General features: G+C 67.3%; 53 protein-coding genes and 1 pseudogene (1 of these 54 only partly in view). 32 read left to right on the forward strand and 22 right to left on the reverse strand.

The annotated features are described in order from the left end of the window. Positions 1-26: 26 nt before the first annotated feature. Positions 27-524 carry an SRPBCC family protein gene (locus AC1DDH_RS13880; protein WP_230009669.1) on the reverse strand — a complete coding sequence of 166 codons (498 nt, stop codon included), beginning with the start codon at positions 522-524 and terminating at the stop codon, positions 27-29. An 18-nt stretch (positions 525-542) separates the two neighbouring features. Then, positions 543-962 (reverse strand): ArsR/SmtB family transcription factor, encoded by a 420-nt coding sequence (locus AC1DDH_RS13885; protein ID WP_476931919.1) that lies wholly within the window; start codon positions 960-962, stop codon positions 543-545. Between the two features lie 123 nt (positions 963-1,085). Between AC1DDH_RS13885 and AC1DDH_RS13890 the strand changes: the two genes are divergently transcribed. The 6 genes from AC1DDH_RS13890 to AC1DDH_RS13915 all read left to right on the forward strand — a co-directional run bounded on the left by AC1DDH_RS13890 (position 1,086) and on the right by AC1DDH_RS13915 (position 7,905). Next, positions 1,086-2,099, forward strand: coding sequence for a medium chain dehydrogenase/reductase family protein (locus AC1DDH_RS13890; protein ID WP_476931920.1), 1,014 nt, complete (start codon positions 1,086-1,088; stop codon positions 2,097-2,099). 114 nt (positions 2,100-2,213) lie between these two features. Continuing rightward, the gene (locus AC1DDH_RS13895) at positions 2,214-2,786 is read left to right on the forward strand and encodes an MOSC domain-containing protein (protein WP_476873407.1); all 573 of its coding nucleotides are present in this window, start codon (positions 2,214-2,216) and stop codon (positions 2,784-2,786) included. A gap of 168 nt (positions 2,787-2,954) precedes the next feature. Beyond that, positions 2,955-3,887 carry a LysR family transcriptional regulator gene (locus AC1DDH_RS13900; RefSeq protein WP_476951762.1) on the forward strand — a complete coding sequence of 311 codons (933 nt, stop codon included), beginning with the start codon at positions 2,955-2,957 and terminating at the stop codon, positions 3,885-3,887. A 116-nt stretch (positions 3,888-4,003) separates the two neighbouring features. Next, the gene (locus AC1DDH_RS13905; RefSeq protein ID WP_476955642.1) at positions 4,004-5,101 is read left to right on the forward strand and encodes a tartrate dehydrogenase; all 1,098 of its coding nucleotides are present in this window, start codon (positions 4,004-4,006) and stop codon (positions 5,099-5,101) included. 166 nt (positions 5,102-5,267) lie between these two features. Beyond that, positions 5,268-6,743 (forward strand): C4-dicarboxylate transporter DctA, encoded by a 1,476-nt coding sequence (gene dctA, locus AC1DDH_RS13910; RefSeq protein WP_476955643.1) that lies wholly within the window; start codon positions 5,268-5,270, stop codon positions 6,741-6,743. Position 6,744: 1 nt separating this feature from the next. Beyond that, positions 6,745-7,905, forward strand: a complete 1,161-nt coding sequence (locus AC1DDH_RS13915) for a glycerate kinase (protein WP_476955644.1) — start codon at positions 6,745-6,747, stop codon at positions 7,903-7,905. Between the two features lie 34 nt (positions 7,906-7,939). Here the strand turns inward: AC1DDH_RS13915 and AC1DDH_RS13920 are convergent, their stop codons facing one another. The 5 genes from AC1DDH_RS13920 to AC1DDH_RS13940 form a co-directional block, all read right to left on the reverse strand. Further along, the gene (locus AC1DDH_RS13920) at positions 7,940-8,386 is read right to left on the reverse strand and encodes an SRPBCC domain-containing protein (RefSeq protein WP_476955645.1); all 447 of its coding nucleotides are present in this window, start codon (positions 8,384-8,386) and stop codon (positions 7,940-7,942) included. Positions 8,387-8,470: 84 nt separating this feature from the next. Then, the gene (locus tag AC1DDH_RS13925; protein WP_476955646.1) at positions 8,471-9,520 is read right to left on the reverse strand and encodes a sulfate/molybdate ABC transporter ATP-binding protein; all 1,050 of its coding nucleotides are present in this window, start codon (positions 9,518-9,520) and stop codon (positions 8,471-8,473) included. Beyond that, positions 9,517-10,338, reverse strand: a complete 822-nt coding sequence (locus AC1DDH_RS13930; RefSeq protein ID WP_476955647.1) for an ABC transporter permease — start codon at positions 10,336-10,338, stop codon at positions 9,517-9,519. The genes AC1DDH_RS13925 and AC1DDH_RS13930 overlap by 4 nt, the downstream gene beginning before the upstream one ends. Positions 10,339-10,343: 5 nt before the next feature. Continuing rightward, positions 10,344-11,162 carry a molybdate ABC transporter substrate-binding protein gene (gene modA, locus AC1DDH_RS13935; RefSeq protein WP_476955648.1) on the reverse strand — a complete coding sequence of 273 codons (819 nt, stop codon included), beginning with the start codon at positions 11,160-11,162 and terminating at the stop codon, positions 10,344-10,346. Next, complete coding sequence (locus AC1DDH_RS13940) at positions 11,159-11,569, reverse strand: TOBE domain-containing protein (protein ID WP_223913528.1); 411 nt, start codon at positions 11,567-11,569, stop codon at positions 11,159-11,161. The genes modA and AC1DDH_RS13940 overlap by 4 nt, the downstream gene beginning before the upstream one ends. 263 nt (positions 11,570-11,832) lie before the next feature. On the opposite strand from AC1DDH_RS13940, the gene AC1DDH_RS13945 reads away from it, so the two are divergent. Then, positions 11,833-12,417, forward strand: a complete 585-nt coding sequence (locus tag AC1DDH_RS13945) for a hypothetical protein (RefSeq protein ID WP_476955649.1) — start codon at positions 11,833-11,835, stop codon at positions 12,415-12,417. 138 nt (positions 12,418-12,555) lie between these two features. Here the strand turns inward: AC1DDH_RS13945 and AC1DDH_RS13950 are convergent, their stop codons facing one another. The 5 genes from AC1DDH_RS13950 to AC1DDH_RS13970 form a co-directional block, all read right to left on the reverse strand. Next, positions 12,556-13,677 (reverse strand): NAD(P)/FAD-dependent oxidoreductase, encoded by a 1,122-nt coding sequence (locus AC1DDH_RS13950; RefSeq protein ID WP_476873414.1) that lies wholly within the window; start codon positions 13,675-13,677, stop codon positions 12,556-12,558. Positions 13,678-13,745: 68 nt separating this feature from the next. Then, a complete protein-coding gene (locus AC1DDH_RS13955) occupies positions 13,746-14,801 on the reverse strand; it encodes a Gfo/Idh/MocA family protein (protein WP_476873415.1) in 1,056 nt (351 codons plus the stop codon). Further along, complete coding sequence (locus tag AC1DDH_RS13960) at positions 14,801-15,607, reverse strand: amino acid ABC transporter ATP-binding protein (protein ID WP_476955650.1); 807 nt, start codon at positions 15,605-15,607, stop codon at positions 14,801-14,803. The genes AC1DDH_RS13955 and AC1DDH_RS13960 overlap by 1 nt, the downstream gene beginning before the upstream one ends. Next, a complete protein-coding gene (locus AC1DDH_RS13965) occupies positions 15,604-16,392 on the reverse strand; it encodes an amino acid ABC transporter permease (RefSeq protein WP_018775513.1) in 789 nt (262 codons plus the stop codon). Before AC1DDH_RS13965 ends, AC1DDH_RS13960 begins: the two co-directional genes overlap by 4 nt. 142 nt (positions 16,393-16,534) lie before the next feature. After that, positions 16,535-17,380: an ABC transporter substrate-binding protein gene (locus tag AC1DDH_RS13970; protein ID WP_223913949.1), complete on the reverse strand. Its 846-nt coding sequence runs from the start codon at positions 17,378-17,380 to the stop codon at positions 16,535-16,537. A gap of 205 nt (positions 17,381-17,585) precedes the next feature. On the opposite strand from AC1DDH_RS13970, the gene AC1DDH_RS13975 reads away from it, so the two are divergent. The 3 genes from AC1DDH_RS13975 to AC1DDH_RS13985 all read left to right on the forward strand — a co-directional run bounded on the left by AC1DDH_RS13975 (position 17,586) and on the right by AC1DDH_RS13985 (position 20,716). Beyond that, on the forward strand, positions 17,586-18,668 hold the full coding sequence (locus AC1DDH_RS13975) for a LacI family DNA-binding transcriptional regulator (RefSeq protein WP_476859935.1): 1,083 nt from the start codon (positions 17,586-17,588) through the stop codon (positions 18,666-18,668). Between the two features lie 206 nt (positions 18,669-18,874). Then, on the forward strand, positions 18,875-20,170 hold the full coding sequence (locus AC1DDH_RS13980; protein WP_476955651.1) for a cation:proton antiporter: 1,296 nt from the start codon (positions 18,875-18,877) through the stop codon (positions 20,168-20,170). Between the two features lie 366 nt (positions 20,171-20,536). Continuing rightward, positions 20,537-20,716, forward strand: a complete 180-nt coding sequence (locus AC1DDH_RS13985; RefSeq protein WP_018775517.1) for a hypothetical protein — start codon at positions 20,537-20,539, stop codon at positions 20,714-20,716. Positions 20,717-20,799: 83 nt separating this feature from the next. Here AC1DDH_RS13985 and AC1DDH_RS13990 read toward each other — a convergent pair whose 3' ends face one another. Next, positions 20,800-21,771 (reverse strand): PAS domain-containing protein, encoded by a 972-nt coding sequence (locus AC1DDH_RS13990; RefSeq protein WP_476955652.1) that lies wholly within the window; start codon positions 21,769-21,771, stop codon positions 20,800-20,802. Further along, the gene (locus AC1DDH_RS13995; protein WP_476955653.1) at positions 21,768-22,583 is read right to left on the reverse strand and encodes an alpha/beta fold hydrolase; all 816 of its coding nucleotides are present in this window, start codon (positions 22,581-22,583) and stop codon (positions 21,768-21,770) included. The genes AC1DDH_RS13990 and AC1DDH_RS13995 overlap by 4 nt, the downstream gene beginning before the upstream one ends. 399 nt (positions 22,584-22,982) lie before the next feature. Here AC1DDH_RS13995 and AC1DDH_RS14000 point away from each other — a divergent pair, with 399 nt between their 5' ends. Together AC1DDH_RS14000 and AC1DDH_RS14005 are read left to right on the forward strand one after the other, a co-directional pair. Continuing rightward, entirely contained in the window at positions 22,983-24,242 is a 1,260-nt protein-coding gene (locus AC1DDH_RS14000) for an NYN domain-containing protein (protein WP_476955654.1), read from the forward strand. Positions 24,243-24,347: 105 nt separating this feature from the next. Next, positions 24,348-24,740 (forward strand): VOC family protein, encoded by a 393-nt coding sequence (locus AC1DDH_RS14005; RefSeq protein ID WP_476955655.1) that lies wholly within the window; start codon positions 24,348-24,350, stop codon positions 24,738-24,740. A gap of 181 nt (positions 24,741-24,921) precedes the next feature. On the opposite strand, the gene AC1DDH_RS14010 is transcribed toward AC1DDH_RS14005, so the two are convergent. Together AC1DDH_RS14010 and AC1DDH_RS14015 are read right to left on the reverse strand one after the other, a co-directional pair. Continuing rightward, on the reverse strand, positions 24,922-25,404 hold the full coding sequence (locus AC1DDH_RS14010) for a hypothetical protein (protein ID WP_476955656.1): 483 nt from the start codon (positions 25,402-25,404) through the stop codon (positions 24,922-24,924). Between the two features lie 177 nt (positions 25,405-25,581). Beyond that, positions 25,582-26,361 carry an SDR family NAD(P)-dependent oxidoreductase gene (locus AC1DDH_RS14015; RefSeq protein ID WP_476955657.1) on the reverse strand — a complete coding sequence of 260 codons (780 nt, stop codon included), beginning with the start codon at positions 26,359-26,361 and terminating at the stop codon, positions 25,582-25,584. A gap of 83 nt (positions 26,362-26,444) precedes the next feature. Here AC1DDH_RS14015 and AC1DDH_RS14020 point away from each other — a divergent pair, with 83 nt between their 5' ends. Continuing rightward, positions 26,445-27,062 carry a TetR family transcriptional regulator gene (locus AC1DDH_RS14020; RefSeq protein WP_476955658.1) on the forward strand — a complete coding sequence of 206 codons (618 nt, stop codon included), beginning with the start codon at positions 26,445-26,447 and terminating at the stop codon, positions 27,060-27,062. Positions 27,063-27,164: 102 nt separating this feature from the next. Further along, positions 27,165-27,833: an alpha/beta fold hydrolase gene (locus AC1DDH_RS14025; protein ID WP_476849681.1), complete on the forward strand. Its 669-nt coding sequence runs from the start codon at positions 27,165-27,167 to the stop codon at positions 27,831-27,833. Positions 27,834-27,849: 16 nt separating this feature from the next. On the opposite strand, the gene AC1DDH_RS14030 is transcribed toward AC1DDH_RS14025, so the two are convergent. Genes AC1DDH_RS14030 through AC1DDH_RS14040 form a run of 3 tightly spaced genes read right to left on the reverse strand, consistent with a single transcriptional unit; the run spans position 27,850 to position 31,450 of the window. Further along, positions 27,850-29,676: a cytochrome b/b6 domain-containing protein gene (locus AC1DDH_RS14030; protein ID WP_476955659.1), complete on the reverse strand. Its 1,827-nt coding sequence runs from the start codon at positions 29,674-29,676 to the stop codon at positions 27,850-27,852. Between the two features lie 2 nt (positions 29,677-29,678). After that, the gene (locus AC1DDH_RS14035) at positions 29,679-30,662 is read right to left on the reverse strand and encodes an electron transfer flavoprotein subunit alpha/FixB family protein (RefSeq protein ID WP_476955660.1); all 984 of its coding nucleotides are present in this window, start codon (positions 30,660-30,662) and stop codon (positions 29,679-29,681) included. A gap of 11 nt (positions 30,663-30,673) precedes the next feature. Further along, the gene (locus AC1DDH_RS14040) at positions 30,674-31,450 is read right to left on the reverse strand and encodes an electron transfer flavoprotein subunit beta/FixA family protein (RefSeq protein ID WP_476857587.1); all 777 of its coding nucleotides are present in this window, start codon (positions 31,448-31,450) and stop codon (positions 30,674-30,676) included. A gap of 226 nt (positions 31,451-31,676) precedes the next feature. Between AC1DDH_RS14040 and AC1DDH_RS14045 the strand changes: the two genes are divergently transcribed. The 10 genes from AC1DDH_RS14045 to AC1DDH_RS14090 all read left to right on the forward strand — a co-directional run bounded on the left by AC1DDH_RS14045 (position 31,677) and on the right by AC1DDH_RS14090 (position 42,257). Then, a complete protein-coding gene (locus tag AC1DDH_RS14045) occupies positions 31,677-32,699 on the forward strand; it encodes a LacI family DNA-binding transcriptional regulator (RefSeq protein ID WP_476955661.1) in 1,023 nt (340 codons plus the stop codon). A 154-nt stretch (positions 32,700-32,853) separates the two neighbouring features. Further along, positions 32,854-34,149 carry a sugar ABC transporter substrate-binding protein gene (locus tag AC1DDH_RS14050; protein WP_476871411.1) on the forward strand — a complete coding sequence of 432 codons (1,296 nt, stop codon included), beginning with the start codon at positions 32,854-32,856 and terminating at the stop codon, positions 34,147-34,149. A gap of 83 nt (positions 34,150-34,232) precedes the next feature. After that, on the forward strand, positions 34,233-35,192 hold the full coding sequence (locus AC1DDH_RS14055; RefSeq protein ID WP_476849686.1) for a carbohydrate ABC transporter permease: 960 nt from the start codon (positions 34,233-34,235) through the stop codon (positions 35,190-35,192). Position 35,193: 1 nt separating this feature from the next. Further along, positions 35,194-36,081, forward strand: a complete 888-nt coding sequence (locus AC1DDH_RS14060) for a carbohydrate ABC transporter permease (RefSeq protein WP_439954127.1) — start codon at positions 35,194-35,196, stop codon at positions 36,079-36,081. Between the two features lie 36 nt (positions 36,082-36,117). Then, a complete protein-coding gene (locus AC1DDH_RS14065) occupies positions 36,118-37,665 on the forward strand; it encodes a glycoside hydrolase family 32 protein (protein ID WP_476931934.1) in 1,548 nt (515 codons plus the stop codon). A 174-nt stretch (positions 37,666-37,839) separates the two neighbouring features. Further along, on the forward strand, positions 37,840-38,847 hold the full coding sequence (locus AC1DDH_RS14070; RefSeq protein ID WP_476859954.1) for a DUF6454 family protein: 1,008 nt from the start codon (positions 37,840-37,842) through the stop codon (positions 38,845-38,847). 81 nt (positions 38,848-38,928) lie between these two features. Beyond that, positions 38,929-40,638: a phospholipase C gene (locus tag AC1DDH_RS14075; protein WP_476931935.1), complete on the forward strand. Its 1,710-nt coding sequence runs from the start codon at positions 38,929-38,931 to the stop codon at positions 40,636-40,638. Positions 40,639-40,844: 206 nt separating this feature from the next. Next, a complete protein-coding gene (locus AC1DDH_RS14080) occupies positions 40,845-41,258 on the forward strand; it encodes a hypothetical protein (RefSeq protein ID WP_476931936.1) in 414 nt (137 codons plus the stop codon). A 1-nt stretch (position 41,259) separates the two neighbouring features. Further along, the gene (locus AC1DDH_RS14085) at positions 41,260-41,655 is read left to right on the forward strand and encodes a PEP-utilizing enzyme (protein ID WP_476849691.1); all 396 of its coding nucleotides are present in this window, start codon (positions 41,260-41,262) and stop codon (positions 41,653-41,655) included. Continuing rightward, positions 41,652-42,257, forward strand: coding sequence for a hypothetical protein (locus AC1DDH_RS14090; protein WP_476955662.1), 606 nt, complete (start codon positions 41,652-41,654; stop codon positions 42,255-42,257). Before AC1DDH_RS14085 ends, AC1DDH_RS14090 begins: the two co-directional genes overlap by 4 nt. A gap of 40 nt (positions 42,258-42,297) precedes the next feature. On the opposite strand, the gene AC1DDH_RS14095 is transcribed toward AC1DDH_RS14090, so the two are convergent. Then, complete coding sequence (locus tag AC1DDH_RS14095; protein ID WP_476849693.1) at positions 42,298-43,755, reverse strand: MFS transporter; 1,458 nt, start codon at positions 43,753-43,755, stop codon at positions 42,298-42,300. Positions 43,756-44,048: 293 nt separating this feature from the next. Between AC1DDH_RS14095 and AC1DDH_RS14100 the strand changes: the two genes are divergently transcribed. From AC1DDH_RS14100 to AC1DDH_RS14115, 4 genes and pseudogenes are all read left to right on the forward strand, one after another. Continuing rightward, a complete protein-coding gene (locus AC1DDH_RS14100; protein WP_476955663.1) occupies positions 44,049-45,809 on the forward strand; it encodes a zinc ribbon domain-containing protein in 1,761 nt (586 codons plus the stop codon). 3 nt (positions 45,810-45,812) lie between these two features. After that, positions 45,813-47,462 (forward strand): serine/threonine-protein kinase, encoded by a 1,650-nt coding sequence (locus AC1DDH_RS14105; RefSeq protein WP_476955664.1) that lies wholly within the window; start codon positions 45,813-45,815, stop codon positions 47,460-47,462. Between the two features lie 11 nt (positions 47,463-47,473). Then, positions 47,474-47,680, forward strand: a pseudogene (locus AC1DDH_RS14110) (FHA domain-containing protein); the annotation flags it as partial. A 147-nt stretch (positions 47,681-47,827) separates the two neighbouring features. Beyond that, complete coding sequence (locus tag AC1DDH_RS14115; protein ID WP_476955690.1) at positions 47,828-49,738, forward strand: ATP-binding cassette domain-containing protein; 1,911 nt, start codon at positions 47,828-47,830, stop codon at positions 49,736-49,738. 69 nt (positions 49,739-49,807) lie between these two features. Here the strand turns inward: AC1DDH_RS14115 and AC1DDH_RS14120 are convergent, their stop codons facing one another. After that, positions 49,808-51,811 carry a vWA domain-containing protein gene (locus AC1DDH_RS14120; RefSeq protein WP_476873437.1) on the reverse strand — a complete coding sequence of 668 codons (2,004 nt, stop codon included), beginning with the start codon at positions 51,809-51,811 and terminating at the stop codon, positions 49,808-49,810. Between the two features lie 25 nt (positions 51,812-51,836). Further along, the gene (locus tag AC1DDH_RS14125; protein ID WP_476857600.1) at positions 51,837-53,225 is read right to left on the reverse strand and encodes a sigma 54-interacting transcriptional regulator; all 1,389 of its coding nucleotides are present in this window, start codon (positions 53,223-53,225) and stop codon (positions 51,837-51,839) included. A 148-nt stretch (positions 53,226-53,373) separates the two neighbouring features. On the opposite strand from AC1DDH_RS14125, the gene AC1DDH_RS14130 reads away from it, so the two are divergent. The 4 genes from AC1DDH_RS14130 to AC1DDH_RS14145 all read left to right on the forward strand — a co-directional run. After that, positions 53,374-54,048: an MSMEG_4193 family putative phosphomutase gene (locus AC1DDH_RS14130; RefSeq protein WP_476849698.1), complete on the forward strand. Its 675-nt coding sequence runs from the start codon at positions 53,374-53,376 to the stop codon at positions 54,046-54,048. Positions 54,049-54,091: 43 nt separating this feature from the next. Continuing rightward, positions 54,092-54,793, forward strand: a complete 702-nt coding sequence (locus AC1DDH_RS14135; protein WP_476955665.1) for an SCO1664 family protein — start codon at positions 54,092-54,094, stop codon at positions 54,791-54,793. A 51-nt stretch (positions 54,794-54,844) separates the two neighbouring features. Continuing rightward, the gene (locus tag AC1DDH_RS14140; RefSeq protein WP_476955666.1) at positions 54,845-55,285 is read left to right on the forward strand and encodes a hypothetical protein; all 441 of its coding nucleotides are present in this window, start codon (positions 54,845-54,847) and stop codon (positions 55,283-55,285) included. A gap of 329 nt (positions 55,286-55,614) precedes the next feature. Next, on the forward strand, positions 55,615-56,028 hold the 5' portion of the coding sequence (locus AC1DDH_RS14145) for a hypothetical protein (RefSeq protein ID WP_476955667.1). It continues 423 nt past the right edge of the window; the window shows 414 of its 837 coding nt (coding positions 1-414); the start codon lies at positions 55,615-55,617; its stop codon lies off the right edge, out of view.

The following is a 56,028-nucleotide window of genomic DNA, read 5'->3' on the forward strand; positions in this document are numbered from 1 at the left end:
CCGCCGTCGTCGTGTTGCGTTGCAGGTCAGGCGTTGACGGACTCGGCGATGATCGCGTCGACCTGGCCCAGCGCCTCCCTCATGCCTTCTTCCATGCCCATGGCGACGATCTTCTCCATCTGCTCCTCCGCCTCGAAGGTGGACAGGATGGTCATTCGGGTGCGGTCGCCGATTGGCTCCAATGTCACAACTCCGTGGATCGTTCCCATATCGGCCACGGGGTCGCCGTTGTCGTCCGCGAAGCCATCATCGAACTCCAGCCGGTGCGGAGCGTTGATGGTCACGAACCGCCACCAGCCGCGGGCCTTCTCCCCCTCGGGTCCCGTCATGTAGTAGCTGGCCTCGCCGCCCGGGACGAACTCGTGCTTCTCGAAGGTGGCCGGCCACGTGGGCGGCCCCCACCAGCGCTCGAGCTGGCGCGGGTCTTCCCAGATTTGCCAGACGCGCCCCACTCCGGCATCGAACTCGGCGACCACGGTGAGGCTCAGCGCCTCAAGATTCTTGACTGAACTGACAACCGTCATGACGAACTCTCCTATCCTTCAGTTTCCTTCAGCTTGGCCTTGCGATTTCTTGATTGGTCTGGCGCCTGCCTGCGTCTCGTCAGGTTCCGGGGCGGCCCCTTCGGCAAGCAGGTCCGCAATCCGGTCGGCGCGCTGGCGCCAAATGACCTCGTAGTCGTCCAGCAGGCGGCGGGCCCGCTGCAGGCCGTCATGGTTGGCCCGCACGATCTGCTCCCTTCCCCGCTTCTCCTTCGAGACAAGGGAAGCGCGTTCCAGCACCGCCACATGCTTCTGGACGGCCGCGAAACTCATGGCGTAGAGGGCGGCGAGCCCGGAGACCGAGTACTCGCCCACTGTCACCCGGCGCACGATGTCCCTGCGGGTCGCGTCGGCGAATGCGTGGAAAAGGCGGTCGAGTTCGTCGTCGTTGAGCTGGGTTCTGAGCTGATCTACAACCATTTGGTTGTAGGATAGTCCGACCGTTCGGGGGTGTCAATGGTTCACGAAACGACCCCGGTGGAGACAAGGACCGGGCGGCAAGAGGCCGGTGTGCGGAGCGTGTGCCGAGCGTAGAGTGAGCCCATGAAGCGTGTGGTGATCGACCGCTTCGGCGGCCCCGAGGTCCTGCAGGTGGTGGAGGTCGACGATCCACGGCCCGGCCCGGGCGAAGTCCGCGTCAGGGTCCTGGCTTCGGGGGTCTCTTTCACCGACGCCCAGCTGCGCGCCGGCACCTACCTCGGCGGACCGAAGCCGCCTTTCACGCCCGGCTATGAGCTCGTCGGCATCGTTGATGAGCTCGGGCCCGGTTGCTCGCGGGTACGGGTCGGGGACCGCATCGGCGCGCTGACGGTGTGGGGCGCCAACGCCGAGCGCGTCTGTGTGCCGGAGGCATACGCGGTGGATGTGCCTGAGGACCTCGACCCGGCCGAGGTCGTAAGCCTCGTCTTCCCCTACATGACCGCCTACCAGCTGCTGCACCGGACGGCCCAGGCGAAGCCCGGGGAGAGTGTTCTGGTTCACGGCGCGGCAGGCAGGGTAGGGGCCGCCATCCTCGAGCTCGGAGCACTGGCCCGCCTCCGCCTCTACGGGACCGCCTCCGGCCGGGACCGCGCGGCAGTTGAGCGGCTGGGCGCGGTGGCGATCGACTATCAGAACGAGGATTTCCTGGCCCGGGTGCGCGGGCTCACCGGCGACGGCGTAGACATTGCCCTCGACGGGATCGGTGGGCCGTTGTCTCTGCGCTCCTTCCGCGCGCTGCGGCCCGGCGGTCGGCTCGTTGTGTTTGGCCGCTACGCCACCATCGCGCAGGGGCGCAAGAACTGGCCGGGCGTGATCGCCTGGTACGCGGCAACGGGGAGCGTCGCCCTCTGGGGCTGGCTGTCACCCCGCCGAAAAGTGTTGTCCTACCGGATCCAGAAGCTGCGCATCCACCACCAGGACTGGTTCAGGGCAGACTTCTTCGCGCTGCTCGAGTTGCTTCGCCGCGGCGAGATTCACCCGGTGGTGGCCGAGCGCCTGCCGCTTTCCGACGTTCGCCGCGCCCATGAGCTGCTGGGGAGCACCGCGTCGAAAGGGAAGATCGTGCTCGTACCCTGATGAGGCCCCGCCGAGTTCGCGGGAAGCTTGCGAGATCGCCGCAAGGTTACGGCGTGTCCGCACGTTTCCGGCGACTTGGCGCGCCGGCGCCACGAGGGAGGATAGTTTTAGGGCATGACGGCAAGCTACAGGTACGACGTCGAGATTCTGCACCTCCTTGTCTCGCCGGCACACGCCTACTTCGGCCGTGCCCGCGATGGTGCGGCGCAGGTCCCCACGACGGACGCGGACCAAGTGGAGCTGGTGGCCGGCAAGGGCATCGTCGGCGACCGGTTCTTCGGCAAGGCCGCGCACATGGACGCCGCCGTCACCCTCCTCTCGATCGAGGCCCTCGAGGCGATGGCCAAGGAACTGGCAGCCGGCCCCTTTGACCCGCTCCTGACCCGGCGCAATGTGGTCCTCCGGGGCGCCCAGCTCGCTCCCCTGCTCGGCGAAGAGTTCGCGCTCGAATCGAAGGGCAACGTGGTCCGGCTCCGGGCCGGACGGCCAGCCCACCCCTGCGCCTGGATGGACCGGATGCTTGCCCCCGGCGCGCACGCCGCCATGCGCGGCCGGGGAGGCGTGCGCTGCCAGCCGCTTTCGACCGGCCTCCTGAGCCGCGGCCCGGCCGTGCTGGTCAGCCCCCTCCCGCTCGACCCCGGGCAGGCCGGCGTCCCCACGCTGCTGCGCCCCTCCCGGCTGCCGTAGCGCGGCCGAGACGCGGGAGGCGCGGACGACGGCGAGCGGCGATCATGTTCTTTGCCGCGGAGGTGGAACAAATGCTCATCCGAATCGTCGGCAGGAAATAGGCTCGGACTCATCGATCAGGCGGCCGCACGGCAACCGTCAAGCGCAAAAACCGGTGAAGGAGCCAGGGTGGACACCCGAAAGCTGAAGTATTTTCTGGCTGTTGTTGACCACGACGGGTTCAGCCGGGCCGCGGAGCACCTGCTCATCGCCCAGCCATCGCTCTCGCAGACCATCGCCGCCCTCGAGAAGGAGCTGGGCGTGCCGCTCTTCCACCGGATCGGGCGGCGGGCGGTGCTCACCGAGGCGGGCAAGGAGCTGATCGGGCCGGCCCGGCTCGTGATGCGCAACCTCGATGCTGCGCAGTCCGCGGTGCAGTCGGTGCGCGGGCTGCGCAGCGGACGGCTGGACATCGTCACGATGCCCTCGCCCGGGATCGAGCCCCTGTCCTCGATGATCGCCGCCTTCACCCGGGCGCATCCCCTGGTCAGGCTCAATGTCAGCGCCGCCTTCACCCCGGAGGACGTCATCGAGTCTGTCCGAAGCGGCAGCACGGAGATCGGGCTGGCAGGCTCCCCCACGCCCATTAAGGTTCCCGGCGTTGAGGTGCTGGAGCTCGATCGCCAGCCGCTGATCCTTCTCGTCAATCCCCAGTCCGATACGTTTGGCGCCGCAACAACGATCCAACGCGAGGAGCTGGCCGGCCACCGCCTGGTCGCGAGCCAGCGTGGTTCGCTGATGCGCTGGCTTGTGGACGATGCACTGGCGCGGGGGATCGACGCCGAAATCGTCGTCGAGGTCGCCCACCGGACCTCGATCCTGCCGTTGGTCCTGGCCGGGGTCGGCCACGCCGTGATGCCGTCGTCGTGGGCGCCCCTGGCCCACAAATCGGGGCTCCGGACGCTGCTGATCGAACCCGTGTCCTACCTGGATGTTGCCGTTCTCAGCAGGAGGGACGACCTGACCCCCGCAGCCCGGTCCTTCCTGGCGGTGGCGCGGCTGCACGCGGCCCCGCCACCGCAAGGAAGGACAGACACGCCTCCCCCGGCGCATCATCAATAGGCTGAACCTATCTAGCGGATCGGATCTTGGTCTTGGACGGCATGTGGTGCCGGCCCGTCTACTTGAAGAGGAAGGCAGTGTGACGCTGCTAACACACTCAACGAGGAGGTCGGCACATGAGCGCCACCCAGACATTCAGCATCGCTTCAATCCCCGCGGACGGCGTCGGCAAAGAGGTCGTCTCCGCCGGACGCCGGGTCCTGGACGCCCTGGCGCAGAATTCCGGCGGCAAGTTCGCCTTCGAATGGACCGAGTTCCCGTGGGGCTGCGAGTACTACGCCAAGACGGGCCAGATGATGGACCCCGACGGACTGGACACCCTCAAGGACTTCGACGCCATCTACTTCGGCGCTGTCGGCTGGGAAAACGTCCCGGACCACATCAGCCTCTGGGGCCTGCGCCTGAATATCACGCAGAACTTTGACCAGTGGGCCAACATCCGTCCGGTGAAGTTCCTCCCGGGCGTCCAGTCCCCGCTGCGCAAGGCCGACAGCACCGAGCTCGACTGGATTGTGGTCCGCGAAAACAGCGAAGGCGAGTATGCCGGCCTCGGCGGGCGGAACCTCAGCGGCCGCGGTCCGGGCAACGAGGTCGCCCTGCAGACCGCGCTGTTCACCGAGAAAGGCTGCGAGCGCATCATGCGCTTCGCGTTCGATCTGGCCCGGACCCGCACGGTGAAGAAGGTCTCCTCCGTCACCAAGTCCAACGCCCAGCAGTACGGCATGGTCCTGTGGGACGAAACCTTCCAGCGTGTTGCCCTGGACTACCCCGATGTCGCCACCGAGAGCGTCCTGGTCGACGCGATGAGCGCCAAGTTCATCCTGCACCCGGAAGACCTCTCCGTGGTCGTCGCCTCCAACCTGAACGCCGACATTCTCTCCGACCTCGGCTCGGCCCTGGCCGGCAGCCTCGGCCTGGCGGCCAGCGCAAACCTGAACCCGGAGCGCCGCTTCCCGTCCATGTTCGAGCCGGTGCACGGCTCGGCCCCGGACATCGCGGGCAAGGGCATCAGCAACCCGATCGGCGCGATCGCCAGCGCAGCCCTGATGCTGGACCACTTCGGCCTGCACGAGGAAGCCCGCCGCGTCGAGGCCGCCATCGAAGAGGCGACCGGCGCCGGACACCTGACCCGCGACGTCGGCGGCGACGCCACCACCGCGGGCGTCACCGACGCCATCATCGAGGCCCTGGCCCGCACCCTGGCGGCCGTCTAACGCTTCCGTCCAGCGCTGCGGCGCACTGAAACGGACGACGGCGGCCGCGCGGCCGGCGTCGAACGCTACACACTGCACGGGGCGGCTGCGCCGAACTGGCACCCGCCCCGTGCAAACCCCCACACTTAAAGCATCTCCAGAGACATTCCACAATGAGGTAGGAATCATGGGACACATCACCACCGCGGGCACGGACATCCCGGCCCCCAAGAAACGCTGGTACAGGCAGCTGTACTTCTGGGTATTGACCGGCATCGTCCTCGGCATTCTGGTGGGCTGGCTGGCCCCGGCCGCGGGCATCGCCATGGAACCGATCGGCACCACCTTCGTCAACGCCATGAGAATGCTGATCGGCCCGATCGTGTTCCTGACCATCGTCGGCGGCATCGCCAGCGTCGCGGATCTGAAGAAGGTCGGCATGACCGGGCTGAAGGCCTTGACGTATTTCCAGATCGGCACGATCTTTGCCCTGCTCTTTGGCCTGGTCGCCATCAACGTCTTCCGCCTCGGCGACGGCGTCAACGCAGACGCCAGCGCGATCAAGACGACGGACTCCGCGGCCAAACTCATCGACGCCGGCGCCCACCAGGAATGGTGGCAGTTCCTGACCCACATCATCCCCACCAGCGTTGTCGCGCCCTTCGTGGAAGGCGACATCCTCCAGATCATCTTCATCGCCGTGATCTTCGGCGTCGCGCTGAACGCCATGGGCAAGGTCGGGGCGCCCGTCCTGGACGGTGTCCAGCGCCTCACCGGGGTCATGTTCAAAATCCTGGGCTTCATCATGAAGGCCGCCCCGCTGGGCGCGTTCGGCGCGATGGCCTTCGCCGTCGGCAAGTACGGCGTCTCTTCCCTCTCCAGCATGGGCGGGCTGATCGCCCTCTTCTACGCCACCTCGATCCTCTTCGTCGTCGTGGTCCTCGGCTCCGTCATGGCCTTCCTGAAGCTGAACATCTTCAAGATGATCCGCCACCTCAAAGAGGAGTACCTGCTCATTCTGGGCACCTCCACTGCCGAACCGGCCCTCCCGGGCCTGATGCGCAAACTCGAGCACGCCGGTGTGAAGAAGGAAACGGTCGGGCTCGTGGTCCCCACGGGCTACAGCTTCAACCTCGACGGCGCCGCCATCTACCTTTCCCTGGCCGCCGTCTACATCGCCCAGGCAACCAACACGAACCTGACCATCGGCCAGCAACTGGGCCTCATCGCGGTCATGCTGCTCACCTCCAAGGGCGCGGCAGGCGTCGCCGGCGGCGGCTTCATCGCCCTGACCGCCACCCTGGCCACACTCGGCACCATCCCTGCCGCCGGCATCATGCTTATCTTCGGCATCGACAAGTTCATGTCCGAGTGCCGGGCCCTGGTGAACTTCACCGGGAATGCCGTCGCCACCTTGTTCATCGCCTGGTGGGACCGCACCCTGGACGCGGACCGCGTCCGCCGCGTCTTCAACGGCGAAACTGTTGAGCCGCTGCCCAGCGAGGATCCGATCCTCCCGGACGGCTACGGCGACATCGACGATGACCTGATCGAATACGGCCACCACACGCACCCGGACAACCACCCGGAGCGCACAGAAGCCGCCGATGCCGATTCGACGGCCAAGGACACCCGCCGCCCCGCCTACTCGGAAACCATCTGACATGTTCAACACCACCGCCCCGAAAACCGTGCGGACCCTCATCGCACCGGACAAGTTCAAAGGCAGCCTCACGGCCGGCGAGGTAGCCGACGCCCTGGCCGCAGGGCTCCGCGCCGGAGCCGGCTCCACCGGCGGGGCCGGAGCGGTCCACTGCGAGCTGCTTCCCCTGGCCGACGGCGGGGACGGCAGTGTGGACGCCGCCGTCGCCGCCGGCTTCACCCGGCACCGCCACACTGTCACCGGGCCCACCGGCCAGCCTGTCCCGGCCGGCATCGCGTTTGACGGCACCACCGCCGTCGTCGAGGTCGCCAACACCTGCGGTCTGGCGCTCCTGCCGGCGGGCCAGCTGGAACCCTTGGCGGCCTCCAGCCGGGGCTTTGGGGAAGCGATCCTGTTCGCCCTCAGTCTCAACCCGGCCAGGATCGTCCTGGCGCTGGGCGGAAGTGCCAGCACCGACGGCGGCATGGGAATGCTCACCGCCCTGGGCTACCGCTTCCACGACGGCCGCGGCCGGCAGCTCCACGGCAGCGGAGAGTCACTGGCGCAGATCCACACCATCCGCCGGACCAGGTTCCCCGAACTGGACAGCACGGAACTCGTGGTCGCCAGCGACGTCCACAATCCACTGCTCGGGCCCGACGGCGCACCGGCGGTCTTCGGACCCCAAAAGGGCGCCGGACCGCAGGACATTGCGGCACTGGAGCACGGGCTGGCGCACCTCGTCGCCACGTTGACGGACGCCGGATTTGAGGACGCCGCCGAACTGGCGCAGCGCGAGGGCGCCGGAAGCGCCGGCGGGATCGGCTTCGCCTGCCTGCTGCTGGGCGCCAAGCAGGTCTCGGGCGCCGACTACTTCCTGGACCTACTCGATTTCAACAACCGCAGGGACAGTTGCGACGTCGTCATCACCGGCGAAGGCAGCATCGACGAGCAGACCCTCGCCGGCAAACTTCCCGCCGCCGTCGCCCGGAGGTCCGGAACCCGCCCGATCATCGCGGTGGCCGGCCGTTCACTCCTCCCCCGGGAAAGATGGTCCGAACTGGCGCTCACCCGGGTCTACACCCTGGCCGAGTACACCGACCAGGACTCCGCCAAAGACCCCGGACTTTCCGCCGCCCTGCTGCAGAGGATCGGGAGGGACATCGCGGCAAGCCTGCTGTAGGCGCTAGCGGAATCTGGCCCCGCGGTCTTACTGCCTAATCGCGCCCTGACTCTTCCCGCTCGGCGATCGCCTTCACGCTCTTCACCAGGCTGTCCCACATGCCCTTGGAGTGGTCGGCGTCCTCGGCACTGGCGTTGTTGTCCTGGGCGAGCGTCAGTTGCGTGGCACCGGCCTGGTCCTCGAGCGTCCAGGTCAGCGTGTGGTAGTTCTCCGGCGCATCCGCCTGGCCGCTCAACGGGCTGAAGTGCGTGACAACAAGCCGCCGTCCGGGTTCAAACTCGAGGATGCTGCCCCTGTCCTCGTACTCCTTGCCGTCCCAGGTGCCCCGCCACAGGATGGGTCCGCCTACCGTCCAGTCGGTCACGAGTTCGGTGCCGAACATGAATTCCTTGGCGGCATCGGGATCGGTGATCACGGACCATACGCGGCTCGCGGGCGCCCCGATGGTGATGGTCGAGGTCGCCACATACATTCCAGGCATAGCTTCCTTTCCTCGCGGAGTCGCTCGGCGCCGGCAGCGCCCGGCACCGAGACTACTCCGCCGGGCGGAACGTGCGGAAGCTCCCTAGGCCGGGTAGATCGCGATGGCGGCGGCCTTGATGACGAAGTAGACGCTCATTCCGGGGATGAGGCCGAGGTCGGCTGACGCGGCCGGGGTGATGTCGGCGGAGAGTCGACCGGCACGGACACGGATCTGATCGCCGTGGGGCTCCAGGTCCGTGATGATCACTTGAAATGAGTTTCGCGGGCTGCCGTGCTCTTCGGTGAGGAACACCGATACCGCCGAGGGCGGAAAGACCGCCACTCCGTCCTGCCCGGGCTCGACGGACTCGTCCTGGTGGCCCGCGACGACCATGCCCTCGGCGGTGGTCACCCCGGCGTCGCTGACGGTGCCCGCCACCAGGTTCAGCCCGGCCAGTCCGGCGGCGAACCGGCTGCGCGGTTTTTCCAGGACTTCGCGGGTGGGGCCCTGTTCGGTGATCCGGCCGTCCTCGAGGACGATCACCCGGTCGGCCAGCATGAGGGCGTCGAGGATGTCGTGGGTGATGATGATGGCCCGGCGGCCGGCGAGGACGCGCTTGAGGAGCCGGCGGAGCAGCGGGGCGGCATGGATGTCGAGCGCGGCCATGGGCTCGTCCAGGAGCAGCAGGTCGGGGTCGGCGGCGAGGGCGCGGGCCACGGCCACCCGCTGGGCCTGTCCGCCGGAGAGCTGTCCGGGGCGCCGGGAGGCGAGGGAGCCGGCGTCGACTTCGCTGAGCCAGTGCCTGGCCGTTTCGCGGGCCGCTGCGCTGGCGGCGCCGGCGCTGCGTGGCCCGAACGCGACGTTGTCCAGTGCGTTGAGGTGCGGAAACAGGAGGGCTTCCTGGGCCAGCAGCGCCGTGCCCCGGGTATGCGGGGCACGCCAGATGTTGGTGTCCGCGCTCAGGTCAAACAGGACTTTTTCGCCGATCGTGGCCTTGCCGGCATCGGGGCGCAGCAGGCCCGAGATGATCGAGAGGAGCGTCGATTTACCGGCCCCGTTGGGCCCGAGGATGGCGATTATCTCGGCCGGTCCGAGGCTGAAGGAGACCTCGAAGCCCCGTGCGGCAAGGGTTGCGTCCAGCTGAAAGGTCACCGGAGTGCTCCTTCCGGTGCCACGCCGAGGCGCGGGCGCCGGTAGGAGAGCCCGACGACGGCCACCGCCACGGCGACCAGCAGGAGAGAGAGCGCGACGGCGGCGTCGGCGTCGGTTTCGCGCTGCAGATAGATCTCCAGCGGCAGGGTGCGGGTGACGCCCTGCAGGCTGCCGGCGAAGGTCAGGGTGGCACCGAATTCGCCCAGGCTGCGGGCGAAGGACAGAACGGCGCCGGAGGCCAGGCCGGGGAGCACCAGCGGGATGGTCACCCGGCGCAGCACCGTGCCCGGGCGCGCCCCGAGGGTCGCGGCGACCGCCTCGTACTTGTTGCCGGCGGTGCGCAGGGCGCCTTCGAGGCTGACCACCAGGAACGGCAGGGCAACGTACGTCTGGGCGAGGACGACCGCGGTGGTGGAGAAGGCGATCTGGATTCCGGCCAGTTCCAGGCTTCTGCCCAGCAGTCCCTGGCGGCCGAAGGTGTAGAGCAGGGCGATGCCTCCCACCACGGGGGGCAGGACCAGCGGCAGCAGGACGAAGGCCCGGAGCAGGCGCTGGCCCGGGAACGGGCTCCGGGCCAGGATGAGTGCGAGCGGCACGCCGAGGACGATGCAGGAGGCGGTGCTCGCCGCGGAGGTACGCAGGCTCAGGCCGAGCGCGGTGAGTGAGGATTCGGAGGTGATCAGCGGGATGAACTGGGACCAGTTGACCTTGGCGACCATTGCAACCAGCGGCAGCAGGACGAAGAGTGCCCCTGCTGCCGCGATGGCGTAAATCCATGCCGGGATGCCTGTGTACCCGGTGCCGCTGCGCCTGTGCATGCCGTTTACGGGGTGCCGAATCCGGCGTCGCTCAGCACCGTCTTGCCCTCGCCGCCGGTGACCGCGGCGATGAAGGCAGCGGCGAGCTCCTTGTTCTTGCTCGTGCCGACCGTGGCGATCGGGTAGGTGTTTACGGCCTGGTCCGACTCGGCGAAGGGGATGCCTTTGACCTTGTCTCCGGCGTTCCTGACATCCGTGACATAGACCAGCCCGGCGTCGGCCTCACCCGAGGTGACCTTGCCCAGGACATCCGCGACGGACGATTCCTCGCTGACCGGCGCCAGGGTGGTGCCGGTGGCTTTTTCGACGGTCTCGGCCGCGGCGCCGCAGGGAACCTGCGGTGCGCAGACCACCACCTTCACGCCCGGTTTGGCGAGGTCGGCGAAGGAGCTGATCGATGCCGGGTTGGACGGCGGAACCGCGATCTCCAGGACGTTCGTGGCGAAGTTGGCCGGGGCGCCGTCGATCAGTTCCGCATCGGTCAGCTTGGCCATGTTCTTGGTGTCGGCGGAGGCAAAGACGTCGGCCGGGGCGCCCTGGGTGATCTGCGTGACCAGGTCCGAGGAGCCGGCAAAGTTCAAAGTGATTTTGGTGTCGGGGTTCTTCGCCTCGAAGTCGCTGGCCAGCTTGGTGAAGGTCGATTTCAGCGAGGCCGCGGCGTACACGGTGATCGCTCCGGACAGCGTGGGGGTCTCACTGGCCCCGGCGCTGGAGTTGGAGCCGGTTCCGGCTGCCCCGGGTGTGCCGGCGGCACAGCCGGCCAGGCCCGCGGCCAGGGCGCCGGCCGCCAGCAGTGCGGGGACGTGCTTGCGGGCGGTCCTCATATGAGGCTCTTTCCGTGGGGCGTTTCGATGATGACGGTGGTGGCTTTGACCACGGCGGTCGCCACGGATCCAAGTTCCAGGCCCAGTTCCCGGACGGCTTCGCTGCTCATCAGGGACACGACGCGGAAGGGCCCGCACTGCAGCTCAACCTGTGCCATGACTTTGTCAGCGGTGATGCCCGTGACCAGGCCGACGAACCGGTTGCGGGCGGAGCGGCCTATCTTGGTGGGGTCATCGGGAAGCTGTGCCTGGTCGCGGGCCAGGTGGGCAAGTTCCAGGCCGTCCACGGCCAGCCGGCCGGAGTCATCCTTGACCGGGGTCAGTATCCCATTCTCGGTCCAGCGCCGGACGGTGTCGTCACTGACCCCGAGAAATCGTGCTGCTTCGGAAATGCGGATTTTCGGCATACCTCCATAATCACCTATTTGCGGCAATTATGGGGAAACTGATCCGCAAATCAGTAAAGAATCCTCGTTTGGGGTCATCCGAGGCGCAGCCGGGTCCGGCCCCCGGGATCCTCGAACTCAAGGCGCATTTCAGGCCGGCCGGTGGCGCCGCCGCCGGGCGCCGCCCGCTGGGTGGCCACCAGGAGCGACGGCGGGTCGATTTTCCCGCCGCCCGGGACGATAATCGGAGGTGACCGGACAGCTTCTGCCGAGAGGAGCCGGCCGTGGCACCCACCACCCTGCTGGCAGGATTCAGATCTGCGATCGCCGCCCTCACGTTGGGGGTGCTGCTGCTGACCGGAACCGGCTGCTCCTCCGACAACCCCGCGGAAACCACGAAGATCACGCCGGCGACCAACGGGATCAACACCGTGGTCGGTCCGATGAAGCTGGCGGACATGCTCATCCTCTCCCACGGAGCGGACCAGCCCGGACGGATCATGGGCACCGTATTCAACACGTCCGCCAAAGACGCGGTTGTCACCATCTCCGGCGCTTCCGGATCGACGGTATCGATTCCGGTCAAGGCCAACGGCGAAACGTCTTTGGCCCAGCCTCCGGCCATGATGCTGGACCCCACCACGGGATCCCCCGGGTCCCTGGTCACGGTCCGGGTGAGCGAGGACTCCACAGGTAAGTCGGCCGAGCTGCAGCTTCCGGTCCTCGACTCCACGCTGCCCGAATACCAGTCGTACATGCCCGCGACGCCCGGATCCGGGGCTGCCTCCGGCAGCCCGTCACCCACGCTGCCCGGGAACACCACCACCCCATCCGGTACCGGGTCCCCCAGCCCCTCCCCCAGTCCGTAGCCCGAAGCCCGGCCCCAGGCGCCAGACAACAACGGATCTGGCCCCAAAGGTGGCACCGCCGGCGCAGGAGCAGGACAGGTCATAGGCAGGCAGGGCCGGTGAACGCCGTCCCTGCCTGTCTGGCAGCCGCGGCTCTGGCTAGGAGAAGCGTCCCGGCCGGAAGGTGGCCAGCATCGGGTGCTTCGTGCCGGTCATGATCTCGCCCGCGAGAAGTTCTCCTGCGATGAGGCCCAGCGTGGCCCCCGAGTGAGTGAAGGCCACGAAGCAGCCGGGCACTTGGCCGAGTTCGCCGAGGACCGGTTCGCCGTCGCCCGGGATGGGCTTGTAGCCGATCTTCCAGGAGGCCGGTTTGAGGTCGGGGTTGCCGCCGATGAGCTTGGATGCTTCATCGGCGAGTTCCTGGACCACGTCATCGGGGATGCTGAAGGAGCCGTCAGGGTGTTCGGCGATGTGCCCTTCATACCAGTCGTGGTCCAGGGCAAGGGTGTTTCCGGGGTTGGGCCGGACGGCGGCCCGGGGGGTGTTCAGCACGGCCTTCAGCTCGTGCTCGACGGGTTTGGTCAGCACCAGCATGGAGACCGGGGATCCGTTGGGGATCTTGACGCCGAGGGAGGCGACGACGGCGGGAGTTGCGGCACCGCATGCCACGAGGACAGCGTCTGACTCGTGGGTTTCGCCTGCGGCCGTCTCGATGCCGGTGGCCCGGCCGCCGTCGACCGTCACGGACACTTTGCCGGCGTTGAGTACGAGTTCACCGCCCAGGGCGTGGAACTCCTCCATCAGGAAGTCCACCAGATCGGGCAGGCTGACCCAGCCCTCACCGGGGTTGAAGATGGCGTTCTCCGGAACGGCATCCGGTTCGATGCCGGGGGTGGCCGAGGAAACCTGTGCGGGTGTCAGAAGCTTCGAGTCATAGCCGATGGATTTCTCGTAGTAGTGGCGGGCTTCCGTGGCGGCTTCCTGGCCGGCGGGATTCCACATGAGGCCACCGCCGAACTGCAGCCAGTCCCGGCCGGGGTCCGCGGCGAAGAGCGTGCGGTAGCGGTCCACGCCGGCGACCCGGAGCTGGTGGTACGGTGTGGACCGTTCTCCGGCGGAGTTCAGCCAGGAGAGCGAGCGGCCGGTGGCCTCGCTGGCGAGGCCGTGTTCGGTCAGGAGGATGACGGAGGCGCCGTCGCGGAGCAGGTGGACGGCCGTGGAGACGCCGAGGATGCCACCGCCGATGATGGCGATGCGCTTGGTTGAGGGCGTGGAGGACATGGGTCTGCCTTTCCTAAAGTAGAGGTATCTGGGGTGTCCGTGAGGGGCACTGGGAGCCGGTGTGCGGGCTATGCGAAGGCGCGGATATTTTGGATGACGCTCAGGACGTCGAGGGACTCTTCGGGGTCGACCGGAAGTGGGCCCTTGCCACGGAGGGCAGTCGCGAGCTCTGCATAGAACAGCGGATAGGCGCCGGGTTCAGATGCGACTGGCCGCAGGTCTCCGTCGACACCCACGGTCCCCCAATGGGTTTGGGGTTCGACGCCGTAGCCCGGGTCCGTGGGTATCGTTCCGGCCGCGAGGGCCGGTTCCTGGCCGTCCAGGCCCCACTTCGTGTAGCCGGACTGGGAGCCCAGGACGTGGAAGCGTGGGCCGACCTGCGCCGTCATGCCGTTCATCCACAACCGTGAGCGGACCCCGGATTCGTGGAGCAGGGACACGAAGGCCTCGGTGTCGGCACCGGCCGGATCCGGGCCGCGGTTCGCCGTTTCGCCGTAGCTTTCGGTCACCGGGCCAAAGAGCTGGACGGCCTGGTCGATCAGGTGGGCACCGAGGTCGTTGAGGATGCCGCCGCCATCGGGCACGGCGGCGGTGTCCCGCCAGTTTCCGAAGCCCTCCGGCCGCCACCATTCGAAGCGCGACTCGAAGCTGCGGACCTCGCCCAGCGCTCCTTCCCCGATAAGCTTCTGAAGCGTCAGGAAATCGGCGTCCCAGCGCCGGTTCTGAAATACCGTGAGCTGCACGCCGGCGTCGGCCGCTCGGGAGATGAGCTCCTGCCCCTGGCCCGGTGTGGTGACGAACGGTTTGTCCACCACCACGTGGAGGCCATGGGCGATGGCCGTTGCGGCGAGGTCGAAGTGGGTCAGCGGTGGCGTTCCGAGGACCACCAGATCGAGGTCACCGGACAGCGCAAACAGGTCCTCCGGCGTCGGGACGATCCGGGTGTCCGGGTAGAGCCTTGCCGCCTCCGAGGCGCGGTCCTGATCCGCCGTGACGATCACGTCCAGCGAGTAGTTGGCATCCGCCGCGATCAGCGGTGCGTGGAAGACTTTGCCCGAGATGCCGAACCCCACGACGGCGGTGCGGATGGGTGCTGCCGCGGTGTTTCCCTTCAGGGTCTCCATCAGAGCACTTCCGAGAGGAATCGCTGGAGGCGTTCGCTTTGCGGGTTGTCGAAGAGGTCGGCGGGCGTGCCGGACTCGACGACCTCGCCTTCGTCCATGAAGACAACCTGGTCGGCGACTTTGCGGGCAAAACCCATCTCGTGCGTGACCACCAGCATGGTCATGCCGCGGCGGCCCAGGCCTGCCATGAGGTTCAGCACGCCCTTGACCAGTTCCGGGTCCAGGGCGCTGGTGGCCTCGTCGAAGAGCATGACTTCCGGTTCCATGGCCAGGGCTCGGGCAATCGCGACGCGCTGCTGCTGTCCGCCGGAGAGGTCGCGGGGGCGGTGGTCGGCGCGTTCGGCAAGACCGACCTCGGCTAGGCGGCGCCGGGCGCGTTCCCTGGCTTCGGCCTTGGGCATGCCCTTGACGCTCCAGAGGGCCAGCGCCACGTTCTCGAGGGCGGTGTGGTCCGGGAAGAGGTTGAAGTGCTGGAACACCATGCCGATGCGGCTGCGCAGGAGGTCCGGTTTGACCTGCAGGGCGCTCTCGCCGGCCAGGAGCACGTCCCCGCTCTTGGGTTCGTGAAGCCGGTTGACGCCGCGCAGGAGAGTGGATTTGCCGGAGCCGGAGGGCCCGATGATGCAGGTGGTGGTGCCCGGGGCGACGTTGAGGCTGACATTGCGGAGCACCTCGACGTCGCCGTAGGCCATGGTCAGGTTCTGCAGTTCCAGGCTGGAGCCGTGGAACGTCTCGATGTCCGGGACTGATTCTTTGGCATTGCTGGCGTTGTTGGTGCTGCTTGCGGTGTTGCTGGCGAGGCTCATGTGTTGCTCCCGGTGGTCAGCGGTGAAGCCGCGGCGAGTTCTTTGACTTCCTTGAGACCGCTGCTGGGTGCGGCGGGGCGGCGTCGGCCGGTGCGGAAGCGGTTATCGAAGTAATTGACCAGATGGGTCAGCGGAACCGTGATCAGCAGGTAGAAGATGCCGGCCATGACCAGGGGCGAGAGGTTGCCGGAAAGCACGGCGGCGTCCTGGCCCACGCGGAAGAGCTCGCGTTCCGTGACCAGCAGGCCCAGGAAATAAACCAGCGAGGAGTCCTTGACGATCGCGATGAACTGGTTCACCAGCGCTGGCAGGACCCGGCGGACGCCTTGCGGAACCACCACCAGGGCCATGGACTTCGCGTAGCTCATGCCCAGCGCGCGGCAGGCCTCACCCTGGCCTTTGTCCACGCTCTGGATACCGGCGCGGAAGATCTCCCCGATGTAGGCGCTGGCGATCAGGCTCAGGGCGATGATCCCCAGGGGGTAGGGCGAGGGACCGAAGATCGATTGGCTGAAGCGGGCGAAACCCTGGCCGATCAGCAGGATGGTCAGGATGGCGGGGAGTCCGCGGAAGAGGTCCGTGTAAATCCGGGCCGGAACCCGAAGCCACCGCGAGGGAGATATCCCCATCACGGCGACGACCATGCCGAGGGCAACGCCGATGATGGTCGCCGCAACGGAGATGATGAGGGTATTGAGGAGACCGACTCCCAGAAGCTGGGGCAGGACCTCGGCCATTGCGCCGAAGTCGAAGAAGGTGCGGGTGATGGTGCTTAACCAGTCCATGGTTGCTCTCAGACGTAGATAGCTTGTGGAACCCGGCGGGCCGCGCAGTGCGGCCCGCCCGGTCAGGTGGCAGCCGGGCTATGTGCCGACGTGCCGATGGTTCGGTGCCTGTTGGTTGCCGGCCGCTTACTTGCTGGGCCGTTTACTTGCTCGGCGCAGGCGTTGCCGTCTGCTCAGCTTTCGGCAGGTACTGCTCGGGCATCGGGGAGCCCGGGAACCACTTCTGGTAGAGCTTCTTCCAGGTGCCGTCCTCCATGGCTGCGGCAAGGCCCTTATTGAGGGCGTCCTTGAAAGCGGTCTTGCCCTTGGCCACGGCGAAGCCGGCGGGAGCGTCGAAGGACGGGATGTCCGCGGCGCTGATCAGCCCGTACTGCGTTTCATAGGCCTTGGCGGCCTCGTAGTCCAGGAAGTGTGCATCAACGGATCCACTGTTGACGGCGGCGATCGCGGTGTTGTTGTCCGGGAAGCGCACCAGGCTCGCGGAGGTGAAGTTCTTGACCGCGTAAGCCTCCTGCAGCGTTCCCTGCACGACGCCGAGACGCTTTCCGCCGAGGCCGTCGGCGCCGGTGATGCCCGAGGTTTTCGTGGTGATGACGGTCAAGTAGCCGGCCAGGTAGCCATCGGAGAAGTCGACGGTTTGTTTGCGCTTGTCTGTGATGCCGATCGCCGCAACGCCGGCGTCGAACTGGCCGTTGGAGACGGCCGCGAGCAGCCCGGAGAAGTCCTGTCCGGTGAAGACGACCTTGTCCACTCCGGCGCGGTGGGCGACGTCTTTGAAGAGCTCGACGTCGAAGCCGGTGAAGTTACCCTGGGCGTCGGCAAAGGTATAGGGCTTCGAATCACCCAGGCTGGCAACGCGGATGGTGCCGGCTTCAATCAGGCCGTAGGGGTTGTCCGCCGGCGAGGACGAGGCGGATGAGCTGCCTCCGCAGCCGGAGAGTGCCAGGACCGCGGCAACAGCAGCGGCGATGAGCGCCCCGGGGCGCATTTTGTTTCCTGTGTTCACAGCGTTTCCAATCGTGGGGGTGAGCAGCGGGGCAGGCAGGCAGTGGGCCCCGTGGAGTGGGACTTTATCGATGGAAGTCTTGCTGAGTCCGGTCTCAGTCCCTAGGATTGAGACCGGACTCACATCGATTGCTAGAAATGTAATCGAAGCCACATCAGGCGTCAAGGGTCCGCTACGAAAGGCCGTAATGAATAGTGATGCTTCCCGGCGCCGCGATGTCACTGTCGCCGACGTCGCCAAAGCAGCCCAGGTTTCCAAGGCCCAGGCCGCCCGCGCCCTGGGCAACTACGGGGCCGTGAGCGACGACGTGCGTGAGCGGGTGCTGGCTGCCGCCGAGGAACTGGAGTACCGGCCCAACGAGCTCGCCCGCAGCATGAACACCGGGAAATCGCACACCATCGGGGTGGTGGTCGGCGACATCGAAAACCCCCATTTCGGCCTGGCCACGCGGGGCATTACGGATACCGCCAAGCGGAGTGGATTCAATGTCATCCTGATCAATACGGACGAGGATACCGAGGCGGAAATCGACGCCGTCAGGGTGCTCCTCGACAAGCGCGTTGACGGCCTGATCGTGGCACCCGCGTCTTCCGTGGAAACGCAACATTTACGGCGCGTTTACGAATCCGGCCGTCCGCTGGTCCTTTTGGACCGCAAGGCGCCAGGGCTCGACGTCGACACCGTGGCGGTGGACATGGAGGACATCTCCCATGAATCCACCAGCTATTTGCTCAAGTCCGGCCACCGGAGGATCGCCTTCGTCTCCACGCTGAAAACAGCCGGGCCGTACCACGACGGCATGCAGCTGGACTCGTCCCAGATCTCGGACCGGCGCGACGGCATGAAACGCGCATTCGAGGAGGCGGGGCTGGACCTGCCCGTCGATCTGATCCGCCTCAACGCCGGCGACGACGAGTCCATCAAGAAGATCACCCGCGAGCTGGTGCAGCGCCCTGACCCGGCGACGGCGATCATCGCCTCCGACGGGCTGATCGGCCTCAGCGTGGTGGAAGCGATCCACGAGCTCGGCCTCTCCATTCCGGGTGATGTCTCCTTCCTCATGTATGACGACTTCGCCTGGACGCGCCTGACCACGCCCCCGCTCACGGTTATCGCCCAGCCTGTCTACGACATGGGCGTAGCGGCCGCGTCAGCCCTGATCCGGCAGATCGAAGGCCGCAAGGCACCGGCGGCCGCACCGACATTCACGGCCGCACTGATCCGCCGCGGCTCGGTCGCGGCCCCGCGGGCGGCCCGCGAGCACACTTAGTCCGCTTGCGGGCGCCATTGGGCGCCTCGACCCAAAGGACAGGGCTTAGTTCTCTGGCGCCGTCCCGGGCCGGCGGATTCACTGAACTGCAGGGGAACGTTTAGTGCAATCGGCGGAGGGAGCGTGATCCCTGTGGGCGGACCCATCCGGCTGCTGGAATCGGGCCGCCCTCACGCGGCGCCCACGGAAACGGGCGCCGATCCGTCATGGAGCTGACGGTCATTGTCCTCATCACCGCCCTTCTGTTCGCGTGGGCGCTGGTGTCGGCGCGGCTGCAGCAGGCGGACCTGACCGCTCCTATTGTGTTCACCGCTGTCGGCGCAGCCCTGGCCTGGTCCGGGCTGGTTAGTGGCCCGTCGCCCTTGGCGAGTATCACCCCGGTTGTCGAGGTCACCCTGGTGTGGGTGCTCTTCTCCGACGCCGCCCGCTTGCCGCTCCAGCAATTGCGCCAAGACGTGAGCCGCTACGTGCGGCTGCTGGGAGTCGGTCTGCCGCTGACGATTGTGTTCGGGTGGGCCCTGGCCGCTTGGTTCTTTCCCCAGTTCGGGTTCTGGCTGGCCCTCCTCGTCGGTGCTGCGCTTGCCCCTACCGACGCCGCACTCGGAATACCCGTGGTGACGAATCCGGCGGTGCCGTCGCGGATCCGCCAGCTGATCACGGTCGAAAGCGGCCTCAACGACGGCATCGCCACCCCGGTCGTCATGCTCGCCATCGCCGGCGCGGCCGCCGCAGCAGGCCTGGAGAGCGCCGAAGGCCCAGGCAGCGCGGCCATGGAGCTGCTCATCGGCGCCGGTGTCGGCGCAGCGGCCGGCGCCGCGGGAGGATGGCTGCTCCAGCTGGCCCGCCGGCGCGGGACCGCAACCGAGGACTTCGCCGGCATCGGCGTCCTGGCCCTGAGCCTGCTCTCCTACAGCGCCGCACTCGCGGTGGGCGGCAACGGCTTCGTCGCCGCGTTCTGCGCCGGGTTGGCGTTCGGCACCTGCGCCGGGGAACGGGGGCCGGCCGAACTGGCTTTCGTTGAGCAGATGAGCGGCCTGGTGTCCCTGCTCGTGTGGCTGGCCTTCGGAGCCATCACCGTGCCGATCATGCTGGAGCACTCCCTCCCCCTGACCATCGCGTATGCCGTGCTCAGCCTCACGGTGGTGCGCATGCTGCCGGTAGCGCTGGCCTCAATTGGCGCCGGCCTCGACCGGAATACCGTCCTGTTCGTGGGCTGGTTCGGCCCGCGCGGACTGGCGTCCCTGGTGTTCGCGCTGCTGGCACTGGAAGCCCTTGGACCAGTGTCCGATCAGGCTGTGGCCGTCATCGCCGCCACCGTACTGCTCAGCGTCCTGGCCCACGGCTTCAGCGCCGCACCGTTGGCTGCCCGCTACGGACGGGCCGCTGCCGCAGCGGGACCGGAGCCCGGCGGACCGGTGCCGGTCTCTCCGGCCCCCGCCCGGGGGCTGAGCCGCATGCACATCCACCCGCCGCATTTTCGGTCGAAGCGGTCCCGTCCCTAGACCGCACTGAACCGTCCGCGCTGGACTCGGGTGCCGTCGTCGCCGTTCACGTTCCGCCGCAGCGGGCTGTGATGAGTCTCACGCGCAAATTTCGCCATCTGGCTTGAGCCGCCCGCGCGGCGCTGTGCACTATGGAAAGGCAAGGCAGGGACTGCGACGTTCCTGCCGGTGCAGCCCGACGATTTCCTGCGACGTTCCGCGTCCGCAGTAAACGCCGGGCACCCATCCTGGTGGACGCAATGAGGCCAAACCGGTGAGCTCGCAGAGCTGCCCACGGTCTCAGGCGTTCCTGGTTTGGCCCCTACGGCGGCTCCGCATCGGTGCGGCAGCCGGACATCCGGATTCATGAAATGGAAGCACTGAACAATGACGTTTGAAACTGCCAACTCTGTAACCCACAAGCTCTGGGACCGCTCCACCATGCACCACGAGCTGGACGCACTGGTCCACGAGCTCTCCGAGCGCCACAACACCGCCAAGAGCAACATCGCGGTCCACGCCAGCGGCCCGAACACCTTCACCCTCAGCCTGAACCACGGCGCCTAAAGCCCGGGTTCCAGGCAGCAGGGCCGAACGACGACGGCGGGAGCCGCCTCCCGCCGTCGTCGTTTGGCGTTAAAGCCCGCGGATCAACCGGCGCCCACGGCCCCGCGCATTTCGGTCTTGACCCGGTACATGTCCTGATCTGCGGCCAGCAGCAGGGCCGTGGCCAGTTCTTTGTGCGCGGCCGGATCAGCGTCCGCCGGGACAGCCGTTTCCGCCTGGCCAACGGACATGCCCAGCCGGAGCTCGCTCCCCGCGATGGTGATGGCGCCGGCCAGGCAGCTCCGGACGCGCTCCGCAACCGCCTCGAGCTCCGCCGCGTGCTCCAGCCGAGGTATCAGGACAACGAACTCGTCCCCGCTGTAGCGTGTGACGGTGTCCGCGCCGCGCACGGCCTGGGCGAGCATCAGCGCCACGTGTTCCAGGACCTGGTCGCCGGCCGCGTGGCCCAGGGTGTCGTTGACCTGCTTGAACTTGTTGACGTCGCAAAACAGCACGCCGACGCGGTTCCGCTGTTCGCCGGCGCTGGCCAGGGCCCCCAGCAGGTTTTCCTCGAGGTGCCGCCGGTTCGGCAGGCCGGTCAGCGGGTCATGCAGCGCCCGATGGTGGGCTTCCCGCAGGAGCGCGGCGCGGTCCGCCTCGGCATCCTCGAGTTGCCGGTGAGCGCTGGCCAGTTCGCGCTCATACCGCCGCCGCTCGGGGGCCGCGAAAAAGATCATCAAATCCCTCGGTTCTGCCCCGCCCACGGTCCGGGTGACGGACAGCAGGACGGGCCTGCGCTGCCCGTCCTGTCCCAACAGCTCGATCGAGAGTTCGGCGAGGTGCCCGTCGCGTTCCAGCTTCGGCCCGGCGTGCGTCCGGTACATCAGCCTGTCCCCGGCCGGCATGAGGTCCAGGAGGCGGGTGCCGTCGAGGCTGCCTTCGGGGATTCCGGTCCAGGCGCACATGGTGGCGTTCGCAGCCAGGATGGTCCCGTCGGTACCGGCAACGATGTAGCCGGCGGGCGCCTGGTGGAAGAGTTGCCCGTAGTCGACGGCCGTGGTGCTGGTCCGGGTCATGCCGGCTTCAGGAATTCGAGGATGGCGGCAGACGTTTCCTCCGGCGCGCTGCTTTGCGGGAAGTGGCCTGTGGCCGCAAGCCGGACCAGGGTGCTGTTCGGGAGCGCGTGGTGCAGGTAGGTTCCCACGTGGTCCGGCGTGACGATGTCGTCGGTGCTTTGCAGGACCAGCACCGGGATGGTGACCTCGCCGAGCAGGTGCCGGACATCGGAAAGGAACGCGACCCGGGCAAAGTCACGGGCAACCCGGGGGCTGATCCGCCCGAAGCTGCCCTGGATCTCATGCTCCAGTTCGGGAGCGTGCGGTGTATTCATGTAGACCGGGGCCATCGACTCGGCCCAGACCACATAGTTGGCATCCAGGGATTCGAAGACGTCGTCGATGTCCTGCCGGGTGAACCCTCCCACGTAGCCGTCCTCGGGGTGGTCAAGATAGCTCGGCGAGGCCGTGACCAGCACGAGCCGGCCGAACCTGCGCCCTGCGTCCCGGGCGGCCGCGCTGACGGCCATCATGGACCCGACGCTGTGGCCGATGAGGGTCACGTCCTGCAGGTCGAGTTCGCGGCAGACTTCCACCAGGTCATCGACGTAGGCGTCAAGGGTGGCGTAGGTGGCCGAATCGTAGGCGGACTGGTCGGAGCCGCCGGAGCCCACATGGTCCAGCAGAACCACCCGGTAGCGGTCGGTGAACCGGGGCAGAATCTTGCCCCACATGCTCTGGTCGGTGCCGAACCCGTGGGCGAACACCAGCGCAGGGCCGTCTTCTGGCCCATGCACCTGGACGTTGTTGCGCGCTGCCGCACCGGACATCATCGGCCAACCTGCTCTTCCAATTCACACATGGACCCACCTATCGAGACCGACGGCTGCACAATTCGTCCGGGCCTCGGGCCCAGAAAGATCCGTCCGGCGCCTGCAGGCGCCGCCCCACGAAAATTCCCATATTACAAGGATGTATTTCGACGACGTGGATCCATCTTAGTCCGGTGGGCCGCGGGCCCGGACCCGCGTCTTCGCAGGTCACGCGGGGTTTCTGGCGGGGATGCTTACAGTCGAAAACTGGCCGTAGCAAGCTGTTCCTGCGCGCGCGGCCGATCCCGGACACACGTATGGACCTCCTGTTCCCGCCAGGCGGTCCGGCACACGACGGCAACTGGGCAACGAAGCGGGCACCTCTGGCCCGCGCCGCCCTCCTGCTGGCACACTGAGCCGATGAGTGATCCCCTCCCCCAGTCCCGGCGGCCTGGCATCCGTGCCGTGATGTTCGTGGACTTCGACAACGTCTATACCGGCCTGATGGCCTTGGACCCGGCGGCCGCGAAGAGATTCGCCGAGGACCCCAAGCACTGGACGGAGGCGCTGGCCGCCGGCGGCGCGGGCGAAGAATCCCGGCGCTTCCTGATCCGCAACTGCTACCTCAATCCGGTGATCTACTCCAAGTACCGGCCGTACTGGACCCGCGCGGGCTTCCGCGTGATCGACTGCCCCTCCCTGACGCAACGGGGCAAGTCCAGCACCGACATCAACCTGGTGCTGGACGCAATGGATGCCCTGGCCGGCGCGGCACATATTGAGGAGTTCTTCGTCGCGTCTGCCGACGCCGACTTCACCTCGCTGGTCCAGCGGTTCCGGGCGGCCGACCGCATGACCACCGTCATCGCTGCCGGCGCCGTGGCGTTCGCATACCGGGAGATGGCGGACAGCGTGGTGGAGTCCCACGACTTCGTGGCAATCCTCAACGGGACCGCGGCCGGCATCCCCCGCCTGGTCCCGTCCGCCGGACTTGGCACACCGCTCCGCACCGCCCAGGGCACTCCCGGGTCCGCGACGTCGGCCGCCGACGAGGTCCGGGCCCTGGTGCAGGCCGCGCCGGGTCCGGTCACGGGAGCGGTCGCGGCGCACCGGGCCCTGACCGCGGACCCGTCGCTGAAGACCGATTGGGGCGGGCACGGCAAGTTCGGGGCCTGGATCGCCCAGATCGGCCAGGGCGTCCAATACTCGTCCACGCCGTCGCCTGGCTGGGTGTGGGACGCGAAGCGGTTTTCCCCGGAGCCCTCCTCGCTGGCCTCCGACGCCCGGCCCGCGATCGAGGAGCAGGTCACCCGGGTCACGGACGTTCCGGCGCTGTCGGCAGAACAGTTCAGACAGGTCTTCCTGTCCCTGGCGGCGAAGCTGCGCGACCATTCGGGCAACCGCAGCGAATTGGCACGGTCCGTCCGGGACGACTGCGTGGCGGCCGGGCAGCCGGTGTCCCGCTCTGCCGTCAACTTCGTGATCCAGGGCGTGGTTTACGCCGGCGGCTCCCTCTCAGAGGAGATATCGTCGGCAGAACTCGCGGCCGCGTGGACCAGAAACGTGGAAGAGCTGTGCCGGCTGGCCCTCATGGAGTTCGACGACGCCGAAAAGCTCGCGCTCCGGCGCTGGGCCGGCGGCGGGCTGCTGGAGTCCGGCCCCGGCGGCTCCCGGGCGTAGCGAACCTCCCGCCGTCGTGGGCTTGCGCTGGGTGTGCCAAACCGGTCAACAGTGCTATCTATCGACATCGGGTACTCACCAAACGAATTCGGAAAGGAGCCGGAAATGCCCAACGACCTTACGGAGCTGGTCAGCGTCCGGTATATGGTTGCCGACGTCGATGCCGCGGTCGACTTCTATACAACGCATCTCGGATTCACCGTCAGGATGAGCGCCGCGCCGGCGTTCGCAGACGTCACCCGCGGCCGGTTGCGGCTCCTCCTCAGCGGGCCGGCCAGCTCGGCAGGCCGTCCCATGCCGGACGGCACGGTGCCCGTCCCGGGAGGCTGGAACCGCATTCACCTCATCGTGGGCGATATCGCGGCCGAAGTGGAGCGGTTGCGCGCCGCAGGCGTCTCGTTCCGGAACGACATTGTCAAGGGCCCGGGCGGACAGCAGATCCTGCTGGAGGACCCGTCCGGGAACGTTGTCGAGTTGTTCCAGCCCGCCGGCGAATAGCGGCCGTTTAACACGCAAGCGGACGACGGCGGGACTTCCCGCCGTCGTTCGCTCCCGCGCTGCGGAACCCCAGCTCACAACTCTGCAGCCCGCTATCCCTTGAACGCGTCGACGGTCTTGCAGCTAACCCGGTGGGGGAAGAGCGCCATGGTTCCCCCTCCGCCTATGCCGTCCGGGTCCCTCAGGTCTGGTCCTCTGTGGAGACGGCGCGCAGGTCGGGGTCCACGCCCCTGGTTCGCTGCGCATCCACCGACGGCACCGGCTCGTTATCCGCACGGTGAAAATAGAGCCAGGCCGCGACTCCCGCGCTCACCGCGACGGCCGCCACTCCGGCAATCACCCAGGCCTTCCCGGACGCCGTCCGCCGCGACTTAGCCCGCGCGGGTGCCGTGACAACACTCGGTGCAACCCGTTTCAGGCCCTCTTGAACACGGGGAGCCAGAGTTTCCACTCCACCGGCGAGGTCGTCAGCGAGCCGCCGTAGTCCGGTCTGGATCCTCGGAGACGCAGATTCAATCCCGGCATCGAGCCCGGCCACCACTCTTTTCAATGCCGCTTCGACTCCGGGAGTCGCCCACTCCCTCCCCTCGGTGAGCTGAGAGATGAGATTCTCTGAAAGATGGCGGATCTGGTCGGCCTGGTTCTTGGGTGTTGCCGTGCGCATGAGTGCCTCCTCGATGTGGTGGATGCCCATAGCCTACGGCGGTCGGCACCGTAGAAACAGGCCCCTCCGGCCGCAGCCAACACGAACGCCCGGGTTCCTCGGTGCGCTCCCTTCCTACAGGAAGGCGGACGACGGCGGGACTTCCCGCTGCCGGCCGCTTGCGTTTGAGCGCGGCGCTTACAGCGCGGACCAGCCGCCGTCGGAGGCGAGGATGGCGCCGTTGATGTTGGTGCCGTCGTCGCTGAGCAGGAACGTGATGGACGCGGCGAGCTGCGCGGCGGTGGCGGGGGTGGGGACGGTGGCCTGCATCAGCGGGCCGAGGCGTTCGGCCGCGAGCTGGGATCCCCAGGTGGCCACGATGTTGGTGATGGTGGGGCCGGGGGCCACGGCATTGAAACGCAGGCCCTTGGGCCCGTACATCACGGCCGAGTTTTTGGTCAGGCCGACGACGGCGTGCTTGGACGCGGTGTAGGCGGCGCCGGCGGCGGACCCGCGCAGGCCGGCCTCGGAGGCGACGTTGACCACGGAGCCGGTCCCGGCGTCCAGCATCAGCGGCACCACCGCGCGGGTCAGGCGCATCAGGGCGGTGACGTTGATCCGGAAGACGCGGTCCCAGAGCTCGTCGTCCACTTCGTGGATCGGGGCGAAGTTGTCCATGATGCCGGCGACGTTCGCCAGGGCGTCGATGCGTCCGCCGGCGGCCGCGACGACGGCGGCCACGGTCTCCTCGCTGGAGATGTCGCCGGCCACGGGGACCAGGTCCAGCCCGGCGTTCTCGGCCACCAGGTCATCCAGGCGTTCCTTGCTGATGTCGGCGGCGATGACGCGGCCGCCTTCCCTGGCGATCCGCAGCGCTGTGGCCTGGCCGATGCCGGAGGCGGCACCGGTGACGATGACGGTCTTGCCGGCGAACCGGCCGGTGGTGGTGGCTTCCTGCCATGAAGCTTCGTTGCCCATGATGTCCTTCCAAACGTTGCTGACGGTGATGCCGCCCAGCTTATGACACTCTGTGTCATTATGTAAGGGTGAATACTGGTGGGATGCCTTCGGATGCTGTGACCACCGCCGTTCCGCGCGCCGCCGGGCGGCCGGTGACGATTGATCCCGACGCCGTGGCCGCCCTCGCGCTGCGGCTGTTCGCCGAGCGCGGCTACGAGCAGACCTCCATGGAGGACATCGCCCGCGAGGCGGGAATCGGGCGCAAGAGCCTGTACCGCTACTTCTCCAGCAAGGCCGAGCTCGTCTGGGGCGGCATGGAACCGGTGGTCGAGGCCTCGGGCCGGGTGCTGGACTCCGCCCGCACTGCCGGCGCGGCCGACGGCGACATCCTGGCCGGGCTGCGCGACGCGGCCGTCGCGGGCGTTACTGTCCTGCCGGACCTGGCGGTCACGCGCGGCCGGCTCCGGCTGATCGCCGAGCACCCCGAACTGGCCAGCCGCAGCTACGAATCCCTGGCGCCGCAGCGCGAGCGGACCAGGGCCTACCTGCTGTCAGCGGGAGTCCGCGAGGATGTCGCGGGGTATCTGTGTGCCGCGTTGATCGGCGCGACGTTCGAGGCCTGGATGCAGTGGGCCGCCGGGACGGACCCGGACCCGGTGCCGCATCTGGTGGCAGCCGTAGGGGTATTGCGGGTGCCGGAGTCGACGCGGGCGGGGTGACAATGGGGAGATGAGATCCGCATCGAACCGAAGCCGGCCGAACGGCCGCCAACTGCCGGTCCGGACCCGGGGTCCCGCCGTCGTGCTTTGGCTGGTGCTGCGGTGAGCAGATTCGTCCTGATCCCCGGAGCGGGCGGCGCGGCCTGGTACTGGAGCCGCATCGTTCCGCTGCTGCAGGGGGCCGGCCACGAAGCCGTCGCTGTCGATCTGCCCGGCGACGATGAAAGCGCCGGGCTGCCCGAGTACGCGCGCCTGGTGCTCGAAGCCGTCGGTGGACGCCAGGACGTGGTGCTCGTTGCGCAGTCGCTGGGTGGCTTCACCGCCCCGCTCGTGTGCGAAAAAGCCCCCGTCGCCGGGCTTGTCCTGGTGAATGCGATGATCCCCGTACCGGGCGAGACTCCCGGCGCATGGTGGGGAAACACCGGCTGGGCTGCGGCGCAGCAAAGCGCGGCCCAGGCCCACGGGTACAGTGCCGAGTTCGACACGGACACCTATTTCCTGCACGACGTTCCGCCGGAAGTGGCCGCGGAAGGCGAACCGCATCAACGCCCCGAAGCAGAGGCGGTGTTCGAATCGGTCTGCACGTTCACGGCCTGGCCCGGGATCCCGACCCGCGTCCTGGCCGGAGAGGGAGACCGCTTCTTTCCGCTGGACTTCCAACAGCGGCTCGCCCGCGAACGCCTCGGCATAGAGCCCGACGTCCTGCCCGGCGGCCATCTCCTCGCCCTGGCAAATCCCGACGGTGTGGCCGATTACCTGCTGCGCCGCTGAACGTGGGAATTCCGGCCTAGCGGCTGCTCACCTGGCCGAACAGTTTCGCGATGGGCGCGAGCACCAGCGGGCGGGCGGCGTACCATCCGGCCGCCGTGATGGCGATGGCGGCCGCGAAGAGCCAGAACCCGACCCAGTTCACCACGTCGGTGCCGCCGAACATGTGGTTCAGGTTGCGCAGCGCACCGGTCGCGAACACGAGGAACACGTGGACGAGAATGAACAGCACGAAAAACAGCATGGTCGGGAAGTGCACCGCGCGCGCAAGCTCTAACGGGTAGACCTTGTTCAGCGTTTTCGCGTTCTTCGGCCAGAACTCGCTCATGCGCGCACCCGTGATCGCAGCGACGGGGGCCGCGATGAAGACCACCACGAAGTACATGATCTGCTGCAGGCTGTTGTAGTTCACCCAGCCGGTCTCAACGGGCCAGTCGAGTGTCATGTACTGCAGGAGCGCGGAGAGCGCGTTCGGGACGGCCTCCCAACTGCTCGGCACGATCCTCACCCAGCGGCCCGAGGCAAACAGCAGCACCACAAAGATGAGCCCGTTGGCCAGCCACAAAATGTCGAGCGACTGGTGCAGCCACAGGTTGATGCTGATCTTCTTGCCACCGCGCTTTGGCGTCCAGTACGCCGGCGGCTTCTGCTGCGTGCGTACCTGATAGCCGGAGCGAATGATGAGCACCATCAGGAAGATGTTCAGGAAGTGCGCCCACTGTGCCCACCATGGGAAGCCGGGCTCCACCGTATCGGGCAGGTCATAAGCGCCGGGGTATCTCTCAAGGAACTCGGGCACGCCCGGCAGCGTCGTCACGCCGCGCGCGGCGAGCACAAGAATCGCTGCGGCGGCCACTCCGCCGACGCCGAAGAGCACGACGAGCTTGATCCACTGGCCCAGGGTCCGTGAGCCGTAGAGCCTTGCCTCGGCCTTGGGCTTCACGGGCTTTTCGACGGCGGCGGGCCGTGCCGCGGGCGCCGGGACGGCGGCGACAGCGGGCGCCGGGGCGGTCGTGGCCGCGGGTGCCGCGACGGCGGCGGGCTGTGCCACCGGTGCCGGGGCGGTGACGGCGGACTGCGCCGCGGGTGCCGGGACGGTGGTGGCCGCCGGTGCGGCCGCGGGTGCACTCGACGCCGAGGGCTCCGTCTCGGCGTCGGCCTTCACCACGCTGATAACCGGGGCAGGGACAGCCTCGGCAACGCGTTCGTGATGTGTCTGCACCGCGGGGGCGGCAGCGGCCGCCGGAGCAAGCCCAGGCGGCGGCCACGGCTCGCCGCCGGGGGCACGGGGAAGCCCGCGACGCAGCGAGGTGGTTCTCGTCGTCCGTGTGGCGGGCGTGTCTGTCGGAGCCGCTGCAGGCGCCTCCGTTGCCGGCACCGCTGCTTCCTCGGCAGCAACAGCCCCGGCAGCATCTGCGGCTGCATCTACGGCGGATGCCGCAGCGGCGCCGGAGGCCGGAGCCCCGGACAGAGCCGCCACCGGTACCGGAGCTTCTCCCGCTGGCGGCCAAGGTTCACCGCCCGGCACGCGCGGCAGGCCGCGGCGAAGCTGCCGCGCCACCGCGGAGCCTGGAATCACCGCCGGGACCGGCGCTGACAGCGCCGCACCCGGCGCCGTTTCCTGGACAGCAGCCGGGGCGGAGGGCGCGGCAGCGGCCGATTCCACCCCGGAAACTGACGCCGACAGATCGGCCGCTTCTGCCGCTTCCACCGCGGAAACTGACGCCGGCAGATCGGCCGCTTCTGCCGTGGCAAGGTGTGCGGACGCCTGGCCTGCTGGAGGCCAGGGTTCGCCACCTTCGACGCGCGGCAGGCCCCGCCGGATGGACCGAGACAGAGTTGCCATCGCTACTTCTTCCGGGCCTCAAGTGCGCTAATGAGCTGGGGAACAACCTTGAAGACGTCGCCGACCACACCGTAGTCCGCGACCTCGAAGATCGGCGCGTCCCCGTCCTTGTTGATGGCGACGATCATCTTCGCGGTCTGCATGCCGGCCCGGTGCTGGATCGCGCCGGAAATGCCCAGCGCGACATACAGCTGAGGTGACACGGAAACCCCGGTCTGGCCGACCTGATGCGACGTCGGGACGTAGCCGGCATCCACCGCGGCGCGCGACGCACCAACGGCGGCACCGAGGGTATCGGCGAGCTGTCCAACGAGTGCGAACTGTTCTTCCGAGCCGAGGCCTCGGCCACCGGCGACAACCTTCGCGGCACCACGCAGCTCCGGCCGCGAGGTGGCGGCAGTTGCCTCCTCGAAGGAGTCGATCCGCGCGGCCGGTTTCGCGGAGCTTGTCACGGCCAAGGTCTCGGACTCTTGCGGCTGAGCCGCCGCCCGCGCCTCGATGGAGCCCTGGCGGACCGTAATCACCGGTGCCCCAAACGTGGACGTCGACGTCACGTTGTAGGCGCCGCCGTAGACGGAGTGCTGTGCCACGACGCCCTCGTCATCACGGGACACACCGACCGCATCGGCGGAAATCGCCGCACGCGAACGGGCAGCGTAACGTCCGGCGAGGTCGCGCCCGTTCAGGGAATGCGAAATCAGGATGGCGTCCGGCTGCACCTGCTCCACGGCGGCGGCAAGCGCGTCAACGCCCGGCACCCCAAGCACGGAAGGATCCGGACTCTCCGCGATGAGTGCGCGCGCGGCACCAAGGGCTGCGGCCTCCGCGGCGGCGGCGCTCCCGGCGCCGGGTGAGGCAAGCACCAATGCAACCGGGGTGCCAACGGCAGCGGCGGCACCGAAGAGCCCGGCCGCAGCCTTCTCGAGTTCACCGGATGCCCGGGCTTCCACGACGACGAGGATTGCGTCACGAGGGAATTCAGTCATGTCGTTGATCCTTAGGCCAGTCGGTTTTCGATCAGGAACTCAGCGAGCTTCTCGCCGGCATCACCCTCGTCGATGATCTTCACGCCCGCCGCGCGCGGGGGCCTCTCCGCAACGGTCAGCATGATCGAACGCGCCGCCTCCGGATTGTCGGCCGTGACCCCGAGGTCCGCGAGGGTCAGGACCTCAAGGGGCTTCTTCTTCGCGGCCATAATGCCTTTGAAGTTCGGGAAGCGCGCCTCGGGAAGTGCCTCGGTAATGGAGATCACCGCGGGCAGGTTGGCTGAGACCTTCTGCACGCCGGAGTCAACGGCCCTGGAGCCAGACACCGCACCGTCGCTGATCTCGACGGAGCTGAGGCCGGTGGCATGCGGCACGTCAAGCAATTCTGCAAGCATCGCGGGAATCATGCCGCCGGATCCGTCGGTGGAGACGTTGCCGGTGATCACCAGGTCAAACCCCATGCGGCGGATCGCTGCGGCGAGGGTTTCAGCGGTAAGTCCAAGATCCGCACCCCGGAGCGCCTCGTCAGAGACGTGGGTGGCGCTTCCCGCGCCCATCGCAAGCCCCTTGCGGATGGTTGCCGTCGCACCTTCGGGGGCGAGGGAGAGAATCGCGACCTCAGTGCCCTCGTTCGCGTCGGCGTGCGTCAGTGCCAGCTCCAGGGCCCGCTCACCGATCTCATCAATGACTGCCTCGCTGACTCCTCGATCGGCGAGGCCGGTTTCAAGGTTCAGTTTTCGGTCCCCGTACGTGTCGGGGACCTCCTTTACTAGGACGATAATCTTCATCGATGGCTCTTCCTGTGGCGGCTTGTCCCTGGAGAGGAGACATTGTCGAACCCATCGAGTCTACGAAACTAGCGCCCTTTCCGGCTGACAGAGCCCGTGTCGTGACGTGAAGTGCCTCGCCATGGGACCGGGATCAAGGTAAAGCCGGACGTCCCGTTGACAACTGCAAAACGTTTTGTGTAACGTGTTTCACACCAGATACAAAACGTTTTGCAAAGGGAAGTCAATGACGACAAGAGTGGGAATACGCGACGTGGCCAAGGCCGCCGGGGTCTCCGTCACCACGGTGTCGCATGCCCTGAACGATGCCACGAGCTTCCGGGTGAAGGCAGCGACGCAGCAACTCGTCCGGGACGTGGCCAGGGATCTTGGGTACGCCCCGAACAAGATGGCCAGCGGACTGCGCAACCAGCGCTCCCAGATCCTTGGCCTGGTCAGTGACGAAATCACCACCACACCCTTTGCCGGGGCCATGATCCGCGGGGCGCAGGACGCCGCCTACGACCGCGGCTACGTGGTGATGGTGGTCAATTCGGGCCTGGACAGCGAGCTGGAAAACCGTGAAATCAATATGCTGCGGCAGCACCAGGTGGACGGCGTGGTCTACGCCAGGATGTACCACCAAAGCGTGCAGGTCCCCGCGGAACTGGAGGGGCTTCCCACCGTGCTGCTGGATTCCATCACTGACGACAAGTCCATTTCCTCGGTTATCCCCGACGAGGTGGGCGCCGCCGAGACGGCCGTTGAAGCAATCATCCAGGCGGGCCACACCCGGATCGGGATGATCAACAACATCGACGACATCCCCGCCACGCACGGCCGCAGGGAGGGCTTCCTCAACGCTCTCCGGCGGCACGGCCTGCAGCACGACCCCCGCCACCTCGTGATCGGCCAGCCCGAAACCACGGGAGGCCGCGAGGCCGCCCTGGGCCTGCTCGGTCAGCCCGACCGCCCCACAGCCCTGTTCTGCTTCAGTGACAGGGTTGCAATGGGCGCCTACCAGGCGGCCACCGCATTGGGGCTGCGCATTCCGGAGGACGTGTCCATTGTGGGAATCGACAATCTCGAAATCATCGCGGACGCCCTTTGGCCGGGGCTCACCACCGTCGCCCTTCCCCACTACGAAATGGGCAGTTGGGCGGTCCACCGAATCCTGGACGACATCGAAAGTCCCGGCGCACCCGCAGTCCAGACGCAACTGGACTGCCCCCTGATTGAGCGGGGGTCGCTCGGCCCGCCGCCACGTTAGCCGATTGCCGGCATCAAGCCGGCACCACCACACCGTTCCACTGCTCCGCCGCCCGGGGACCGCAATAAGAAGGGACGCAGCCGTTGCACCGGCCGCGTCCCCAAGGACCCGGGGCAATCTCCCACGCCCAAATTCAGCAGAAAGATTGACCATCATGAACAAGCGATTCACCCGGATCCTCGCCACCAGTGTAGCTGCGGCGGCACTTGTCGGCTCCCTGGGCGCCTGCGGCAAGGGCAGCGCCTCTGCCCCGTCCGCCGGCTCCAATGAGATCACCATGTGGACCCACAACGCGGGCAACGCCGAAGAACTCAAGGCGGTTGAAAACATCGTCGATTCCTACAACAAGAGCGCCGGTGCCAAGGCCAAGATCAAGGTCCAGGCGTTCCCGCAGGACTCCTACAACGACTCCGTGGTCTCGGCCGCGGCCGCCGGAAAGCTCCCCTGCATTGTTGACATCGATGGCCCCAATGTTCCCAACTGGGCCTGGGCGAAGTACCTGACACCCCTGAAACTCGACGCGGATGTTTCCAAGAACCTGCCGAGCACGGTGGCCAAATGGGAGGGCGAGACCTACGCCGTTGGCACCTATGACGTCGCACTGGCGATGCTCGCACGCGCCTCTGACCTCAAGGCAGCCGGTATCCGCGTCGCCACGGTCGAAAAGCCGTGGACCAAGGACGAGTTCCAGGACGCGCTGACCAAGCTCAAGGCGCTGGGCAAGTGGGAATACCCGCTGGACATGGGTACCGCCGGAACCGGCGAATGGCTGCCCTACGCCTACTCCCCGTTCCTGCAGTCCTTCGGTGGGGACCTGATCAACCGCGACGGGTTCCAGTCGGCAGACGGCGTCCTCAATGGCGACAAGGCCATCGAGTGGGCCCAGTGGTTCCGCGGCCTTGCCGACCAGGGCTTCATGGCGAAGAAGAGCGGCAAGGACTCCACCCAGGACTTCCTCAACAACAAGAGCGGCCTTCTCTACACCGGCTCCTGGGCCGCGGACAAGGCACGCGCAGCGGTAGGTAAGGACCTCGTGGTCATGCCGTCCGTGGACCTCGGGACCGGCCCCAAGATCGGCGGCGCCTCCTGGCAGTGGGGCGTGACCAGCGGCTGCAACAACTCCGCGGCAGCCATGGACTACCTGTCCTACTCGCTGAAGCCGGAAAACCTGGCCGCGGTGGCGAAGGCAACGGGCACCATCCCGGCCACCGACGAGGCCGCTGCCCTGATCCCCGCGTTCGCCAAAGGCGGCACAAACCGGATCTTCATGGAACTTTCCCGCAACTACGCGGTGATGCGCCCCGAAACCCCGGCCTATCCCTTCATCGCCACCGAATACGGCAAGGCTGTCCAGGACATCCTGGCCGGCGCCGACCCCAAGACGGCGCTGGACAAGTCGGTCAAGGCCATCGACGCCAACATCAAGTCCAACGGCGGCTACAAGAACTAGCCGGCTGCCAAACGGTACTTTCGACGGCGGTGCGCAACCGCCGTCGAAAGTACCTCAGGCCCTGACTGTCGACGGAGAAAACCATGACAACCACCCAACTCCCCTCCCCCGGCCGCCGTCTGGCGGACCCGGCCCCGGCCGCACCGCCCAGCAAACCGCGTCGCCGGCCGCGCCACCTTCGCGAACAGATCAGCGGGTGGGGCATGATCGCCCCGGCCGCGGTCCTCCTGCTCGCCTTCGTCTTTCTCCCGGCGATCCTGGGCTTCGGCCTGGCATTCACGAACGCCAGGCTTGTTTCCCCGCGGCCCGTCGAGTTTGTCGGCACGGACAACTTCGCGCGGCTCTTCGCGGATCCCGTGTTCTGGCGCTCACTGCTGAACGTCAGCTACTTCGCCGTCGTGGTGGTGCCCGTCCAGTCCGGACTCGCCCTGGCGATGGCCCTCCTGATCAACAAGAAGTTCCGCGGCGTGAACTTCTTCCGCACCATCTACTTCCTTCCCGTGGTGACGTCCATGGTGGTGGTGTCCCTGCTGTGGATGTTCATGTACCGCAAGGACGGCCTGATCAATGAGTTGCTGTCGGCGGCCAGTTTCGGCCTCATCAACGGCCCGGACTGGCTCAACGATCCCGCCACCGCCATGCCGGCCATCATTGCCCTGTCCATCTGGCAGGCCGCAGGCTTCCACATGATCATCTGGCTCGCAGGCCTGCAAAGCATTTCCGGGGAACTCTACGAGGCCGCCCAACTCGACGGGGCCAGCCGCTGGCACCAGTTCCGCTTCGTGACCTGGCCCGGCCTCACCCACACCCGCACCCTGGTCCTGGTGACCATCACCATCCAGGCGCTCGGGCTCTTCGACCAGGTCAGCGTCATGACCCAGGGCGGGCCCCTCGATTCCACCACCACCATCATCTACGAGGCGGTGCGCTCCGGCTTCAAGCAGCAGGAGACCTCCTACGCCTCGGCCATCTCGCTCGTGTTCTTCGTGCTCGTCCTGCTGATCTCCGCAGTGCAGCGCTACCTGACCCGAGAGAAGGACTGACGTGAAACAGACACTCATTTCCAAGGGTCTCGGCAATGCCGCGACCACGGCGGTCCGCCTCCTGTTCGCCGCCGTCGCCGCCTTCCCCATCGTGTTCATGATGGTGTCCTCGCTCAAGCCGGACCAGCAGATCTTCGGCGACATGTCCTCGGTGGCGGCGTTCCTGCCGGTCGGCAACATTTCGCTGGACAACTACGCGGCCGTGTTCGACCGGGTGCCGGCCGCCCGCTTCCTGATGAACTCCATCGGCATTTCCGCGGTCACGGTGGTGCTAGGCATCTTCATCAACAGCCTATGCGCGTTTGCCCTGTCCCGGATGGAGGTCCGCGGCAAGCGCGTGGTGTTCACCGCGATCCTCGCCACCCTCATCGTGCCCTTCCAGACGCTGGCGCTGCCGCTGGTGTGGTGGGTCAACCAGCTGCCGTACTTTGAGCTCAACGGGTTCAGCCTCGAGATCTCGAAGGGCTGGCTGGACACCTACCAGGTCCAGATCATCCCGTTCATCGCGAACGCGTTCTCCATCTACCTGTTCCACCAGTACTTCGAGTCCATCCCGAAGGAACTGGACGAGGCTGCCCGGATCGACGGCGCGGGCTGGTTCACCATCTACCGCAAGGTGGTGATGCCGCTCGCGGGACCGGCGACCGCCACCGTGGCCATCCTGACCTTCCTGCCCGCCTGGAACTCCTACCTGTGGCCGCTCATGGTGGTCCAGTCCGAGGAACTCCGCCCGGTGATGATCGGCATCCAGTACTTCTTCCAGCTCAACGTCTCCTGGGGCGAGGTGATGGCTTACGCGTCCCTCATCACCATTCCCGTGGTGGTCCTTTTCATCGCGTTCCAGCGATCCTTCATCAACAGCATCGCCTCCAGCGGCGTCAAGGGCTGACCAGCCTCCTCACGCGAAAGCCTGCAAAGAACCCTCATGAAAACACTCACAGAACTCGACTGCCAGTACCGGCCAAAGTGGCACTACTCAGCGGAGCGCAACTGGCTCAACGACCCCAACGGGCTGGTCTACGCCAACGGCATCTACCACCTCTTCTACCAGCACAACCCGCACGGCGAGGAGTGGGGCAACATGTCCTGGGGCCACGCCACCTCCACGGACCTGCAGCACTGGGACGAACAACCCGTGGCCATCGCATGCGATGAGCAGGAGGCCATCTTTTCCGGCTCCGCGGTGGTCGATGTCCATAACACCAGCGGCTTCGGCGTCGGAGGCGTGCCCCCGCTGGTGGCCATCTACACCAGCGCGTACTCGCCCGCCTCACCGCTCGCCGGACGGCAGGCACAGTCCCTCGCCTACAGCACGGACGACGGCGCCACCTGGACCAAGTACGCCGGGAACCCGGTGCTGGACCGCGCCTCCGCGGACTTCCGCGACCCCAAGGTCTTTTGGCACGACGGCGCCGCCGGCAGCTACTGGGTGATGGTCGCCGTCGAGGCGGTCCACCACGAGGTGGTCCTTTACAAGTCGGCTGACCTGTTGACCTGGGAGTACCTGAGCACCTTCGGCCCGGCAAACGCCACGGAAGGGGTGTGGGAATGCCCGGACCTGTTCGAACTGCCGGTGGACGGCGACGCCTCCAACACCCGGTGGGTCCTGGTGGTCAACCTGAGCCCCGGCGGCATCGCCGGCGGATCGGGCGGCCAGTACTTCATCGGAACCTTCGACGGCGTGACGTTCCGTTCCGAAACCACCGTCACCGACGGCGTGCAGGCCGACGACAGCCGGATGGCCGACTACGGGTGGCTCGACTGGGGCCGGGACTACTACGCGGCCGTGTCGTTCAGCAACGTCCCGGACGGACGGCGGCTCATGATCGGCTGGATGAACAACTGGCAGTACGCCGCCTCAACGCCCTCGGACGGCTGGCGCAGCGCGATGTCCCTGGTCCGCGAGGTCAGGCTGGTGTGCCGCGGCGGCCGCCCGGTGCTGGTGCAGGAGGCGGTGGACCCGTTCCACACCCACGGTACCGAGGTGTTCGCCCTGGACCGGCAGCCGTTGGCGGACGGGGTGACCTGGCTTCCGGCCGAGGCCTGCGGTGATGTGCTGCGCATCGATGCGGACTTCGAGCCCGGCGCCGCCGGCAGGGTGGGTCTGGTGCTCCGGGCCGGCGGCTCAACGGACGGGGAATCCGGCTCCAGGTCCGGGCCCGGAGCCGGAGTCGGAGCGCGCACTGTCCTGGCCTACGACTGCCGCACGGCGGAGCTCAGCCTGGACCGGACCGAATCCGGCAACGTGGGCTTCCACGAGTCGTTCCCGTCGGTGGAGCGCGTTGCCGTGTCCTTGGAGGACGGCCGGCTAAGGCTCCGGGTCTTCCTGGACCGCTGCTCGGTCGAGGTCTTCGCGCAGGACGGCCTGGCCACCATCACCGATCTGGTCTTTCCCGCGAACTCCGGCACCGCCGTCGGGCTGCTGGCCGAAGGCGAGGGCGGCACCCTGGCAGGCCTCGCCGTCCTCGCCTGAGCGGCTGAAAGGGCCCAAAGCCAGCGACGGCGGGGGGGAGACACGTGTCGAAACGAAGCCGGTCCGCCGGACCGCTGCCGGCCATCTGCCGTTCACCCGCCCGTATCGGGGATTAATTACCGGGAAGTAGCGTTGCGATCTCTTGTTGAGATCCAACCTTTGAGAGGCTCCCGAATGAGCACGACTCACACCCGAGGCATCCTCACGGCCGCCGCAGCAATCGTCCTGGCCGCGTCCGCAATCAGCATCACCGCGGCCGCCCAGGCCGCAGACAACCCCACCGGTGCCGGCAACCACGGTGACAGGAACACGGCCCTGGCCGACGCCTTCAACGGCGTTGACCGGAACACGAACTGGCAGCAGACGTCGAAGCTGAAGCTGAATTTCCCGACGTACCACACGGAGGGAATCGCCTACAGCCAGGACCACATCTTCCTCTCGGCCGTTCAGATCATCGAACCGACCGTGAAGTTCCCGACCCCGCAAAACGGCTTCGACCGCACCCCCGGCAAGGGCGTCGGCCACCTGTTCGTCATGGACAAGTCCGGCGCCCTGCAAAAGGACATCGTCCTGGGAGAGGGCGACATGTACCACCCCGGCGGCATCGACTTCGACGGCACCAGCGTCTGGATCCCCGTGGCCCAGTACCGGCCGGACAGCAGCGCCATCATCTACCGAGTCGACGCGACCACCCTGGACGTGCACAAGCAGTTCGAGGTGAAGGACCACTTCGGCGGCATCGTGATGGACAAGCAGACCGGCCACCTGGTCGGCAACACCTGGGGCTCGCGCCGCTTCGCCGAATGGGATCTGCAGGGCAAGCAGCTCTCGACCTGGCAGAACCCGAACTACTTCATCGACTACCAGGACTGCCAGTACGTGGCCAACTCCCGGATGCTCTGCAGCGGGATCACCAACCTCCCGCAGACCCCGGCGGCCGGCGGCACCGGCGCCACCTACGAACTCGGCGGCATGGCGATGATCGACCTCAAATCCCGCAGCGTAATCCGCGAGGTCCCCTTCCAGCAGTGGTCCACCGCAGGCCATGTGGCCACGCGCAACCCGTTCAAAATGACGGCCGACGGCGGGCACCTCACCATGAAGGTGGCCCCAGACAACGGCGAGGAAGGCAACGGCACCGAAATCCTCACCTACGAGGCCACGGTCACGCCGGCCAAGTAACGCAGGCCGCTCACCCAAGCAGCATACGAATGCCTGCCATCAGCCGCCGGCATCCCTGAACAACAACGATTGGCTACCCCCATGCCTCATCCAGCACAACGATTCACCCGGAAGCGGGTCGCCGCCACGGGCGCGGCAGCCCTGGCCGCCTCGGCACTGACAGCCGGAATGTTCGGTATCGGCGCAGGTCCGGCCTCCGCCGGTGAAAACCACAACGGTACCGCGACGCCAATCAAGCACGTGGTGGTGATCTTCCAGGAGAACGTTTCCTTCGACCACTACTTCGCCACCTACCCCAAGGCTGCCAATCTCCCGGGTGAAACCCAGCAGGGCACCGGCACCGCGACGGCATCCTTCACCGCCGCGAAAAACACCCCCAAGGACATCAACACTCTGGCCACCGCCGGCCTTCTGGCACCGAACAACCCCAACTCTGCGCAGCCTGCCCGGCTCTCGCCGGCGCAGGCCGTCACCTGCGACCAGGACCACGGATACACCGCCGAGCAGAAGGCATACAACGGCGGGGCGATGAACAAGTTCGTCGAGTTCACCAGCCGCGACGCCTGCGGCACCAACCAGTACGGCCGCCCCGGCCTCACCATGGACTACTACGACGGCAACACCGTCACCGGCATCTGGAACTACGCCCAGAACTACTCCATGAGCGACAACCACTTCAGCACTGTCTTCGGACCCTCCACACCCGGGGCGCTGAATCTGGTATCCGGCCAGACCCACGGGGCCACCGAGTACACCGCCGCAGGACAACCTGTGGCCACCCCGGCGGCCGGCAGCAGTGCCGTCAGCCTGCCGGATGCGAACGGCGTCGGCACCGTCATCAACGACCCGGACCCGGTCCACGACGACTGCTCGAACAGCAGCCACGCCAAAACCGGAAACCTGGCCGGCCTGAGCGGCAGGAACATCGGCGACCTGCTCAACGCCAAGGGCACGTCCTGGGGCTGGTTCCAGGGTGGTTTCACGCCGACCACCGCCGCGACCGCGGACTCCCCGGCGTCGTGCCTGTCCAGCCACACGAACGCCGCCGGCGCCAGCGTTGTTGACTACTCCCCTCACCACCAGCCGTTCCAGTACTACGCCTCCACCGCCAACCCGCACCACCTGGCACCGGCGTCCGACGCGGAAATCGGCCACAACGGACAGGCGAACCACCAGTACGACCTCACCGCGTTCAACAAGGTGGTCAACACCGACAACATGCCCGCCGTGTCCTTCCTGAAAGCCGGAATGTTCCAGGACGGCCACGCCGCCTACTCTGACCCGATCGACGAGCAGAACTTCATCACCAGCACCGTGAACCAGATCCAGAAATCCCGGAACTGGGACAACACTGCCGTGGTGCTTGCCTACGATGACTCGGACGGCTGGTACGACCACGTCGCCGCCAAGGCAAAGAACTCCTCCAACACCGCCGACGACGACGCCTGGTGCCAGCACGCCGCAGCCAGCGGCGTCCCGATGGCCGGCGGCTACGCTGACCGCTGCGGCCCCGGCCCGCGCCAGCCGCTGGTAGTCATTTCCCCCTACGCGAAGAAGAACTTTGTGGACCACACCCAGACCGACCAGGCCTCGATCCTGCGCTTCATCGAAGACAACTGGCACACCGGCCGGATCGGCGACGCCTCCGCCGACGCCACCGCCGGGTCGGTGAACGCCATGTTCAACTTCGGCAGACAGCGCAACGACCAGGTCCTGCTCAACGAACAGACCGGCGCCGTCGCCTCCACCGAACACGGCAACAACAACTCCCACAACAACTCCGGAAAGTAAACACCTGCAACAGCCCGGTCATGGACCGCCGGCAAAACACCCCCTTGGAACGCCACCCGGCCAACAGCCGGGTGGCGTTCCTGTCCGCGCCGCCTCAACGACTCGTCCTCCCCCCGAAGCATCAACAGTTTGTTGACAACAGGATGTTGATGCCAGAAGCTGGTGGTGTCGAGGGGTGCCGAGCCGACGGGAAAATGGAGTCTGGAATGAACGAGACCGACGGGACCCGTCAAGGCGGCGACGCTGCGGAGGCTCAGCGCCAAAGCCAGGCCACACGGATGTTGCTGGACCGGGGCGCCGCCGAACTCCCGCCCCGGCCCTGGCTCGGTGAGCGGCAGCCCCCTTCGGCGAGTGACCTGATCCAGCACGTCCTGTGGCGGTCCAACGGGACCGACCGCGGAGAGCCGGTGGATGGTCTGGACGTGCGGGCCGCCCTCACGCTTGTGTCAGCCGCGCGGGCAGAGACGGACGGCCTGGAAACGGCACTCCTGTTCCTGGCGCGGGCCGAGGGGCTGACCTGGCCCCAGATTGCCCAGAGCCTTGGGCTCCGCTCGGCGCAGGCCGCGCAGCAGAGACTGGATCGGCTGTCCGGCAGGCCCGAGACGGGTGTGGTGGGCTGACGTGGAATTCACTCCTCAGGCCAGTGCCGGAAGGGAAGGCCGCGATCCCGCCGGCGCGGTTCTCACCGGCATCGGCGCCAGCCCGGGCACCGCCTGCGGGACGGCCCGGACAGTTCACAGCGTCGACGAATTCTCCGCGGTGGCCCCCGGCGACGTTTTGGTCTGCCGCACCACTGACCCCGCCTGGACGCCACTGTTCGGGATCGCCGCTGCCGTCATCACAGAAACGGGCGGGATGCTCTCGCACGCCGCCATCGTGGCCCGCGAACAGGGCATCCCCGCCGTTCTGGGGGTAACCGGCGCGCTGACCCGCATCACGGACGGAACGACGCTCGTGGTCGACGGAACCCACGGAACCGTCCACGCGAAACCAGCAGGTCCCGGAGCGGGTCCATGAGCCCGCAGCAGCCATCCATGCTGCTCACCCTCCACGCCCTGAGGCTGCTCGGCTTCGCTGACACTGAGTCAGTTGCCGCCCGGTTTGGCCAGGATCCGCACGACGTCGAACGGCTCCTCATTTACGCCGGCGCGAACGGGTGGGCGTCGCGCTCCTCATTCGGCGGAAACCGGGGCTGGTCCCTGACCGTGGCCGGCAGGACTGAAAACGAACGGCTCCTGGCCGAGGAACTGGACAGCGTGGGCGGCCAGGCAGCAGTCACCGCCGTGCACGCGAAGTTTGCACCGCTGAACGCAGGAGTCGTGGCCGCCTGCAGCAAACTCCAACTCCGCTGGCTCGCCGAGGGAAGTCAGTCCAACGATGGGATCGACGAGCCAACACAGCAAACCTTCACCCAGGCATTGGCGTCCTTGAGCGATCTGGAAGTCCGCCTGACCGCTGTGTTGCCGCGGTTCAGCGGATACGCGGAACGCCTCGAGCTGGCAGTGGAAAACGCAGCCACGGAGCCAGCGTGGCTCACCGCCACAGACCGCGACTCCTTCCACCGCATCTGGTTCGAATTGCACGAAGATCTCATCGCCACCCTCGGCATCCGGCGATGAACGCCCCAGCACGACCCCAAAAGTGACAGCGGAACCGCGGTCAACCGGTGCTGGATGACCCGCGCGCGGCGGCTTGGACCTGTGTGACGGGTTTGGTGGCGGGCATGCCGAGCACGGCGATGACGGTGAGGACGGCGGCGATCATGACGGCCAGGAACACGGCGGACGAGGCCGCCACGATGGTGTGGGGATCCGTGTCGCCGTGCGGGGTGCCGGCGTAGACAGCGTTCGCTATCGCACCGAAAACGGCGACGCCGATGGAGCTGCCGATGGATCGGGCGAAAAGGTTGGTGCCCGTGACCACGCCGCGCTCGTTCCATTCGACGCTCGTCTGGGCGGCGATCAGGGTTGGGGTCGCGACCAGGCCGAGTCCGAGCCCGACGATGAAGCAGCTGACGGCGACCAGCGCAACGTTGGGGACGGAGGCCGTGACGGCCAGGACTGCTGTGCCGATGACGGTGACCGTGATGCCGATCAGGGCAGTGTTCCGGAACCCGATGCGCAGATACAGGCGGCCCGATTGGGAGGCACTGATCGGCCAGCCGATGGTCAGCGCTGCCAGGGCGAGTCCGGCCACGATCGGGGAGGTCGAGAGGGCTCCCACGAGGAACGTGGGAACGTACGAAGTGATGCCCAGCATGACCGCTCCGACCCCGAAGGCGACCATCGCCGTCGTCGCCAGCAGCCGCCGGGAAACCACCCACGGCGGCAGCACCGGCTCCGCCGCCCTCCGTTCGACGAGAATAAACGCGACGAACAGGAGGGCACCGCCGGCGAACACTGCGTCGCTGATGGCGGAGTCCCAGGCCCAGGCCTGGCCGCCCTCGAGGGCCCCGAGAATGAGCAGGGTGAGCGACACGGTGAGCAGCCCCGCGCCGAGATAGTCGACCCGGTGCTTTACGGGCTCGATGTTCTCGTGGAAGGACCGGACCAGCATCCATCCGGCCACCAGGCACAGCGGGATGTTCACAAGGAAAATGCCGCGCCAGATGCCGAGTGAGGCAAACACTCCCCCGAGCGTCGGACCCACCACTGAGGAGACCGCCCACACGCTCGCCAGGTAGCCCTGCACTTTTGCCCGTTCGGCCAGGGTGTAGATATCGCCGGCGATGGTGATGGCCATCGGCTGGACCGCGCCCGCGCCCAGGCCCTGCACCACGCGGAAGGCGATGAGGACCGGCATGCTCCAGGCCACTCCGCACAGGATCGAGCCGAGCAGGAACAGACCGATTCCGATCAGCATGATCGGCTTGCGGCCGATGGTGTCGGAGAGCTTTGCGTAGACCGGAACGGACACGGCCTGCGCCAGCAGGTAGGCGGAGAACAGCCAGGGGAACGAGCTGAACCCGCCAATGTCGTGCACGATCGCGGGCACGGCTGTCGCCACCACGGTCGCGTCGATCGCCACCAGGCCGGTGGAGAGCATCAGGGCAATGAGGACGGGTCCGCGTTTGGAGCGGAACCCGACTCCCTCGGCAGGCATGGTGGTCACGTGCATCACTCCCATCGGCGCCCGAAGCGCGGTGCGTGAACCGGTTACGGCCCCGACAACATAACTTCCCCGTTCGACAAATTAGTCCCGGTCCAGGATCTTGCAGCCCGGGCAGACGGGAGATTGACCGGCCTGTCCCTTCAAAAGGCGTTCCACTGCGGCTTCCTGATCTGTGAACTATTCCGAAGAACTCCGATGACACAAATGATCAGAAGGCTTAGCATTATGGCGGGGGACGGGCTGATCAAACCCACAGGCGTATCCGCGTGACGGTCTCATATTCGACCAGAGGATCCGCCATGAACCAAAAGCGAGTTGCTGCCACCGTCTTCTGTTCCCGCCTCACGTCTCGCGACACGGGCATGGCCGTCGTCACGTATCTGTTCATGGCGAAGCTTTGGATGATGCACAGGCGCACTTCCGGCTTCCTGGTCTTTCTCGTCGGCGTCGCCGCTGCATTGACGCTGACATCGGCGGCCAGTCCTATGCCTACTCCATCCGCCACATTGAAGAGCGATGCCGAGGGGTCCAAGGCTGCTCTCGTGCGAATCGACCTCCTTGCCATCGCGGAGATCGCCCACATTGACCACAGCACAGGTGAGGTGGTGATCTCCCGTGGCCGGTCCACAGTGCCGCTCGGTTCCGCTACCGGCGTCGTCGTTTCAGCAGACGGGATTGTGGCGACCACCTGGGAGAATCTTGCCGTCGACGAGGGCGCTGTGGCCGCTTACAGCGCGAACGAGCTCTTCGCCAAAGTGATCGGAGTGCCGATCGTTGGAAACGGCGGGAATCCGCTGCGGCGAGGCTCGACGCCTGATCGATACTGGGCGCCGCACCTGCAGCACTGCTACGACCAGGTGGAGCACTGTATCGTCTTTCGCGTCCCCCAGTACCGAGTGCACACTTACACGGCGGAGCCTGCGACCGTCATGGCCGAACTGCTCAACCACCCGACCGGGCCCAAGGACATCGCGTTGCTCAGGATCAGTGGCGGCGGTGGCGCGCCGACAGCCACGCTGGCCGCGCCGGCCGCAGCACCAGGTGCGAATCCCGTACTGGTCGGCTTCACCGAGGATCCGAGCCCTAAGGCGGGACCGGCGGAGTTTCCGGTGGCGGTGGACACCGCCGCGGGCCGAATCCGCTCTAGTCAGGACCTTGCCGGGCCGCTCGACGCCGGCGTGTCCGGCGGCCCCGTGCTCGACGGGGCAACCGGCCAGGTCCTCGGCCTGATGGGGCCCCGCCAGCCAGACGGCCAGGGCACTCTGGTGCCGGCCGCGTCCATTCAAGCAGCTATGGCCGCGGCGGGCGTTGAGGCCTCCCCATCGAAGTTCGATGCTGTATTCCGGCGGGGCATCGATCACCTCTCATCGGGCATGGGCGGATCGGCCGAGAGCGCACTCGAAGAGTCCTTGACCTACTTCGATTCCGCCTTGGCGACAAGTTATCTTGAGCAGGCCCGAAAGATGAGTAGCGAGCACCCGATGGGAGACCAGGCGACCGCCGCCGCAGACGCTGGCAAGGACGGCCCCCTGCAGGCTGCCCTCCTGCCCGGATTCGCCGGATTCCTGCTCCTGGCCGGAATCCTGGCCGTCCTGGTCCTGCGTCGCGGCAGGGCGTCAGCCGCTCGGGGCGTCCGCGGGGCCCCGCCTCGCCCCACTGGCCGTTCAAGCTCAAAGGGTGCCGAAGGGAGACCTGTTGCCCCTCTGAAACCCCAAACCGGCGAGAGCCAGACCGCAATGACCCGGGCTGCGCGCGCTGATGAAGATCAGGTCCTGCGACAGCAGGCCGGACACGGCGGGACGGGCCCCGTGCGCACCGAAGCAGCCGGGCACAAGAGTTCTCCTCCCTCGCAATCTCCGGTATCTGGCGGGCGAGGTCAGCCGGCTTCGGGGGCGCCCGGGGACGTAAATACGGGCCTGAACGGTGGCGAAACCCGCACGGCCGGACCGCTGGCACCCCGCTCCGCGGAGAGACAGGGCCGGACGTTTTGTTCCCAGTGCGGCAGATCAGTGCGCCCGGGAGCGCGGTTCTGCTCCGGCTGCGGTTATCCGGTCGGGTAAACCGTGGACCCCGTTCAGGATTACCTCTATCCCGGGGCAGAATTCGCGGGTTATCAGATCCAGTCCCTGGTCGCCCGCGGCGGCATGGGAGTCGTGTACCGGGCGCTGGACGTGCAGCTCGGCCGACCCGTCGCCCTCAAGCTCCTGGCCCCGGAACTTGCAGCCAACGAGAAGTTCCGCCAGCGGTTTGTCCGTGAGTCCCGGCTCGCCGCCTCGGTGGACCACCCCAACATCTTGCCGATCTACGCTGCCGGGGAATGGTCGGGACTGCTCTACATCGCCATGCGCTTTGTGCACGGCACTGATCTCAAGGCAGAACTTGACGCTCGCGGCCCTCTCCCGCTGACCGAGGCCCTGGGCATTCTTTCCCACACGGCCGCGGCCCTGGACGCCGCGCACGGCGCGGGCCTTGTCCACCGGGACGTCAAGCCCGGCAACATACTGCTCTCTGACGACCCGGCAAACGGCCACCGGCTCGTCTACCTCACGGACTTCGGTCTCACAAAGCGCACCACCTCCGCCACGGGCGTGACGACGGCCGGTCACTTCCTCGGCACCTTGGACTACGTCGCACCCGAGCAGATCCGCGGCGGGGACATCGATAGTCGGGCCGATGTGTACGCGCTGGCGTGCGTGGCCTACACGCTGCTCGCAGGCCACCCGCCGTTCGACCATGACGACGACTCGGCCCAGCTGTGGGCGCACATGACCGAGGAGCCGCCGCGCCTCACCTTGGAACGGCCGGAGGTCCCTCCTGCAATGGAGGCTGCCATCGTCAAGGGCATGGCGAAACAACCCGAGGACCGGCCCCCAACATGCGGCGCGCTCGTTACCATGATGTCCGGCGGCCCGCCTGGCAAGGTTGTTCCAGCGCAGCCCCGAGGCGCGGGGAAACACGCGGTCCCGCCCCGCGCCACTAGACCCGGCAAGGGCAACAGCGGCGCCGCCCCGGTGGAAGCAGGGACCCTCGTCCGCGCGGGCGCGAACGCCCACTTGGGCGGACGATCCACCGGGTCCCGGGGTAGGCGCGCTGAGCGGCGGCCGGGCCGGGCCGCACGGCTGGCTGTGCTAGGCGGGGCGCTCCTCCTCCTAATCCTCGCCATCCTCGCCGGCGCGCTGCTCCCGCCGATGCTGTCTGGAGAAAAGTACGTGACCTTTCGCGCGGATGGCGTCCCGTACACCCTCGATGTCCCGCAGAGCTGGACTGCCCGAACTCACGAAGCGGGCGACAGCACCGTCAGTGTGCTCTCGGACGCAGACCTGACGGCGCTTTTCGCCGACGAGCCGGACGCTCCGGCTGCCGCGGCCCGAACGGCCAGTGAACCGGAGAAAGTCGCCGGACTCGCCATCTACCACCGGCCCGCCGGGCTGACCAATCAATCCCCGACCGCCCGCGTCCGCACGGCGGAAGCGCTCCTGCCCGGCCGGGACGCGCATCTGGTGGACCGCGGGCCGGCTACCGTCGGGGAGGTTAAGGGGCAGGCCATGGAGGGGACGATTCCCCTCTCATCCGCCGTCACGCTGCAGGTCCGGGTCTTCGTCGTTGAGACCGATCCGGTCCAACTCCTGGTCTTTTTCGCCCCCTCGTCGCTGTTCGAGCAGCGCACGGAAACTTTCGATCACGTCGTCGGTTCTCTACGCCGGACGAAGTAAGGAAGGTCGCCATGCCGGACCAAGTGCCACCCCCGGACGGAACTGCGCTTTTCGTGCGCGCAAATGGCCGTGAGTGGAGCTTTCCGCCGCAGCAGACAGTTCAGGTTGGTCGGGATGCTGGCGCCGATGTTTCTATCGATGACGATCGTGTCAGCCGCGAACACGTCCGGCTTTGGCACAGCGAGGGCAGATGGTGGGCGGCAGATCAGGCAAGCCGCAACGGCACCTGGGACATGGAGTCGGACCGGGTGCTGGACGGCCCGGTGCCGCTACTCACCGGCGGGCTTCGGCTCCGTCTTGGCGCTATGGACGGACCCGAGGTGCTCCTCATGCCCCACCCGCCCGGACAGCCGGTGAGGCCACGCGTGCTCACTCTCGGGCGGTCGCACTCGTGCGACGTTGTGGTGGATGACCCCCTCGCGTCCCGGAGTCACGCCGTGGTCGAGGTCGGCGAAGCCGCCGTCCTGCGCGACGCCGGCAGCTTCAATGGAACATTCCTCAACGGGGAACGCGTCCACGGTGACGCCCTGCTCTCAATCGGTGACCTCATCGGTATCGGATCGAGCACTTTACTCTGGGACGGCGCCACCGCGGCCATGCCGCCACCGCAACGTCCCGCGTTCAGCGCCCGGCACCTGGAGGTCACCACCAAGACTGGCGCCCACCTGATGGACGATGTGTCCATCACCGTCCCGGCCGGGACGCTCGTGGCGGTCATAGGGCCTTCCGGCGCTGGCAAATCCACCCTCCTGGGCGCCCTTACCGGGCTGCGCCCGGCCACTCGCGGGCACGTCAGCTGGAACGGGCGGGACCTCTACGCCGAGTACGCCCAGCTCCGGTTCCTGGTGGGCCTGGTTCCCCAGGAGGACATCCTCCACCGGCAACTCACTGTCCGCCGCGCGCTCCATTTCGCCGCTCAGTTGCGCCTGCCCCCAGACACTAGCTCCGCAGAGCGCGACGAACGGGTCAATCAAGTCGTCTCCGAGGTCGATCTGACGAACCAAATCGACCAGCGCATCGATTCCCTCTCCGGTGGGCAACGAAAGCGGACCTCGATCGCCCTCGAGCTGCTCACAGCGCCCCAGCTGCTCTTTTTGGACGAGCCTACCTCCGGGCTCGACCCCGGCCTGGACAAGCAGGTCATGGGCAGCTTGCGCTCACTCGCCGACGCCGGCCGCGTCGTGCTGGTGGTCACCCACAGCGTCCTGGCCCTGGACGAATGCGACCGTGTGCTGGTCCTCGCCCGCGGCGGACGCGTGGCGTTCTTTGGACCACCGGCCGAAGTACTCCCATTCTTCGGTGTGGACAACTACCCTGCGGCGTTTGCGGCACTCGAGGACCCGACGTGGGTGGGCAAATACGCCCAATCGCCTGCTCGTGACGCGTACATAGGAAGGACCGCTTCAGCCAACGTGCCCGTACCTGTGGGCGACGCGCCCCCTCCGCCCCGCGCGGCCCCGCTGCGCCAGTTGTGGACGCTGATGCGGCGCAACGCCGCCGTCGTCGCCGCAGACCGCCTCTTCGTCGTCCTCCTTGTCGGCATGCCGATGCTGCTCGCCCTGATGGCGCACGCCTTCCCCGGCGAGGCCGGGCTGTCCATGCGGGAGGCCGGGGGCGATCTGTATCAGGTCCAACAGCGGCTCATTGTCCTGGTGGTCGGAGCAGCGCTCATGGGAACAGCCCTCACGGTGCGCGAACTGGTCGCGGAACGGCCCATCTACCGGCGGGAACAGGCCGTTGGCCTCTCCCCTACGGCTTACCTGCTCGGCAAGTTTGTGGTGCTTGGCGCCTTGGTCGCAATCCAGTGCATCCTGTTCACCGTGATGGCTCTCCTCGGTCTGCCGGGACCGGACGATGCCTTGGTACTCGGCAATGGGCACCTGGAGATTGCGGTGGCTGTGGCAGCGGTTGGCGTCGCCATGACCGCCGCCGCGCTGGTGATCTCGGCTGCCGCGACATCGACTGAACAAACCATGCCTGCGCTCGTCGCCTTGGTGATGGCTCAATTGGTCCTTTGCGGTGGGCTGTTCGCTATCCAAGGCCGCGCCGGACTTGAGGAGGTGTCGTGGCTGCTCCCTGCACGTTTTGGCTACGCGGCTGCGGCGGCCACTGTCGGGCTCCAGAAACCGCCAGCACCCGAAGTGGACACGCTCTACGACCCGACAGCCGAGCAATGGCTCACAGACACCGGGTTCCTCGGAATTCAAGCCGTCGCGTTCCTCGCACTGGCCTATTGGGCGTTGCACCATTCTGTCAACCGAAACCCTTGGCGGTGAGATCGAACTGCGGTCAAACCCCGACGGCGTGGCCAATTACCCCGCCAGTGGTGGAGAGTCGCCGCGGATCTATTGGGCCCAGTCGGCGTCGTCGTAGGGGCGTCCGCGGAAGTGGGCGCGGAGGTATTCGCCCACCACGGCAGCGCCCAGGTCTCCGGCCTCGGGCGCCACCACGCGGCCGTCGATGCGGCGGGCCATCCGCTGGACGAAACGTTCCAGGGAAGGGTCGTCGCCGAGCCGGAAGAACGTGGCCTGCGTGCCGGCGCGGGCCAGGCGGTCCAGTTCGGCGACCGTGACGCGGATGGTCTCCGGGTCCGGCGGCCAGCAGAACCAGGACTCGCCGTCGGCCAGCAGGTGCGCGGTGGGTTCGCCGTCGGTCACCACGAGGAGGACGGGCTGCATCGACGGGTGCTGACGGAAGAACCGGCCGGCCAGCAGCAGGCCGTGGTGCAGGTTGGTTCCCTGCTCCCGCAGGGCCGGCAGGGCCGTGAGCTCGCCAATGTCCATGGTCTGCGCGTAGCGGCCGAACGTGATCAGCTGCAGCCGGTCGCCGCGGAACCGGGTTGAGACGAGGTGGTGCAGGGCGAGGGCGGTGCGTTTCATGGGCACCCAGCGTCCCTCGGCGGCCATCGAGAAGGACACGTCCGCAAGCAGGACGACGGCGGCCTGCGTGCGCGCCTCCGTCTCCGTGACTTCGATGTCGCCCACGGCGAGGCGCAGTCCGCGGCCCGGGTCACCGCCGTCGGCGATCGTGCGGCGGATCGCGTTGGTGATGGTGCGGGTGACGTCCCACGGTTCGGCGTCGCCGAACTCCCATTGGCGGCTGGAGCCGGTCTGCTCCCCGGCCGCCCCGGCAACCCGCGTGTCCCGGCGGCCCTGCCGGCCGGAGAGCTGCTTGGCGGTGTCCCGCAACAGCGACCTGCCGAGCCGCCGCATGGCCTGCGGGGACAGCCGGAGATCGCCGTCGGCGCCGCGCTGGAGGAAACCGCCGTCCTGCATTGCCCGTTCGATCTCCGCGAGGGTGCGGGCCGTCACGGCGGCATTCTGTCCGAGCTGGCGGGCGAGGGCGTCCAGGTCCAGGTCATCGAGGCGTGACCCGCTGTAGGCCTGGGAGAGCTGTTCGGCCAGCTCGTCCAGTTCGGCGATGTCCTGGAGCACGCCGGTGCCGTCGCCGAGTCCGAGTCCTTCCTCGCCCTCGAAGCGTTCGGAGCCGGACCAGTCCTCGCCGGGGCGCAAAGCCTGCAGGTTGGAATCGAGTTGGCCCAGCTGTGCCATAAGCTCGGGCGAGCCGAACGCCTGGGCGGAGAGCCGCATCAGCTCCTCGCGCTGCTCGGCGGACATGGATTGCAGGAGCCGCTGGGCGGCGGCCGCGCGCTGGGCGAGCGCGTCCACCAGCTCCTCGACCGACTGCGGGTTCTCCGGGAAGAACTGGCCGTGCTTGGCCATGAATTCCTGGAAGTCCGCGTCGGTGTCCTCACCGCGGCGGTGTTTGCCGAGGAGCCCGTTGAGGTCCTGCAGCATCTCGGCCACGGCCGCCCGGTCCTCCTCGGTGGCGCCCTCGAGCGCCTCCTTCATACCGGCGAACCGCTGGTCCAGGAGTTCGCGGCCGAGCAAGTCCTTGATCCGCTCGTAGGCCTCCCGCGCGGTGCTCGACTGCCAGTCATAGGAGGCGAGCTCGTTGACCGCCGCCGCCGTGGAGCGCGGCAGGTTCTGCAGTTGCATCTCCCGGAAGGCGCGGTCGGTGTTGTCCATCATCGCGTCGCGGGCGAGCTGCTTGCGCTCCTCCAGCACCGCAGTCTCAAGCAGCTTCTGGACTTCGCTGAGGGTGCCGTCCAGGTTGTGCCGGCCCAGCAGTTCACTGCGCCGCTGCTGGACGCGGCCGGCGAGCTCGTCGAGGCCTTCCCGGTTCCGGCCGCCGCGGCGCAGGAACTCCCGGAGGGCGTGCCGGGGCGAGTAGCCGGCCATTACGTCCTCGGCGACGGCGTCCAGCGCCTCCGCCAGGTCCACCGGCGGGGCGAGCGGATCCGGTCCTCCCGTGTACCGGCCGTACCTGGACCGGTTGTGAGCGGTCATGAGGCCTCCTTAGCCGTAAAGCTGCCTACCCGTAGATTGTCTCCTCGTCGTCGGACTCCTTGGAGATCCGCCGGGCGAGGTAGAGCCCTTCCAGCGCAAGCTCGACGGCGGCGGCGCGCTGCCCGTCGTTTTCCGCGCCTAGGCGCTCACTGATGTCGTCGTAGAGGCTGGATCCGTTGAGGGACGGCAGGTTGTGGAGGAACTCCCGCGCGGTGACCAGTTCCCCGGTGGTGACCGTGGCGTGGCCGTCGAGCGCGGCCACGAGCGGGCCCATGTCCAGGCCGTGGAAGTGGGCCCGGACGGCTTCCGCGGTGGCCATGCGCAGGAGGTGGTCCAGGACGTCCTGTTCCCGGCCTTCCTCACCGGATTCGAACTCGATCTTCCCGGCGAGGACGTCCACGGCGGCGTCCAGGTCGATGATCCGGGCGACGGCCTCGTCCTCGCCGCGCACGCTGGCCCGGCGCAGGGCCGCCGCGGCAACGGTTTCGGCGCCGGCGATGGCGAAACGCGCGGAAACCCCGGAGGTCTGGTTGACCGCCGGCGACTGCCGCAGCGCCCGGGTGTAGCGGGCCAGGATCTCGAGGATGACGGGCGGGACACCGGCCACCAGCTGCCCCTCCTGCCGGATGACGGCGACCTCGTCGTCGAGCTCGATCGGGTAGTGGGTGCGGATCTCGGCGCCGAAGCGGTCCCGCAGGGGCGTGATGATCCGGCCGCGGTTCGTGTAGTCCTCCGGGTTGGCGGACGCGACCACCAGGACGTCCAGCGGCAGCCGCAGCACGTAGCCGCGGATCTGGATGTCGCGTTCCTCCATCACGTTGAGCATCGAGACCTGGATCCGCTCGGCCAGGTCGGGCAGCTCGTTGATGGCGATGATTCCGCGGTTGGAGCGCGGGACCAGGCCGTAGTGGATGGTTTCCGGGTCCCCGAGACGGCGTCCCTCGGCCACCCGCATCGGGTCGACGTCGCCGATCAGGTCCGCGACGGAGGTGTCCGGCGTCGCGAGTTTTTCGACGTACCGTTCCGAGCGGTGCCGCCACGCCACCCGAAGCCGGTCCCCCTCGGTGAGGGCCAGGGCGCGGGAGTGCTCCGTGATGGGTTCGTACGGGTGTTCGTTCAGTTCCGAGTCCTCGATCACCGGCGACCACTCGTCCAGCAGCCCGGCCAGGGTGCGCAGGAGCCGCGTCTTGCCCTGGCCCCGTTCGCCCAGCAGGACGACGTCATGCCCGGCGAGCAGGGCCCGCTCGAGCTGGGGCAGGACGGTCCGGCTGAACCCGAACATCCCGGGCCAGGGATCCCGGCCGGCAGCGAGCGCGGCGAGCAGGTTGTCGCGGATTTCGCGGCGCAGGTCCTTGTGGACGTGGCCGGAGGCACGCAGTTCACCAACAGTGAAGATATCGGGGCGATCACTCACTCCTCCACCGTAGACCTCTACCGTGCGGGGAATCGAGGGATTCTTGCAGATTCCTGCGCATTGGGGCGGGGTGCAAGAGAGCCGCCCGGGGTCCCCGGTCCGAGCCTGCGAGGGACGGGGCAGGCGGTGAGCGTTAGGCTGATTCTTGATGACTGCATCAACCGCGCCGAAACCATCTGCCGGGCCCTCACCCGAGCAGCAGGGCACGCTCCTGCTGCTGGTGCGCCACGGGGAGACGCCGACGACGGGCAGGTTGCTGCCGGGGCGGGCACCGGGGCTGCACCTGTCCGACCGGGGCCGGGACCAGGCTGACCGGGTCGCGGAACGGCTCGCGGGACTTCGGGTCGACGGCATCTACTCCTCGCCGCTGGAGCGCACCCGCGAGACGGCGGAGCCGGCGGCGTCCCGCACCGGATTGGGCGTAAAGCAAGATGCCGGCCTGCTCGAATGCGACTTCGGCGAGTGGACGGGCGCCTCGCTGGCCGAACTGGCGCGCTTGCGGGCGTGGCAGACAGTCCAGCACAGCCCATCGACCTTCCGTTTCCCGAAGGGCGAGAGCTTCACGGAAATGCAGGCGCGGATTGTTGGAGCGCTTGAGGTGCTGCGCACAGCCCACCCCGGCGGCGTCGTCGTGTGCTTCTCCCACGCCGACCCCATCAAGGCCGCCGTCGCCCACGCCCTGGGCACGCCCCTGGACCTCTTCCAGCGGATCGTCATCAGCCCTGGCTCGGTGTCCGCCATCTCCTATGTGGACGGCCAGGGACCCGCCGTGCTCATGGTGAATTCGACGTCGGAACCCCTCAGCGGGCTGAGGACGCCGTGAATTCGGGACAGACTGCGGGACCGCCAGTGATACGGGACAGCCGGTGTCCGGCCGGGAGCTGACCCTGCTCGCCGGGGGCCGCGTCGAGCTGCTCGGACGTATCCCGCGCAGCAGCAACGAGACGTTCCTCGCCCAGGTCTCCTGCGGGGACGACGCCGCCTATGCGGTCTACAAGCCCGAGGCCGGCGAACGACCGCTGTCCGATTTCGAGCCCGGCCTCTACCGGCGGGAACGCGCCGCCTACCTGCTCAGCGAGTCCCTGGGCTGGGGTTTCGTCCCGCCGACCGTGATCCGCGAGGAAGCTCCGCTGGGGGTCGGGTCTCTGCAGTGGTTCATCGAGTGCGACTTCCGCGAGCACTACTTCACTCTGTTCGAGGACGCTCCAGAGACGCACCGCGACCTGGCGCGGATTGCCCTGTTCGACTACGTCGCCAACAACACCGACCGCAAGAGCGGGCACGTACTGCGCGGCGACGACGGACGGGTCTGGGGCATCGACCACGGACTGTGCTTCTCCGCCGCTTTCAAACTCCGCACCGTGATCTGGGACTTCGCCGGCGAACCTATCCCCGATGCCCTGCTCGAGGACATCGCCCCGCTCGCCGAGGCCGCTCCTCCCGAGGTGGCCGGGCTCCTCGACGACGACGAGGTCACCGCCCTGCAGCGCCGCGTCCAGCGCCTGTTGCACGCCCGGGTCCTGCCGGTTGACCGCACCGGCATGCGCTACCCCTGGCCGCTCGTTTAAGCGAGCTGGGATCCCCAGCCTGGACTCACAATTCCGCTCGAGGATACAGGATTGAGCACAACGGACGTGGACTCGTTGCCGCTTCATGACGGGTGGGCAACCATCTCCACCGCGCACGCCGAAGGCCTTCGCCCGCAGGATCTGGAAGGAACGTTCGGGCCGAGATCCGCCGTAATTGTGCTCAAAGCGCTGGCCGACGCCCTGCTTTCGGAGAGCATCAACGCCGATATGACGGGCAGTTCGTACCGATCGGTGGAACTGGACGACGACAACCGGTATGAGGAGGTTCTAGCCATGCACCAGAACCTGCAGAGCCGCATCGAAGTGGAAGAACAGGAGAAGGTGACGCAGGACACGGTTTCGAGGACGACCGCGCTTGGTGCCTCGTGGACGGTGGCCGCAGGCTCATCTTCGACGGTGACTACAGTTGCCAGCTCATTGGCCGAGGCTCCACTCTCGTCGATAAGGAAACCGGCGAAGTCTCAACCCTGAACTATCTGGAAGATCCGGAGCGGTTCAACGCCATGATCAAGGTCGGCCAGCACCCTCCGGAAGATTCTGTCGGCTAAACGGCTGGGCCCGCAGATCACGCCCGAGTCCTTGGTCAGCCAGGCTTCCGCCATGCGACAGCACCTCGGTCCCGACGTGCCTGGACGATCGATACTTCTTGACCTCCACCGGCCGCCCCGGTGGCATGAGCCTTGACTCTCCTCTTGTCCGTGAGAAGCGTCTCAAATTATTACGGAGGCAGCCGGGGGCCACCCGCCGGCAGGGTAAAGTTATCTGTTCGTAACATTTATCTGACTGGAATGTGTTTGAAGATGCCTGCAGACTCCGCTAATGAAGACAAGCCGAAACAGCTCCTCGGGCTAAGTGGCACCCAGACTATTGGCTCGGCGTTGGCCGCGGTGACCTCTGCCTTGGTGGGGTCCTTTCTAGGCGTTGCCGGGACGCTTATTGGCGCCGCACTCGGCTCCATCGTTGCCACGGTGGGCGCCGCCCTGTATGCCCGGACACTCAGTTCGGCCGCCACCGTGGCAATGACGAAAATCCCAAAGCGACGCAGGGGTGGACTGCCCGCTGACGACGACGGCATGCTGGCCGCCAGCGCCCCGGCCGAAAGCGAAGGACCTCGAGCCAACCGGCTGAAGAGGCAGGTCACCCCAAAGACCTGGATTAAGATCGGGGCGGTCAGTGCTGCCGCATTCGTGATCGCGATGGTCGGTGTCACTGCA

The sequence above is a fragment of the Arthrobacter sp. 10T425 genome (assembly GCF_056393985.1).

What these genes read in the sequence shown, in the direction of transcription:
- AC1DDH_RS13880 (WP_230009669.1), bottom strand. Translation starts at nt 524, where the DNA reads ATGACGGTTGTCAGTTCAGTCAAGAATCTTGAGGCGCTGAGCCTCACC.
- AC1DDH_RS13885 (WP_476931919.1), bottom strand. Translation starts at nt 962, where the DNA reads ATGGTTGTAGATCAGCTCAGAACCCAGCTCAACGACGACGAACTCGAC.
- AC1DDH_RS13890 (WP_476931920.1), top strand. Translation starts at nt 1,086, where the DNA reads ATGAAGCGTGTGGTGATCGACCGCTTCGGCGGCCCCGAGGTCCTGCAG.
- AC1DDH_RS13895 (WP_476873407.1), top strand. Translation starts at nt 2,214, where the DNA reads ATGACGGCAAGCTACAGGTACGACGTCGAGATTCTGCACCTCCTTGTC.
- AC1DDH_RS13905 (WP_476955642.1), top strand. Translation starts at nt 4,004, where the DNA reads ATGAGCGCCACCCAGACATTCAGCATCGCTTCAATCCCCGCGGACGGC.
- dctA (WP_476955643.1), top strand. Translation starts at nt 5,268, where the DNA reads ATGGGACACATCACCACCGCGGGCACGGACATCCCGGCCCCCAAGAAA.
- AC1DDH_RS13915 (WP_476955644.1), top strand. Translation starts at nt 6,745, where the DNA reads ATGTTCAACACCACCGCCCCGAAAACCGTGCGGACCCTCATCGCACCG.
- AC1DDH_RS13920 (WP_476955645.1), bottom strand. Translation starts at nt 8,386, where the DNA reads ATGCCTGGAATGTATGTGGCGACCTCGACCATCACCATCGGGGCGCCC.
- AC1DDH_RS13930 (WP_476955647.1), bottom strand. Translation starts at nt 10,338, where the DNA reads ATGCACAGGCGCAGCGGCACCGGGTACACAGGCATCCCGGCATGGATT.
- modA (WP_476955648.1), bottom strand. Translation starts at nt 11,162, where the DNA reads ATGAGGACCGCCCGCAAGCACGTCCCCGCACTGCTGGCGGCCGGCGCC.
- AC1DDH_RS13940 (WP_223913528.1), bottom strand. Translation starts at nt 11,569, where the DNA reads ATGCCGAAAATCCGCATTTCCGAAGCAGCACGATTTCTCGGGGTCAGT.
- AC1DDH_RS13950 (WP_476873414.1), bottom strand. Translation starts at nt 13,677, where the DNA reads ATGTCCTCCACGCCCTCAACCAAGCGCATCGCCATCATCGGCGGTGGC.
- AC1DDH_RS13955 (WP_476873415.1), bottom strand. Translation starts at nt 14,801, where the DNA reads ATGGAGACCCTGAAGGGAAACACCGCGGCAGCACCCATCCGCACCGCC.
- AC1DDH_RS13960 (WP_476955650.1), bottom strand. Translation starts at nt 15,607, where the DNA reads ATGAGCCTCGCCAGCAACACCGCAAGCAGCACCAACAACGCCAGCAAT.
- AC1DDH_RS13965 (WP_018775513.1), bottom strand. Translation starts at nt 16,392, where the DNA reads ATGGACTGGTTAAGCACCATCACCCGCACCTTCTTCGACTTCGGCGCA.
- AC1DDH_RS13970 (WP_223913949.1), bottom strand. Translation starts at nt 17,380, where the DNA reads ATGCGCCCCGGGGCGCTCATCGCCGCTGCTGTTGCCGCGGTCCTGGCA.
- AC1DDH_RS13975 (WP_476859935.1), top strand. Translation starts at nt 17,586, where the DNA reads ATGAATAGTGATGCTTCCCGGCGCCGCGATGTCACTGTCGCCGACGTC.
- AC1DDH_RS13980 (WP_476955651.1), top strand. Translation starts at nt 18,875, where the DNA reads ATGGAGCTGACGGTCATTGTCCTCATCACCGCCCTTCTGTTCGCGTGG.
- AC1DDH_RS13985 (WP_018775517.1), top strand. Translation starts at nt 20,537, where the DNA reads ATGACGTTTGAAACTGCCAACTCTGTAACCCACAAGCTCTGGGACCGC.
- AC1DDH_RS13990 (WP_476955652.1), bottom strand. Translation starts at nt 21,771, where the DNA reads ATGACCCGGACCAGCACCACGGCCGTCGACTACGGGCAACTCTTCCAC.
- AC1DDH_RS13995 (WP_476955653.1), bottom strand. Translation starts at nt 22,583, where the DNA reads ATGATGTCCGGTGCGGCAGCGCGCAACAACGTCCAGGTGCATGGGCCA.
- AC1DDH_RS14000 (WP_476955654.1), top strand. Translation starts at nt 22,983, where the DNA reads ATGAGTGATCCCCTCCCCCAGTCCCGGCGGCCTGGCATCCGTGCCGTG.
- AC1DDH_RS14005 (WP_476955655.1), top strand. Translation starts at nt 24,348, where the DNA reads ATGCCCAACGACCTTACGGAGCTGGTCAGCGTCCGGTATATGGTTGCC.
- AC1DDH_RS14010 (WP_476955656.1), bottom strand. Translation starts at nt 25,404, where the DNA reads ATGCGCACGGCAACACCCAAGAACCAGGCCGACCAGATCCGCCATCTT.
- AC1DDH_RS14015 (WP_476955657.1), bottom strand. Translation starts at nt 26,361, where the DNA reads ATGGGCAACGAAGCTTCATGGCAGGAAGCCACCACCACCGGCCGGTTC.
- AC1DDH_RS14020 (WP_476955658.1), top strand. Translation starts at nt 26,445, where the DNA reads ATGCCTTCGGATGCTGTGACCACCGCCGTTCCGCGCGCCGCCGGGCGG.
- AC1DDH_RS14030 (WP_476955659.1), bottom strand. Translation starts at nt 29,676, where the DNA reads ATGGCAACTCTGTCTCGGTCCATCCGGCGGGGCCTGCCGCGCGTCGAA.
- AC1DDH_RS14035 (WP_476955660.1), bottom strand. Translation starts at nt 30,662, where the DNA reads ATGACTGAATTCCCTCGTGACGCAATCCTCGTCGTCGTGGAAGCCCGG.
- AC1DDH_RS14040 (WP_476857587.1), bottom strand. Translation starts at nt 31,450, where the DNA reads ATGAAGATTATCGTCCTAGTAAAGGAGGTCCCCGACACGTACGGGGAC.
- AC1DDH_RS14045 (WP_476955661.1), top strand. Translation starts at nt 31,677, where the DNA reads ATGACGACAAGAGTGGGAATACGCGACGTGGCCAAGGCCGCCGGGGTC.
- AC1DDH_RS14050 (WP_476871411.1), top strand. Translation starts at nt 32,854, where the DNA reads ATGAACAAGCGATTCACCCGGATCCTCGCCACCAGTGTAGCTGCGGCG.
- AC1DDH_RS14055 (WP_476849686.1), top strand. Translation starts at nt 34,233, where the DNA reads ATGACAACCACCCAACTCCCCTCCCCCGGCCGCCGTCTGGCGGACCCG.
- AC1DDH_RS14065 (WP_476931934.1), top strand. Translation starts at nt 36,118, where the DNA reads ATGAAAACACTCACAGAACTCGACTGCCAGTACCGGCCAAAGTGGCAC.
- AC1DDH_RS14070 (WP_476859954.1), top strand. Translation starts at nt 37,840, where the DNA reads ATGAGCACGACTCACACCCGAGGCATCCTCACGGCCGCCGCAGCAATC.
- AC1DDH_RS14075 (WP_476931935.1), top strand. Translation starts at nt 38,929, where the DNA reads ATGCCTCATCCAGCACAACGATTCACCCGGAAGCGGGTCGCCGCCACG.
- AC1DDH_RS14080 (WP_476931936.1), top strand. Translation starts at nt 40,845, where the DNA reads ATGAACGAGACCGACGGGACCCGTCAAGGCGGCGACGCTGCGGAGGCT.
- AC1DDH_RS14090 (WP_476955662.1), top strand. Translation starts at nt 41,652, where the DNA reads ATGAGCCCGCAGCAGCCATCCATGCTGCTCACCCTCCACGCCCTGAGG.
- AC1DDH_RS14095 (WP_476849693.1), bottom strand. Translation starts at nt 43,755, where the DNA reads ATGCACGTGACCACCATGCCTGCCGAGGGAGTCGGGTTCCGCTCCAAA.
- AC1DDH_RS14100 (WP_476955663.1), top strand. Translation starts at nt 44,049, where the DNA reads ATGAACCAAAAGCGAGTTGCTGCCACCGTCTTCTGTTCCCGCCTCACG.
- AC1DDH_RS14120 (WP_476873437.1), bottom strand. Translation starts at nt 51,811, where the DNA reads ATGACCGCTCACAACCGGTCCAGGTACGGCCGGTACACGGGAGGACCG.
- AC1DDH_RS14130 (WP_476849698.1), top strand. Translation starts at nt 53,374, where the DNA reads ATGACTGCATCAACCGCGCCGAAACCATCTGCCGGGCCCTCACCCGAG.